Consider the following 56,670-nt stretch of genomic DNA (forward strand, 5'->3'; position numbering starts at 1 on the left):
AAGCGACTTAATAAATAATATTCAACTTATTTTTATAACAACGCTAATTGTGCTATTTCTAGTGGTGATTGGTCGGTTTTTTTATTTTTTAATTGAGAAAAAATCCGACGAGCTACTAACTAATTTAAGCATTTCCTGAATTGCTTGGTAATCTTTTAAACTGGAAAACTGTCCTTTATGAAATACAAATTGCAAGCGCTGGTCTGATTTATTCAGACCAGCCAGACCGAACGAACGACCTGAGTAATCTGCGTATATTCGCAAATCTTTCACCAACTCCACTTGCTCTCCATTGCGAAAAATAATTCGAGTTACCTGCTTACCTATTTCAATTGCGATAGGCGCAGCAGGCAGTAACATTAACCGGGTTTTCAATATGCGGTTGGCACCAGCAATAAAAAAGAAACTGGCCAGAAACGAAAACAAATATGCCAAACTGACATCTCCGCCATACCAAAATTTAAGTACCATTGACAGTAAAGCCACCACTGTAGGAACATACAGCAGTAAATCCCACATCATGCCTTTGCGGTCTTGAACTAAATTGAAACGCGTATCACTCATGCTAGATCAACCCGCGTGACTTTCTGTTCCCGCCTTGAGAATCCTTTTAATTCCCGCTTCCATTTCGCCATGCAACATGCGTCCTGGCTGAACTCCGCTAACAAAACCTTTATCATCTATAAAGAAAGTCCAGGGATCACCCATCACACGATATGCCTTGAATGCTTGCGGATTTTGGTATTGATCCATGTGCAAAAAAAGCACCTGGGTTTGATATTTTTCCAAGAGCGCTTTCATTATTTGCAACTGGCCATCACACACGGTGCAATGGCCAGGTGTGGCAAACTCCAAGACGATAGGTTTATTAAGCGCTAATGCTTTATCCAAAGAGTATTGGTACATGCGTGCATCTGGCTGACGATATGTTGTCATTTTACTCATGTCCCCGCCGACATCTGCCAATGTTTTGGTGGGCAAACTAGGTGCTAGCATACCTTTCTGCAACATTCCCATTGAAGCCCCCCCCATGCTCCATGCGGAAAACTGTTCGCCGCAACCACAAACCAGGCAGGAAACAACGAGCAGCCATATTATTCTTATTTTCACTTGGGCCGGTTCCATCCATTACAAGTACGGTATATATTATATCCCCAAATAATGTTAGCCAGTAAAACCACACTACCAAAAATTCCTGCGAGTGACATAAAACGTGATGCCACCGACTCTCCGTCGTCATCAATAAAAATACCAATCAGCCCCGCAGAACTGAAGAAAACCACGACCCCCAGCAGGCCAAGATTATGCATCCAGAAATGGATCTTGACCAAACGCAGACTGTAGATGGAACGACGCACCAACCGTGGTATAAGATAATATACCGCGCCGAAAATAGCCATTTCCACCCATCCCAACAAATTAATATGGGTATGCCCTAAAACGATCCTATGGCCGGGTATCCCGCTATTAACAAAGTGCCTAAAGGTGGGAATCCCGCCCATCAACGCCCCCCAGGAAAAACCAATTATGCTGTAAATAATACATGCATAAATAAACCACAATGTATATTTGGTATATTCTTTATCCTGAGTCCAAGGCTCATTTGGTTCCTGCATCATGCTGATTCTCTTTCGCTTTTAATTTCACTTCTTCACGTACATCCTTATAATCCGATTTCCAGCTATCTGGCGCCCACATCCTAACCATCTCATCAATAAACTTGGACTCTCCACCCACAGGAGGAAGTCGCGACGCATTAGACCCTGGATTGGCTCGTAACTCGGAAAGAAACATAGCGATCGCCTGCAAATCCGCTTGCGGCAATTTCGCTACGAAAGCAGCTCCTTTAAAAGGGCCATGATCCATCGTTGTTCCAGGGTAAGATGCTTCTGGATCGGTTAAAAATTTGTTAAGGTATTCAAGGGTACGCTTGGAACCGATACCGTCGAGAACCAACCCCATATTTGTACCGTTGCGCATTGCGCGGTGACAGACAGTGCATCCCGCTGTACGAAATAATTCTGACCCGCGCAAGCCTTTTGTGGAAAAGTCATACTGAAGTACTGGATACATCGGCTTATCCAAGCGTAATCTGACAACTTCTAGCACCAACCAACTGGCAAAAGCCATAATGCCAATCAGCGCAAAACCCCCAAATAGCAATTTTTCTCCAAGCTTCATATTGCTAATTGCCATACTGAATTACTCCCGACTACTTAATATACATTCCAATAGATAAAATCCCCGCGTCCAGAACAACTCGACGCGGGGATTTTAAAAACAAAATCTATTCAATAACTTAAATACTTCTATCGAACTAAAATTTCCTTCAAAACGGTTTGATTATCTATCAAAAGTCCGTCCCGTACATTAATTGGCTGAGCAGTAGTCAAATATGCAGCAACATTATAAATGTCGTCATCTGTAAGCGTTTTCGCCACCGCCTGCATCATTGAAACCCCTCCAACTACAGGATCATTATTCCTTGTGCCATCACGCCAACTTTTCAATTGATTAACCAAATATACATATTTTTGATTGCCGATTGCCGGAAACATAGGGTCAGCACCGCGACCATTAAACCCATGACATGAATAACAAGAGGCTACCTTACCCTTTACCCCACTATGAACCAGAAGTTTTCCTAAATACGGCTGGCCAACCTGCTGGCCCTCTGCTTTAAGAGCTTTCAAATCAGACGGCTCAAACTTTCTGGGCAAACTATCTACAAATGCAGCCACATCACGGCGGTCTTGCTCGCTCAATGCTTTGGCGAATCCGTTCATTACCGCGCCTAGCCCAGAGGGGACTCGCTTATCTGCAGCAAAATTAGTGAGCTGTTTAACTATATAAACATAACCAATATTGGCTAAACGGGGCGCGCCCATGGCATCATTACCTAATGCATTTTCACCATGACAGGTCAGGCAAGCAGGAACATCCCCTTTTCCTTGGGTAAAGATGGTCTTACCGTTAGCAGGATTCGCGCTAACTTTTCCAGCTTCCGCAGAAGCGGCCGTTCCTGATACCAATACAGTGATAGCTATTATTGCAAGCCATGACGACAACATGGATGTAGATTTGCGCATTTCCCCCCCTTATTTCTTGAATTCTTCAATTTAATCTTCCCTTAACAACTTTACAAGTTGCTGGTCTTTCAACCACTATGTAAAGACACACCATGTTTTCGAAAGACATCCAAAAACAATATTTTCGCCATCCACAGTATTATTTAGCCTTGTTTCATTAAGAATTCTTCTTAAACAAGATCGCGGCCATACCAAAAATAAATCCAAAAATACACACATACATCAAAAGAACTTGGCCGGTAGTCACATTCTCAAACATAACTTCTCCTCCTCTCCAATACTGCTTTGGTTAAAAAACTTATTGTGCTCATGGTCTTTCTAGACTGACGAATTTTATCACTGCCAATTTATATTACGCAAGTTTTTTAGCAATTTGGACTTTCGGGATCGCTTCAGTTTAAAACACATCATTTCTCCAAACTTAATATCACATTAGCAGTTACTGCAGTGTGCATGATCAGCACGGGTACGTTATACTGCGACTCTTGGAAAGCGCCCGTAGCTCAGCTGGATAGAGTATTGGTTTCCGAAGCCAAGGGTCGTGGGTTCGACTCCCGCCGGGCGCACCAGTAATCAAAATTATGACTGGTTTTAACCATTACTTTTTTAGCTTTTAAAGTTTGGCCTGCACGGGAATCTTGAATGACCGTTTTGGGCTGATCCATAGCAGCGCAATATCTGGCAGCCCTCATGACGCAGCTGCTAGTGCAAGACATGCACACCCGCAATCAACAAGTAGGCAAAGTTATCGAAGAAAGATAGGGCGAAATCCGGTTGGATTTAAAATCGCACTTTAAAATCTGCTTGATCAAATTCCCGCCTATCCACATACACAATAATTCTATTGGTTATGATCATGTGTAATAGCAATATCGATCAACAATGTTTTCACGATTCTGCTGCTATGAAAAATCCGTTTATCGGATAGCTGAAGCCCATGATGCCTCTCAAAAATCAATTAAAACACCGACTAAACTTAATAAGCCGCGATCTATTTGTGCAGCACATCAGCAATGTTATGAACAACCTAACATAAATATAACTATAGAATGGAGCCATAACATACCCAATCGACCCTGAGATCATTCGTAAAGCGACTGAATCCATACCATTTTCAATCCGCTAGCACAGAAACAACACATGCCATACAGCCCCATACCTCCCACCGAATTTGTTGCCTGGTTTCGTTCGGTTGCGCCTTACATCAACGCCTTTCGTGGCCGCACTTTCGTGGTCGCCTTCGGCGGTGAAGTAGTAGCAGATGGTAAATTCGTCGAACTGACCCACGACCTTAATCTACTTTCCAGCTTGGGTGTGCGCCTCGTATTAGTACATGGCGCTCGTCCACAAATCGAACGTCATTTATCGCGCAACAATCTTGAAGACCACTATCACCATGGTATCCGCCTAACCAATTCAGAAGCCATGCAATGCGTAAAAGAAGCGGTGGGTCGCGTGCGAGTAGAAATCGAGGCTTTGCTGTCGATGGGCTTGGCGAATTCACCTATGGCTAACGCCGATATCCGCGTCGCGGGCGGCAACTTCATCACCGCCCAACCGATGGGCGTAATTCATGGCGTGGATTTACTGCATACTGGCAGCGTGCGTAAAATAGACGTTGTAGCGATCAAAAACCGACTTGAGCACAATGAAGTGGTTTTACTTTCACCCCTTGGTTATTCGCCCACCGGCGAGGTGTTCAACCTCACTCTGGAAGAGGTGGCAACGCGTACCGCTATCGCGCTTGACGCAGATAAACTGATTTTTCTAATGGAGATGGACGGCGTGCAAGATAAGCACGGCAATTTACTGCGAGAATTAACCGTCGCCAATGTCAATACCCTCTTGTCCGAAAAAGGCAAGTTGCCAGAAGATGTATCACTGTTCCTGCCGTGCGCGGTGCACGCCTGCGAAGCAGGCGTAGCACGCACGCACCTGATCAGCCGCCATATTGACGGCGCCATTTTACAAGAACTTTTCAGTGATATCGGTATCGGCAGCATGGTGGTGGGAAGCACACTCAACACTTTGCGTGATGCCACAATTAATGATGTAGGCGGCATTTTGCAACTGCTGCAACCATTGGAAGCTGAAGGCATACTAGTACGACGTGGCCGCGAGCGACTGGAACGTGAAATTGGGCACTTCGTGGTGCTGGAACATGACCACCGCATCATCGGCTGCGCCGCATTGTATCCATTCGTCGAAGAGCGAACCGCCGAGCTCGCCTGCCTCGCTGTGCAAACCAACTACCGCAAACAAGGTTACGGCGACACACTACTTAAACACATCCTGGCCGAGGCCCAAGCACAAGGCTTACATAAGCTATTCGTGTTGACCACGCGCACTGCTCACTGGTTTATTGAACGGGGCTTCAAGGAAACGGATGTCGGGCAATTGCCTACACAGAAAAAAATGCTTTACAACTATCAGCGCCGCTCCAAGGTATTTCTGAAAAACCTATGATCAAATCGTACATAGAATGCAGTTGAATCTTTGCGGGTCTTGGTGATTGATGTCAGAATTAAAACCTTAAACTAAATAATCGGAGAACTTAATAATGACAAGAATGGTGCACTGCATCAAATTGGGCCACGAAGCAGAAGGACTGGAGCGCGCGCCATATCCTGGCGAGTTGGGAAAACGCATTTTCGAGCAGGTTTCGAAAGAGGCTTGGGCCGCGTGGCTCAAACACCAGACCATGCTGGTCAACGAAAACCGCTTGAATCTCGCAGAGGCTCATGCTCGCAAATATTTAGCCCAACAAATGGAAAACCATTTCTTTGGCGATGGCGCGGAAATGCCTTCCGGCTATATGCCGCCGGGCAAATAAATAATTTATGTCGTCGACTCGGCCACCAAATTAAAAAGCTCACCTAACCCAGCCGACCTTAATACTCGCTCTTCCTCCCAAACGGAAGAAAAAGCAAGATCGCACTGCAGAAGAAATTATAGGCTAATGGAATAGCCAAAGTATTTGTGAAATAGAGTGGAGAGCTCGTCGCGAGTGGGATTGTGGTTCTGTCCGCCACGGCTGGCGATTTTCAGCGAACCTAGCAAAGAGGCAAGACGTCCGGTGGTATCCCAATCCCAGCCTTGCTGAATGCCGTGCAGCAAACCTGCACGATAAGCATCACCGCAGCCAGTGGGGTCGAGCAATGTCTCAGCCATGGGCGTTGGGATGCGCACCTCCTTGCCATCTGCATAAATGAGCGACCCTTGTGCGCCGAGGGTAATGATGAAAGCCTGTGTCAGCTTGCTGAGTTCTTCAATTTTTTTTCCAGTTTTTTCCTGCAATAGCTTGGCCTCATAGTCATTTACCGTCACATAATCCGCCTGCTTGACGAAGTTCAATAATTCATCACTACTAAACATCGGCATACCTTGACCCGGATCGAACACGAAGGGAATGCCTGCCGCATGGAATTCCTGCGCGTGCTGCAACATGCCTGCACGCCCATCTGGGGATACGATGCCAAGCGTAACATCTTTGGCATCGAATACATGGTTCTGTTCAGAGAAGCTCATCGCACCAGGATGGAAGGCAGTAATCTGATTATCGTCCAGATCGGTTGTGATAAAAGCTTGGCCAGTGAAACTGTCCGGTACATGACGAATGTATTGTTGCGATAAGCCTAATTTTTCCAGGCGTGACGTGTAAGGGCCAAAATCATCACCTACCGTCGCCATGATCAACGGATTGCCTTCGAGTAGTTTCAAATTATAGGCAATGTTCCCTGCACAGCCGCCAAACTCTCGACGCATCTCCGGCACCAGAAAGGAGACATTCAGGATGTGTATCTGCTCAGGCAAGATGTGTTTTTTGAACTGGTCGTTAAACACCATGATGATGTCGTAGGCTAAGGAGCCACAAATGAGCGTATGCATATTGATCGCGTGAGTTGAATAAAGGGGACAGGGATTATAGCAGTCAGCATAGTATCAATTTGACATAGCCCTCTCAGCTCTTCCTGATTTAACCATCTCAACCCTCAAATATTAATGGGAATTCAAATCAGAAATTAAAAAAAGTTACATCAAAATTTCTTCAATATCGTCGTTGTACCCACTCAATTAGCGCGTTTTGTGCTTGCTGCCCTGCTGCGGCATTGGGATGGTTGATTAAAAAAACCAAAATCCATTGCTTTCCGCTACGGGATTGCACATAACCGGCAACGGCTTGCACGCCTTCCAGCGAACCAGTTTTTAGATGAGCGTGGTTAGCAGCTTCACTGTCCGTGAGGCGTTTTTTAAAGGTACCATCCACCCCGACGATAGGTAAGGAGGCCTCGAATTCCATTGATAACGGGCTGCGCTGCGCGCTACGCAACAACAATGCCAAACTGCGCGGACTGATCCGTTCCCGACGCGAAAGTCCGGCACCGTTTTCCAGTATCAGTTCAGGGAAATACAATTTTTTTTGGGTCAGCCAATTACGTATAGTCCGTTCGCTGTGAGTGAAGTTGGCGGGTATCTCGGCAGTCCCGCCCAAGCTTAGAAAAAGTTGACGCGCCATAACATTGTTGCTGAATTTATTAATGTCGCGAATCAATTCAGCCAATGGCGCGGAATTATGTGTTGCAAACAGAATCGCATTATCTGGAACCGTACCCTCACGCAATGTACCCTGCAGCACGCCCCCCATCTCTTGCCACAACACACGAAACACGGCATATAGATAGCTTGGGTGGGACAGCAAGCTGACATGTCGCTCACGCTCACCGCACTGGGCCGGAAAAACACCTTGTACACGTAGCGTATCGCCTTGCAATTGCATGGACAGCGCATCATTCCAGTCGCTGCAATTTACTGGTACGGTTGCTGCCATAACGCGGTTGTCCAGCCTGATGCCCGCTAGTTCCGGCATGCTGATAATCTTGATTTTTTCGCCCTCTGGAATAAAGCGCAGGCGCACAGAGTTAAAATTAAGCAACAACGCATCCGGTCCCGTGTTGTAGGGACGCATCGGCTCGTTATCGAATTCCGCGGGATCGTGCGGAGCGAGCTGGAATACACTACGGTCCAGCACCAGATCGCCGCGAATCTCACGCAGACCGCGACTACGCAGCTCATGTAGCCACAGCCATAATTTTTCCAGCGTCAATTTGGGATCGCCGTAACCCTTCAGGATCAGGTCGCCGTGCAGCACATCTTGTTCCAACTTGCCGTCAAGATATGCCTCTGTCTTCCAGCTATACGAAGGGCCTAGCAATTCCAGCCCAGCGTAAGTGGTGAGCAGTTTCATGGTTGAAGCCGGACTCATCGACTGCTTCGCATTCACACTAATAAGCGGTATACGCGCATTCACCTCGCGTACCTCCACACCGATACTGTCCAGCGGAATGTGCGCTAGCTGCAGCGCTTTCACCACTGGCGGCGGCAGTATGGCGGCGTAAGAACTGGGAATGAAGAAAAAGATAAGTATCAGTTTGTGAAGCAGCTTCATGAATACCTCTCTACTGCCGTCATTCGCGCTTTTGCGGGAATGACGAGTTTGAATTGCACTTCTTTGGTTCAATTAGATGATCGCCGCAATGATTGCCAGTGTATTTTCAACTAACATGTCCATTTCAGCCTCGCTGATGATATAGGGTGGCATGAAATAGATCGTATTGCCCATCGGCCTCAGCAGTAGTTCTTTCTCCAGCGCGAGGCTGAAGCAGCGTTGCGCGAAATCGTCATACAAGCTATCCACCTCAAATGCCCAAATCATGCCAGTGTTGCGGAAATTTTTTACACGGGGGTGATCACGTAAGGGTTCTGCAATGCGGTTAAGATAAACGGCTTTGTTGCGGTTGGTTGCGATGACATTATCTTGCTCAAAGATTTCCAAGGTAGCCAATGCCGCACGGCAGGCCAACGGATTGCCAGTATAGGAATGTGAATGTAAAAAACCACACGTCACCTTATCTGCATAAAATGCCTGATAGATGGTATCCGTGGTCATCACCACGGATAGCGGCAGATAGCCACCGCTTAGACCCTTGGACAAACACAGGAAATCCGGCGAAACACCCTCTTCTGTACTATCCCGACCGAGGGACTTTTCTGCCTGCTCACAAGCAAACATCGTTCCCGTCCGTCCCATCCCCACTGCAATTTCATCGGCAATGAAATGCACATCGTATTGATCGCATAACTCGCGCGCACGAGTTAAATAAGCCGGGTGATACATAACCATGCCCGCCGCCCCCTGCACTAACGGTTCGATAATGAAAGCGGCAATATTATGATGATGTTGCTGCAAATGTGTTTCAAGCTGCGCAGCACAGCGTACAGCATAGTCTCGGGCGCTCTCTCCAGATTCTGCATTGCGCCAGTCAGGGCTTAATACTGTGGCATTCTGTTTGATCAATGCACTATATGCACCCTTGAATAGTGCCACATCGGTCACTGACAATGCGCCTAGTGTTTCACCGTGATAGCTATTTTGCAGACTGATGAAATTGCTCTTGTGAGGCCGACCACTGTTACGCCAATAATGTACGCTCATTTTTAGCGCAATTTCAATAGCCGATGCGCCGTCTGAGGCATAAAAACAATGGCCCAGACCGACAGGGGCCAGCTGCGCCAATCGCTCGGAAAGCTGCACCACCGGTTCATGAGTAAAGCCAGCCAGCATCACATGCTCTAGCTGCTCTAGCTGAAGGGTAATGGCGGTATTAATGCGCGGGTTGCAATGCCCGAACAAATTCACCCACCACGAACTCACCGCATCCAGATAGCGTTTACCGTCAAAATCATATAGCCACATTCCTTGCCCACGCTGGATAGGGATTAGCGGTAAAGTCTCATGGTGCTTCATCTGCGTGCAGGGGTGCCACACGGCGGAACGGGAACGGGCAAGCAAATTGATATTAGGCATGACAGGTCTCAAAGGTTCCAACAGGCTTGGTATATCTAGCCGTTATTGTTTTATTGATCCGGCACAAATTATTCATGAAGCCGCGTAGGCGACTTTTGGGTCGCCGAAATAACGGCGCACGCGTTCGGGGTTTTGCTCAAGCATGATCATGTGATCAGTCGCAGCAGCTCTGAGTTTTGCCTTGGTGCGCACTGGCACCTTTGAAGTGATGACGTGCTTGAGATCTGCATTCAGTCTTTCTTCGGGGTTGAGTTCAGGGCTGTAGCTGGGCAAGTAGAACAACTCGATTTTCTGTGCGTTCTCGGCAGCCCAAGCCTTTACAGGTTTGCTGTGATGAACTCTCAAGTTGTCCAGTATCAGAAACACCTTGCGGTCTGTATCCTTGATGAGCGCCTCCAGAAATTCAATGAGCTTGTCGGAGTTAAATGCCTCATCAATAATCATCCAGCGCGTTTTACCCTGATTGGTTACCGTCGCAATCATCGATAGCTTGTGGCGCGTGCCGCCTACTGCGAACGTCACAGGTGTCTTGCCCACCGGCGCATAGCTCCTGCCTCTGACATCCGTGTTGACTAGCGCCGTCTCGTCGCCCCAGTGAATTTCCGCACCTTCTGTTTTTGCTCTGGCTTCAATGGCCGGATATTGTTCATCAAGCCAAGCCTGGACGGCTTCAGGCCGCTGCTCGTATGCTTTTTTAATGGGTTTTTGTGGTGTAAAACCCCAACGTGCCAAGTAGTTGCCTACTGCCCGAATAGACAGCTTGATACTGTGCGCCAGCTCAATGTGCTGGCGCACAGCGGGCCTGCTCCATAGCGCAAAATCCATCTTGAGTTGTTCGGGGCGTCTGTCGCAGATGGTTTGTTGGATCGCCAGCTCTTGGCTAACCGTCAAGCGACGTCCACTGCCAGGTTTTTTACCCCGAACGCCGGGCTTGAGTGCCCCCGAACCTTCAGCCTTATACAACCGCAGCGCCGTATTGACTGCCGTCCAGCTCAGTCCCGTCTGCACCACGATCTCCATCACCACCATGCCTTTGCGGTGCATACGTATGACTTGCTTGCGTCGTTCATGCAGTACTTCTCGCGACTGCTTGCGGGCATCTTCTTTTTCCATACTCCATGGACATCGAAAATCAAGAAAAGTTCACTTATAAATCGTGCCGGGTCTATAAATCATCCTGGTTGCAACCACCAGTTAGTCGAAGAGCTTCTATACCGGGTGAAAGCATTGAATCCAGCATATAAATGCCGAGACTGTGGAGATAGTGTGCAGTAGTCAAGTTTTTTCATGAACTGCGACAACACTTACTGCTTCGCAGTGATGAGCATAATTACGTTGCCAAACCCATTTTTATTTTCAGATAGCAGTGAACCTTATGTCCTTTCAGAAAATAAATTTATTTAACTATATCCCATACCGCCATCATTCCTAAGTCCCCGTGTTCAATGATATGGCAGTGAAATACAGTCCGCCCTGAAAAGTCCCTGATAGGTACGAGCATGGTTATAGATCCGCCTTTTGGTACGTTTATAGTGTCCTTCCATGCAGGGATACTGGAATATAAAGATGCATACTCCTTCTCTCCCCCTTTCATGAAAATTATCTGAGCCGGGTTTACATGCTGGTGAAACGGATGATCCATGCCGCTGAAATTTTGAATCTCCCATAATTCAAAGGTCCCGACCTTCGATGTATGAACAAAAGGATCGTCTCCAAAGCTCTTATTATTTATAAACCCCTTATTAACTCCCATGGAAAGAGCTATCTGTGACCTGCGAAGAGCAGCGGTATCCACATTCAGTTTTTTTGCATGGGGATTAATTGTGGCAGGAATTTCGTCCTTTACAGCGTTTCCGCGATAAGAAGCAGTCATGAGCGTTATGGTCTGAGGCACATTACCGCCTCTGTCATAGGGCATGGAAAGGAATCTATAATTTCCTGATCCTTGGTCAGCCTTAATTAAAAGGTCTACCCTTTCCCCTGGCGTGAGGAGAATATTTGATAATGGATAAGGTTTATCGAGAAGCCCGCCATCGGTTCCTATCAGATACATGGTGTGTTTCTCAAGACTTAGTTTGTAGAACCTTGCAGTGCTGGCGTTTACCACTCTCCATCTCTGAACCTGTCCAGGATTTATCGGCAGGACAGGATTTATCTGGCCATTGACCATGACAATATTTCCTTCCTTTCCATTCATATAATCCTCAAGAGTGTAGGGCGCTGGGTTAGTTCCCGCGAGGTCTATGTCATGTAAAGATATTATATGATTCTCAAAACCTGAGAGTCCATCGATCTCATCCGCAACAACCAGCGCGCATCCTGCAAGGCCCCCCCACATCTGCTCAGTAACCAAGCCATGGCCATGAGAGTGCAGGAAATTCAATGTCCCCGCCTCTTGTTTAGATAAATCGTATTCATATAGGAATTCTTCACCTGGATTGATATGTAGGAATACGTTATCCGATTTCCCGGATGGCGACACATGCCACCCGTGAGTGTGAATGTTGGTGATATTTTTCGTATAACCAAGGATATTTTTATCGGTCGTCAATGGAAGGGAGTTTTTAAAGTTAACGCTTAATTTGTCACCTCTTCTTACCCTTATGGTTTGTTGCGGAAAATGGCCGTTGTATGTCATAAGGTCGGCATTTACCCCGTTGATCATTACTTTTGCCGTCTTTGCCTCTAATGCAACCTCCACAACCCCCGCGTTAGCGCTCAAATTTAGCATTTCAGGAGGGTCTTTAAAATCCTCTCCTGCTGGCGGGTCGATCGCCTCTACTTTTACACTTTCTGAAATGCTTGATGGACTATCACTTTTAGTACATGCGCTGATCCCGTAAATTGCAGCCAGCCCTGTTGCGCCTGTTATTATAAATTCTCTCCTGGTAACTATCTTCCCCATTTTAAATCTCCTTTTGGCGATAGAATTTGGTAAGTTTTGTGACTATAGCAGGGGCGGTTTTAAGTACAAAATGCAAAAAGCTACACCGTAATGTAGCTTAAAATCAAAAGTATCCGGCATGAAGAATTCTACCGGGCATTTAAATCCAATTGACTGGCGAGGCCGTATGCTCAGTTTCCTCGCAATTGCATCCGGCTCCGCTTGTAAGAACACGCCCAAGTCGCTCCCTTTGGTAGCTACAGACGTGTCAGGCCGCTGGGTATTCTTGTTGCGACCTCACTGCCAGTTGCTGGCGTCCCACCATTTCCCTGTTCTGATCGTGGGTTATCGATAAGCGCTTTTGTGCTTCGATACGATTGAGTACATAGGCGACACTCTTAACCGCCGACGCAACGCGGCCTCTTCACATCCTGGCCAGCACGGTGAATATGGAGTGGGCACGAGTCAAGCGCGAACTGGCCAAAATCAAGATAGACACGATTTACTAAAAAGTGGCGACCTATTTTGCAAGGGAATCGCGGTGAAGTACGGTCGATGTACCTCAAATACGCTGGTATGAAACTATGGCTGTGGTATTTATGGCCTTTGTGTAATGCGTTGATACAAACGGAAAGGTTCTGATTTAACTCCCTTGCGGTTGCCTTCCCATAACTCGACCCAAGTTGTTTCGTCTTTCACTAGCTTGGCGGCACGTTCTCCATGCACCAGTAGCAGATCACAATCGAGTTGTACTTGAGTGTGCGTAGTGATATTTCCCAAATATTGCAACATGGCGCGCTGGGTATCGCCTACATCCAAGCTCGCAATGCAACCATGCTGTATGGGCATGGCCTGCTTAAGGGAAGCGACCATGCCGCGATAGCTCTTGCCGTTGTCCAACCATGGTAGCCATAGTGTCATGGCAAGCACCCACAACAGAGTCACCCCGCTGGCCCAGTTAAGCACGGCGCGGCGCATGGAGCGTCCAACGCGCCACACCAGCAGCACCCACAGCACGGTGAAGGTCAGTGCAACCCAGAATGTTGTCGCATTAAACACTGGTTCAAAACCAGGCTGATAATCTTTCAGCCACAGCGTGATCTTGGCATGATTATCCCGTAGCAGCCCAGCCCAGCCCCACCACATCAAGATGGCGACAAAACCGAAAGTCATGATGCCGAACCAATCCAGCGCGTTGGCTGCTCCCCGGCGGAGAGTGGGAAGAGCTGCAGTAGCAAGCAAGGCTAACGGCAGTAGTAGGGGCAACGCGAACACTTCCTTGATATTGGGCACCACACTCAACGTAAACAACATTACAAAAAAACTCACCAGCAACAGCTGGAATTCCGCTTCACGCAGTACTCTTCTTCGCGCCTCCCACACTGCCCAAGCAGCCAATGGCAAAGCAGGCCAGGCGAACCAAGGCAATATCTTTACGTAATATAGCGCCTGTGCATAATCGCCACCTCGAATATAGTCAAACCAGTGGCCGATGTTAAGCGTCCAAATCCATTCCATAAATAGATCTGGCGAACGTTGGTACAACAAGAAAGGCCAGACAGTTAGCCAGGGCAACGCAAACAGCAATGCGATGCCCAGGCTGGAAAGAAAAGAGCACATGCGCCAGGTGCGGAATAGCAACAGCGCGGCACTGATCAGCACGAACAGCGTGGGAGCGATAAAACCCTTGGACATAAAGCCAATGCCGATACCATTGCCAATTAGCATGCCTGCCAATAAAGTACGGCGCATGCTTAAAGTGTAGCCATATAACATCATGGCGCAGCCAGTGAGCAAAGCAAGATCGGTGATAAGCTCATGTGAGCGTACCAGCATGCCGAGACAACCGACCAGAATGATCGCCGCAGTCCAACCGCGTCCCCTCCCGAATAGTTCGCGTCCGGACAGCCCTATGAACAGCAGCGTAAGAGCGGTATAAAAGCCGCTGGCCAGGCGCGCGCCATCATGTAGCTCAAGCAAAGGAGAGAATAGTTTGGCGAAAAGCGCGGCTGTTATGTAGAACAGCGGTGGCTTGTCCACGTAGGGTTCGCCAGCCAAGGTAGGAACTAGCCAATCGCCGCTTTGCAGGATGTGATAGACCAACCCGAAACTGTAAGCATCGTCTGACTGCCACGGGTCATGCCCTACCAACCCTGTGCCTAACCACACCGCACACAGCAGTGCCAGCAACCAGGCTTTAGCTATCGTGATCGGGTGTTCTTGTGTCGGGGGATAGGGAAACATGCGCGCTTATTCCAAGACCTTGATGCGCTGTCCGGGTATGGGTTTATAGAACATTTGGGTAGCCACTACCCTGCTGGTGCAATTAAAAACAAAAAAGGCAGCGTCCGCTGCCTTTCAATTGTTGCTTACCGTTTAGTTTCATTATGGTGCAGATTTTGCACCGGACTTGCCATATTTTTGGCGGAATCTCTCCACTCGACCAGCGGTATCCACGATTTTTTGCGTGCCGGTATAGAAGGGGTGACAGTCCGAGCAAACTTCTACATGCAGCGGTTTACCCATTGTGGACTTGGTTTTGAAAGTATTGCCACAACTGCAAGTAACTGCAATTTCGTCGTATTGCGGATGAATGTCGGTTTTCATTTTGGCTTCCTTAAACATGAAAATTGAGGACTTAAAAATTTAAAGCAGTGCGCACTAACGCACATATAAGGGCATAGATTATCCCTGAAATGAATCCCCCGCGCAACTTTATGTTAGATCGTTTGCCGACCACCCCCTTATTCCGGTATAGTTCTACCTGCCGTTTAAACCAATGGAAGAACATGCTGCCTAGTAAGTAATGAATACAGGCGCATTGCCGAAGGCGCAACACCCGTAACCGCTCAGGCTCAAGAACTGTTGGCACAGGCAAATCTGGAGAGTGCTGTTGACACAGCCACCGAAGGGGCACACGGATTTATTCGTAATCTCTCAGGTAAAGAGGACAGATGGGGCGAGGCAGATATTTCTGTCTCGCCTTTTTTATTTTTTTGAAAGATTACTCATGACACTCAAACATACTCCTCTGAATGCAGCACACCGCGCAATGGGCGCGAAGATGGTCGATTTCGGCGGCTGGGATATGCCGTTGCATTACGGTTCACAACTTGACGAACACCATCAAGTACGTCGCGATGCCGGCATGTTTGATGTCTCGCATATGCGCGTGGTCGATATAAGCGGCGAAGGCGTGCGCGACTTCTTGCGCTATCTGTTGGCAAACAACGTGGACAAACTGCAATCTTCCGGAAAAGCACTGTATTCTTGCCTGTTGCGCCCGGATGGTGGTGTACTCGATGATCTCATCGTATATTTCATGAATGAAATGTGGTTTCGCATCGTCGTGAATGCTGGTACAGCCGATAAGGATATTACGTGGATGATTAAACAGGCTACCGTCCGCGCGTCACAATTGCAGATTACTTCACGCAATGATCTGGCGATGATCGCGGTGCAAGGACCCAATGCGGCGGCAAAGCTATGGCAGGCCTTGCCCGGATCACAAAAATTGGCGGAAGGACTCAAGCCCTTCAATGCCGTAGAGTGGAATTCGATGTTTATCGCCCGAACTGGCTATACTGGCGAAGATGGCTTCGAGATCATACTACCGGCCACAGCTGCACCTTCCTTCTGGCAAACACTGAATGACGCGGGGGTGAAGCCTATCGGGCTAGGCGCACGTGACACATTGCGTCTGGAGGCAGGCATGAACCTGTATGGTCATGATATGGATGAGACCATAAACCCGCTGGAAGCTGGGCTGGCGTGGACAGTAGACCTGGTGAGTGAACGCGACTTCATTGGTAAAACAGCGCTTGTCACCAAGCCTAGAACTCGAAAGTTAGTCGGCCTTGTCTTGCAGGATCGCGGGGTGCTGCGTGATCACCAAGTGGTACACAGCAACCATGGCGATGGCGAAATTACCAGCGGTAGTTTTTCGCCCACGCTGAATCAATCAATCGCCTTGGCACGTATACCCTCCACGGTACAAATAGGCGACATGGTACAGGTGGCGATTCGCGATAAAATGCTGGCGGCTAAGGTAGTAAAATACCCTTTCGTACGTAACGGCAAAGGCTTAATCTAATTTTTACTTTTTAAGGATATAACCATGAGCAACTTAAACGATCTGCCAGGTAATCTGAAGTACACCGCATCCCACGAGTGGATCAAAAAAGAAACCGACGGCACGATCACGATCGGCATCACCCAACATGCGCAGGAGCTGTTAGGCGACATGGTATTCATAGAAAATCCAGCGGTTGGCCGCCAATTGAAAGCCAAGGAAGAATGTGCAGTAGCAGAATCGGTGAAGGCTGCAGCTGACATTTATGCGCCTGTTAGCGGTGTAGTGGTCGCGGTTAACGCTGAGCTCGGTAATGCGCCAGAAAAGATCAATGCAGATCCTTATTCCACATGGATGTTCAAAATGAAGCCGGATAATACCGCTGACGTAGACACGTTAATGGATGCTGCAGCGTATCAGACACTAATCGATAGTGAAGCACATTAATACGTTGTAATGGACGAGATAATTCCCACTTATAATATCTATTTACACTCCTTTAAAAAATAAAGCCAGCAATGATTACAACCGATAAATTTGTAAACCGTCATAACGGTCCGCGCGAAAATGATGTTAAGACAATGCTTGATACAATTGGTGCAGGTTCTGTAGATGAATTAATTGATCACACCATTCCTGCTGCGATCCGCTTAAAAAAACCATTGAACTTACCATGTGGGATGACTGAGTATCAATACCACAAGCATTTACGTGGCGTTGCGGCAAAGAATAAACTTTTTAAAACCTATATTGGTTTAGGTTATTACAACACGATAGTTCCCCCTGTTATCCAGAGAAATGTTTTAGAAAATCCGGGTTGGTATACCGCTTACACTCCTTATCAGGCAGAGATTTCACAAGGTCGTTTAGAGGCATTATTGAATTTCCAAACCATGATTATGGATTTAACAGGAATGGAAATAGCAAATGCATCGTTACTGGATGAATCCACTGCAGCAGCTGAAGCGATGGCAATGTTGTTCAATAATCGCACGCACGGAGCAATTGAAAATGGAGCGAACAAGTTTTTCGTTTCCAACGAATGTTACCCGCAAACTATCGATTTATTAAAAACACGTTCAACTCCAATGGGAATTGAATTAGTGGTTGGTGACTTTAAAACTGGAACGTTAGATAGCAGCATTTATGGTGCATTGCTTCAATATCCAACCGCTGATGGCAAAGTTCACGATTACGCTGACTTTGTAAAAAGAGCAAAAGCAAATGGAACCACCATTGCTGTAGCAGCCGATATACTGAGTTTAGTATTACTAACTCCTCCAGGCGAATGGGGAGCTGATGTTGTTGTTGGTTCCACACAACGCTTTGGTGTCCCCATGGGTTACGGCGGCCCGCACGCTGCATATTTTGCTTGCCGTGAGGAATATAAACGATCCATTCCGGGCCGTATCATTGGGGTTTCGATTGACGCAGACGGAAATCAAGCATTACGTATGGCATTACAAACGCGCGAGCAACACATACGTAGAGACAAAGCCACCTCCAACATTTGTACTGCACAAGCATTATTAGCCATTATGGCAAGTATGTATGCGGTATATCACGGACCAGAAGGCCTCAGAGGAATCGCACAACAAATACATTGTACTGCTATAGCATTGGCAGCCGAGTTAAAAAAATTAGGCTATATCATTGAAGATGGAATTTATTTTGATACCATAAAAATCAGTGGAACAGACAATGCGAAAATTAAACAATTAGCGCAAGCAGCACAGATTAATTTCCGTTATACGGATGATGCGATTACTATTTCTGTTGACCAAACTACCGATACCGATGACTTGAATGCGCTTATTAATGTATTCGCACAAGCCGTTGGCAAAACCATTTCTAAAACTACGGAAGAACATATTTTTAATCAACAATCTTTGATCAAAAATCGTCAATCTTTGATCCTTCAACACCCTATATTTAATATTTATCATTCGGAATCTGAGCTGATGCGGTATATCAAGCGATTGGAAAACAAGGATTTATCTTTGACCCATTCAATGATTTCATTAGGTTCTTGTACTATGAAATTAAATGCCGCCTCCGAATTAATGCCTATTACGTGGCCCGAATTTGCCCATATCCACCCCTTTGTACCAGTTGAACAAGCGGCGGGTTACCATGAAATAATCGATGACCTGGACAAATCATTAAGTGAGATTACGGGTTTCGAAAAAATGAGTTTTCAGCCCAACAGCGGCGCTCAGGGCGAATATGCCGGATTATTGGTCATTCAGGCATATCATCAATCACGTGGTGAGGCGCACAGAAATATTGCGTTGATTCCGACATCGGCACATGGCACCAATCCTGCCAGTGCTGCAATGTGTGGCCTGAAGATAGTGTTGGTGAAATGTGACAAAGTAGGAAATATTGATGTAAGCGAATTGCGTGAAAAAGCAATTCAGCATAAAGATAACTTGGCATGTTTAATGATTACATACCCAAGCACTCACGGTGTTTACGAAGAAAGCATTATCGAGATTACCAACATCATTCATGAAAATGGCGGACAAGTTTATATGGATGGCGCCAACATGAATGCACAAGTAGGCTTAACCAGCCCCGGAAATATTGGCGCTGATGTTTGCCATTTGAATTTACATAAAACTTTTGCAATTCCTCACGGCGGCGGCGGCCCCGGCATGGGGCCAATTGGCGTTGCAAAACACCTGGCTCCTTTTTTGCCTTCACATTCATTAGTAAAAACTGGCGGCGGAAATGGCATACACGCAGTATCAGCAGCGCCTTACGGCAGTGCTTTAATTTTATTGGTATCTTATGGATATATAAAAATGTTAGGCAGCGATGGCGTTACAGAAGCAACACGCATCGCAATTTTAAATGCCAACTATATTAAAGAGTCATTAAAAAATTATTTCCCTACCTTATATAGTGGTGCCAATGGACGTTGTGCGCACGAAATGATTTTAGCCTGCGTTGCGTTTAAAAGAGACGCTGGAATAGAAGTAGGGGATATTGCAAAGCGATTAATGGATTATGGATATCATGCACCGACAGTTTCATTCCCGGTACCCGATACATTAATGATTGAGCCAACCGAAAGTGAATCAAAAGAAGAATTGGATCGTTTCTGCTCTGCTATGATTTCTATACGTAAAGAAATTGATGAAGTAATTACAGGTAAAGCGGATAAAGAAGATAACGTACTTAAAAATGCACCGCATACAGCCAAATCAGTTCTCACGAGCAATTGGAAACACAGCTATTCGCGCGAAAAAGCTGTTTATCCATTAAAGTGGGTACAAGACAACAAATTCTGGCCCAGTGTTGCCCGTGTAGACAATGTCCGTGGTGATAAAAATCTGATTTGTGCTTGCCCGCCAATAGAAGCGTATGCAGATGATGCGCTATAACACACCTTAACAAAAAGAAAGAAATCATGGCTAATGAAACTTCAACTAACCCTGCTGTCACCTTGAACGGTACGCCCATTACATTGTTCGGTACTTTTCCAACCGTTGGTCAAATTGCCCCTGAATTCACGCTAGTGGACAAAGACCTGAAAGATGTGGCGTTAAAAGACTTTGCCGGCAAGCGCAAGGTTCTTAACATTGTGCCTAGTTTGGATACCGCCGTGTGCGCCACTTCTACGCGCAAGTTCAACGAAGCGGCAAGCAAGCTCGACAACACAGTGGTACTGGTGATTTCCGCTGATTTACCATTTGCCATGAGTCGCTTTTGCGTGGCTGAAGGATTGAACAATGTCACCACGCTGTCCTTAATGCGCGGGCGAGATTTCATGCGAAACTACGGCGTAAAGATTGCTGATTCTATATTACGTGGCGTAACCGCACGCGCTGTGTTGGTACTGGATGAGAATAACCACGTGTTGCACGCAGAATTAGTGGACGACATCACGCATGAACCTGACTATCAAGCAGCATTAAGTACACTAACGCAGCACTAATACAACAAGGTTGAAATAATCAACTAGGATGGGGAAATGGCTGTGCATGAAAATCCCCACCCTCCCAACCACTCTTTTCTCGTCCGCCGCAATCTGGCGCATGTTCCACTCGGCGCTGTGCAAGTGATCCGTATACCGATACATCTGTTGCGCCACGACCGATTTTTATTGAACTCGCCTGGCTAAATGGAATTAGACATCATTGAAAATGACGCGCTGAAGTATCGGCTGCAATTTCAGTAGAAGTAGTCGTCCGCGACAGGGTTGCCTTCCAGCTGCCGGAGAGCGCCGGACACTCGGCCAACGCGTGTGCAGCCACATAGTTCTCCTTGCGATGCAGCATTATGTTATTCGCGATCGCGACTGTCCATTCAGGATAAGGACGTTCCACCAATACCAGTGCCGCTCCGGCTTGAACGTTTCCCTCACGCAGAACACGGAAATACCAACCGGTCTTACCCGTGCGCACGACCCGCGCCACTAAGTCCTGAACCCTCCATCGGCGGGCAAGCTTCCAGCACGGCTGGCGAGGTTGAGAAATCTGTACCAATGCGCCACCAACCTCGAAAATATCACCGATGCAGATCTCTGTTTCCAGTAGGCCTGCCACAGTAAAGTTTTCTCCAAACGCGCCATTGGGTAACTCTTTATAATCAAGGTCGACGAGCCAAAATGCGTAATGTTCGAAAGGATAGGCGTTAATCGCTTTATCGAGTCCCCCATGGACGCGAAGATCAGCTTGCCCGTCGCCAGCCAAGTTAGTTATTCCGGCCCAAACTGGACCAGACACCGACTCCTTGAAGAAGCCAGTTGTCCACTCCTGATCCATGGTGTCTGAGGCGTCAGATGTCCCCAGTGTTTTAGGCAGGCCGACCTGAATAGAGAGGAGTTTTATGCCTGCATTATTCATTGAGAATATCCTTGTGTGAAAATTAATAGTCGGACTCGGCTTTATCGCAACCATCCGGAGTTACATCAACCACGTTACCGCCATGGCAAGCACTGCGAATGCCATCACGGCTGTCGCTAGCCAACCGATAATTCGAAGACCAGGCGTGATCACAAATTGTCCCATGACATCCGGTCTTGCCACCATTAACATTATCACTACCATGATGGGCACCGCAATGACGCCATTGATGACTGCGCTCCAGAATAGTGCCTTGATAGGATCAATGGGAGTGAAGTTAAGCGCTACGCCCAAGAGAGTCGCAATGATCAGAATCATATAAAAGCCTCGCGCCTCCATGAGCTTGCGGCCCAAACCGATGCGCCAATCAAATGATTCTGCGATGGCATAAGCGGCCGAACCTGCTAGAACAGGCACAGCGAGCAATCCCGTACCAACAATTCCGGCGGTAAATAATAGGAACGCAAATTCGCCAGCTAAGGGACGCAAAGCCTCCGCTGCCTGTGCAGAGGTTTGAATGTCCGTAATGCCGTGCAAGTGCAAAGTCACGGCTGCCGTCAATATGATAAAAAAGGCGATCAGATTGGAAAAACCCATTCCAATATAAGTGTCGATCTTAATACGCTGCAGGTGACTGTAGGCTTGTTCTGGCGCCTCTTTAAGCGGTGCCTCGCCTTCAGTCGCTTGCAGTTCCTCAACTTCCTGAGAGGCTTGCCAGAAGAACAAATACGGGCTGATAGTGGTACCAAATACGGCAACCACCACCATCACGTAATCCGCTTTGAATGATATGGACGGCATGATTGTGCGATAGAGCACCTCACCCCACGGCACATTGACGACGAACACCGTGACTACATAAGTAAAGAGCGATAATGTCAATATTTTCAGAATGGGTGCATAACGTGGAAAAGGTATGAATATTTGCAGCACCAACGATACCATGGCAAAGGTTATTGCATACCAGTGAGCAGGTCCACCAATGAGAAGTTTAAGCGCTGCAGCCATTGCGCCAATATCTGCCGCGATGTTAATCGTATTTGCAATCAGAAGCAGCCCAACGAGCACATAGAGCAGTGCTGGAGAGTAATGCAGACGGATATTGGCAGCAAGGCCATGCCCAGTCACCCGACCAATACGGGCACTTACCATCTGGATGCCGACCATAAGAGGGAAAGTTAAAAATGTCGTCCACAGCATTGCATAGCCAAATCCAGCTCCAGCTTGTGAATAGGTGGCAATGCCGCTCGGGTCATCATCTGCAGCTCCCGTTATAAGACCGGGTCCCAGCTTTTTCCAGAATAAACTGGTTTGTGGCAGGAGGGCTCTATATTTATTCATGGATGCCTATAATTCAGGTGTCAAGCATGGGGAATAAGTGCTCTCAAATAATGCATCATAAATCAAATCCAGTTTTTTCCTGCGATTTGGTCTGCCTGGGTTGCCAGCGGCACGAAGATAGATATTGTGAGACAGGCACATTACCCAGATGCTCGCGCATCATTGCGCTATTCTTGGATTCTGCCAGCGCGTTATCATTATGAGTGCCGGAGCCGAAATTCTGTTATCGCCATGGAAATGCCGGGACGTTGACGTAATACAACACTTTCGCCCCATCTCCGTCACCTTCATGCACGCTGTCGATACGGGTGAAGCCCGGCATCAATTCAGGGCGGTGCGCGCGGCGTTGGCCGGTGGATACATCCAATGTTCTGGTGCTGTTTACCGCCCCGCGGGTTGTAAGAGTTTGACCACCAGGAGTATTTCTGTTAAATTTAAAAGATGGATAGCAATGAATTTAAACAATGGCTTGTTAAGCAAGGCGCTACATTTCAGCCGGGTCAGGGAACTCACATCAGGGTGTTTCTTAATGGCCGTCAATCGGTTCTGCCGATGCATGACACGGAACTTAAAATCGATACTATTGAATACATTAAAAAACGGCTAGGGTTGAATTAGGGGACTTGCGATGTTTGAATATCCAGTGGACTTGATACCTGCCAAGGATGGCGGATTTGTCGTAACTTTTCCCGATGTACCGGAAGCCATTACCCAAGGTAATGATAAGGACGAAGCACTGCAGTATGCCAGTGAGGCACTGGAAACCGCGCTTGGTTTCTATATAGGGGATCGTCGTCAGCTACCTTTGCCCTCCCTTGCAGCGGGGCGCCCCACTGTTACGCCCGATGCAATAGTAATTGCCAAGATGATTTCAAACTGGCTATCTCTAAAGAAATAACCAAGAGTGGGGGTTAAGAAACAGAATAGGCCTTTTGCATTATGCAAAAGGCCTATGTTGAATCAGATTTAACGCTCCAGTTTCACTGTTTTTCGCATGGTATTACCTCTCCGTTGAATGGCCCTCATTCAATATCTGAGATAATCTCAAGTTAACCTGCCACGCGCAATACAAGTCCCTTGAGATATGCGCCTTCCGGAAATTCCAATAATATCGGGTGATCCGGCGCGGCGTGCAGTTTGCGTATGATATGCGCAGTCACTCCGGCATCCAAGGCGGCACCGGCAATAATTTTCTGAAACAGGTCATCGTTTATGCCGCTGGAACATGAATAGGTGGCGAGCATTCCTCCCGGTCTAAGCAGCTTGAAGCCTAACAGGTTAATATCCTTGTAGCCGCGCGCGGCTTTTTCGGCGAAGGCGGCGGTGGGCGCGAATTTGGGTGGATCAAGGATAATCAGGTCAAATTTTCGGTTCTGGTCACGCAGTTTGCGCAGTGCCTGGAACACGTCGTCGCATTGCCATTCAGCGCGACTGGCATCGAGTCCATTACGTTCCACATTGCGCTGTGCCAGTTGCAGTGCTTCATTCGAAGAATCAATTGATAGCACTGATTTCGCGCCGCCGCGCAGTGCATACAGCGAGAAACCGCCGCTGTAGCAAAAACAATTCAGAACATCCTTGTCTTGCGCCAGTGTTCCAATCAGTTCGCGGTTGTCGCGCTGGTCGAGATAAAAGCCCGTCTTCTGCCCGTGTGCTACATCCACGGCAAAGTGCAGGCTGTGTTCCACAATGGTTAAAGATTCGGGCAAGTTGCCATATAGAACGTTATTGCGTTCCGGCAAGCCTTCTAATGCACGTGAATCAGAATCAGAACGCTCATAAATGCAAACTGGATTGCACATCTCTTGCAATATGTCGGCACAAGTGTCGCGCCAGCGTTCCGCTCCCGCACTGCCAATTTGTATAACCAATACATCGCCATATTGATCTACTACCAACCCGGGCAGACCATCGGATTCGCCATGAATCAGGCGCAGGCCAGTGCTGTGTTGCGCCAATTTGAGATCTTTGCGCAATGTCAGTGCATGGGTGATTTTCGTGCGGAAAAAATCTGCGTTAATGCTTTGCTCCGCGTGCCATGACCATGCTCGCGCAGCAATTTGTGAATGTGCATTGTATGCGGCATGGGCGAGAAAAGCGCCTTGTGTTGAGTATATCTGTACCGTGTCACCATCAGCAGGTGAACCTTCCACACGTTTAATTGCCCCGGAAAATATCCAGGGGTGACGGCGCAGAAGGGATTTCTCCCTCCCCTCCTTAAGAATAATTTTATTCATAAGGTTTTCTTTTTGGCCCGCGGATGCGCTGCATCGTAAATTTTACTGAGGTATTGGAAATCAAGATGGGTGTATACCTGCGTAGTAGAAATGCTGGTATGGCCGAGCATTTCTTGAACTGCCCGTAAATCTCCGCTTGATTGCAGCACATGTGAGGCGAACGAATGGCGCAACAAGTGTGGGTGAACGCCGCTGGAGATGCCCTGTTTGATGCCCCAGCCTGACATGCGTAGTTGTACCGCGCGCGAACCAATGCGGCTACCATTGCGGTTTACGAACAGCGCCGTTTCATCCCGTTTAGCCAACTGTCCGCGCAGCGCCAGCCAAGCTTGCAGCGCGGAGATCGCATAGCTGCCCAACGGTACGATGCGCGTCTTGGCGCCTTTACCGATAACGCGTACAGCTGCGTCTGCAAAGTCAAGTGCAACAGGATCGAGACTGACCAGCTCTGCCAAGCGCAGGCCAGAAGAATAAAATAACTCAAACATCGCTTTGTCGCGCACCGCTAGAATGTCGCCTGTTGTGGGTAACTCCACCATGCGCACAGCTTCGTCCGGGGAAAGTGCATGTGGCAGATTGCGCGCCGATTTGGGCGCACGCAGCCCGATGCACGGATTATCTTTGAACTGGTGGTCGCGTATTAGATAAAAATAAAAGGTACGCCATGCCGACAGCATGCGCGCCAAACTCTTGCCACCCAAACCGCTACCATGCAATTGTGCTACGAAACGGCGAATTTGATGGTTTTTAAGTTCGTTTAGTGGTGTAACACCAGCAAGTTTAAACAAACGGCGAATATCGCGAGAATAATTTTCCGCAGTCAGTGGGGAGTAACGGCGCTCGTTACGCAGATGGTCGAGAAATCCGTGCATTGCAACTTGGTTGAAAGTGGCAGCCTGCGCGGTACTGTTTATCATCGCTTTATAGTGAGGGGCGTAGCGCGCTACTCACAATTTCCGCAATACGCTGCAGAAACAAAGTACCCATACCGGGATAAAAGCGCTGCGCATCTTCACTAGCCAATATTAATAGACCAATGGATTGTTCATCCGCCCGCAGCGGTAAATAAGCAAACGAATGCAAATGAACCGCGCTTTCGCCAAACCAGGCCAAAGTTTCATGAAGAGCGTGATGAACACAGACGGGTTGCAGTTGCTGGTCCACAAAGGCAAGTACTTCCAAGCTGGGCGGCAATCCTTTCCAAATGTGCAACACAACATGTGGCACGGCAAAAATTTCACGCAAATTCTGCGTAATGACATTCTGCAAATTCATCAGGTCACGCACGCCAAATAACGCGAGGGTGAATTGATGTACTTTTTGCTGTAATGAGTCGTTGTCCTGAGCAAGCATTACCATCTCGTGCAGTTTTTTTTCCAGGTTTTTGTTCTGCTCACGCAGAGTCAGTAACTGCCGCTCACTTAATGAAATGGTGCGTCCGCTGTAAGGATGTGGGATAGTGACTTCCGCCAACATATCGGCATGATCTTCAAAGAACTGTGGATTATTTTGTAAATATAGTGCGATGTCTGCGGATTTCATGTCGTCCTCTTATAAATTTATTTCGCCTTCAAATACGGCAATCGCTGGTCCGGTCATAAATACCGGTGTGCCGTTTCCGGCCCAAGCTATGTTCAACACCCCACCGCGCGTGGCAACATTCACCCGCGCGTCCAACAGGCCGCGACGGATGCCGGTTACCACTGCGGCGCACGCGCCAGTGCCGCAGGACAGAGTTTCACCAGCGCCGCGTTCATACACGCGTAATTTGATGTGTTTACGATCCACTATCTGCATGAAGCCTGCATTCACTCGTTGCGAAAAACGCGGGTGACGCTCCATGAGCGCTCCCTGTGTAGCGACTGGTGCATGTTCCACATCAGTTACCACCTGTATCGCATGTGGATTACCCATCGATAGTGCAGTAATCTGCACTGTCTCGCCTGCTACTTCTAGCGTTTGGATCACAGCATCGCTACTGCCAAGGAATGGAATGCGTGCAGCCTCGAAAATCGGCGCGCCCATGTTTACGGTAATTTGACCATTGTCCTCAAGGCGCGGGGTAATCAGTCCATTTTTTGTTTCTACCACGATTTCACGCTTATGTGTCAGTTTGTGATCGTGTACAAAGCGCATAAAGCAGCGCGCGCCATTGCCGCATTGTTCCACCTCGCCGCCATCCGCATTGAAGATGCGATAACGAAAATCCGCATCGGGATGCTGTGCACTTTCCACTAGCAGGATTTGATCACAGCCCACGCCAAAGTGTCGGTCGGCTAATAGGCGCAGCTGCTCCGGTGTAAGCTGGATGCGCTGGCGCAACCCATTGAGGACTACGAAATCATTACCGGCACCGTGCATCTTGGTGAATTTTAATCTCATCTCTTCATCCAATGCATAAAGCACCACATTTAAAAAATTTTATCTGAACCAGGGTTGGTAAAAATCTTAATTGAACTACGAATTACCCCCGTAGGCTTGCGTAATTTTAGTGCTAAATAAATTTTATTAGCAAATGTGTCCCTAGTACCAGCATCAGTATTGCGAAAAGTTTGCGCAATAGCCCAATCTTCATGCGATGTACCGTCTTTGCGCCAAGCGGCGCAGTAATAACGCTGGCAAGTACGATCCACAATAACGACGGTAAGTACACGAACCCCAGGTTAGGAGAGGGTAGTGTATGGGAACTAAGGCCAGTAACAATATAGCCGGTTGTGCCACCTATGGCGACTGGAAAACCGATCGCTGCAGAGGTACCAATTGCATTGCGTATTGGCACATTGCACCAAATTAGAAACGGGACTACAACCGTACCACCGCCGATAGATACTAGGCTGCTGATCCAGCCGGTGAACATGCCCGTCAGCGTCATGCCGGTCATGCCGGGTAATTGACGTGAGGCTTGCGGACGTAATTCAAACAGAATTTGAATTGCTGCAAAATATACAAATAAAGCAAAAAATATTCCTAGTCTACGCGGCGAAACATATGCGGCGCATAGTGCACCCAGGGCTGTTCCGAACAAAATGCCGGGAGTCATGGTACGAACCACAACCCAGTTCACCGCACCATGCTGGTGATGTTTGCGCATGCTGGCGAGGGACGTGAACAGAATGGTTGCCATAGAAGTACCGAGCGCCAAATGCATGATATAGGGGGCAGGGAAGTGCTGCATTTTGAACAGTATCAGCAATACGGGTACTAAAATGGTTCCGCCACCAATGCCGAACATTCCACTAAATAGCCCAACCAATGCACCCAGCGCGAGATAGGCGAAAGCCCATTCCATATTAATCGCGTACCAGATGCTTCAGAATGAACCTCCACTCGGCGGGATCAACCGGTGTGATGGACAATCGATTGCCACGTTGCAAAACGCGCATGCCTTCCAATTGTGGATGGCGGCGCAGCTCTGCCAATGAAATGGGTTCAATCTTCTTTACCCATTGCACATCTACATTAAACCACCGCGGCGTTTCCTGCGTGGCCTTGGGATCAAAATATTTGCTATTGCGGTCGAACTGAGTTGCATCGGGATAAGCAGGGCTGGAAACGCGCGCGATGCCCGCGATGCCGGGCACAGCGCAATTGGAATGATAGAAAAGCACCGCGTCGCCTTTGCACATCTGATCGCGCATGAAGTTACGCGCCTGATAGTTACGAACACCGTACCATGCCACGGTCTGGTCAGGCAGGTTAGCGAGGTCATCTATGCTGACGTCGCTCGGTTCAGACTTCATTAGCCAATAACGCACGTTATTCCATTTCTAATTCAAATAAAGTGAATCATTCTGTGAGCGTGTTCCGGAGGAAACGATAGCTTGATAGAAGTCTAGAGGCGGCTCTCACCAGTCACCTTTTTAGCCACTGACCACCACAGTCAGTCAAGTTGCGCTTACGCGCAACGCGCTATGCTTGGCACACGATAAAAAAATAATGCGGCATAAGCCGCATTTAAAATAAAGACCCCCGCCTGTGCCGTTGACCCAACATCTTGAACCTGGGTTCAAGAGAGCCGGTTCCCAGTTACATCAGGTACATCCGCAAGGGATGCGCACAACAGTAACATTAAGGGTCACGACCTAAGCAAAGCTTATTGGTCCAAAGAATTATGAGCCTGACAAACACCGCAGGGGAAACCTAAAACAACTCATCTTATTCAGTCAGTACCGCATCGATAGTTGCCTCCATACGTTCCATTCTACGCTTAAATTCACTCATGTCAAAACCAGAACCGAGACGTGTGGTCAGTAGTTCATGAGCAATATTCAAGGCAGACATGATTGCGATACGCTCGATCGTAATGATCTTACCAATATCACGAATCTCATGCATTTTCTTATCAAGATAAGCGACCGCATCAAGCAATTCTGGGCGTTCCACTTCCGAGCAGACGACGCGGAACTCCCGGTCGAGGATCGTGACATTAAGCGTTCTTGCACTCTCACTGCTCATGTTTATTCTTCAGGTAATTGCGCCAGCAGTCGTTCCAAACGCGACTTGACAGAGTCAATCTTGTCGTGGCATTGACGGCCTTGGCTCAGCGCTTGAGCCAATTCTTTACGCAGATGATGGTTTTCTTCGCGCAAACGTATAGTCAATTGCACCAATTGAGCCAACTTGCTTTCCAATACGTCTAATTCTGCTTGCATGAAGCGAACTATAGTTTAAAAAAACCTGACCAGTCAAATGAATAGCCAACAATAATTTTAAATTGCCCCGTCAATGGCCGGTTTAACGTACGCGCTCTATCGCCACCTTCCAACCATAGTTTCTTCTTTCATCATCAGTGGATGACTGCAAGTCACACTAGTTGTGCTTCAGTCCTCAACGCAACCTATTATTATTCCCCCCACCGCTTCACTAACCTATGCTCCACTCCCAGGTGGTCAAGTATCTTTGCCACCACAAAATCTACCAAATCTTGCACACTTTTCGGGTGATAATAAAAGCCCGGATTGGGCGGCAAAATGACCGCACCAGCGTGACTAAGCTTAAGCATATTTTCCAGATGGATGGCGGAAAACGGTGTTTCACGCGGCACTAAAATCAACGGACGCTTTTCCTTTAGCATAACATCGGCTGCACGGGTGATGAGGTCGTCGCTTAACCCCGCCGCCACCGCTGCCAGCGTACCCATAGTACAGGGGCAAATTACCATCGCGTCGCCAGGATTAGAGCCTGAAGCCATGGGTGCAAACCAGTCATCGCGCCCAAACACGCGCAGTTCGCCACTGACTTTGCCGAGTCGTTCCGCCAATATTTTTTCCGCATCTTGCGGACGGTTGGGCAACACAAAATCCAACTCTTGTTTGGCGACTATTTGTGCCGCTTGGGAATAAACCAGGTACACGCGCTGACCGTCTTGCAGCAGGCACTCCAGTAGTCGCATGGCGTAAGGTAAGCCGGATGCGCCGGTTAGAGCGAGTACAATAGTTTTCATGTGCTTTTCACTCAATTATTTTGGGTACTTCGAGCTCAATGTTTGATTCATCCAGATAATGTGCTGCGATCAGCCGGGCACAGAAATAATTTTGTTACACGATAGCGGCACTTCACTCAACATTTTGCCGCTGCTTGCGAATGACAGCTTTGCCCGCTACACCACCTTGCCATAGTGTGACGGTGATCCATGTAATGCAGAACACCCGAGCAAAAGACGATCCAATCGCCTAACTTTATGGGTACTAGTATAACAACCCATTAATTACAAAACATAATGTCTAGCCATTTTTGTATCTGCATCCTGCCGAGTGAACGTCCACTCAATGCCACGTTGCTCCATGTTACGGCGCAACTGCCAAGCATTCACTTCGGCGGTGAGCGTAACACGGTCTGGCAGGCGTCGATCAAGGCACTGGCGGTCAAGAATACCGATTTCGATTTCAGCCATGTTGAGCCAACTGGCATGTTTCGGCGTGTAGTGAAAGACTACACGTCGCAGCAGTGCCTTTGCTTCCTTGGCACCGAGCACTTCCTCGAAGCACTTGCGAAAGTGGGTGTTGAGATTGTCCATCACCAGATGGATACGCTGCGCCGTGACATAAACCTGCTTGTGATCACGACCGTCCGCCGACCTCCTTTTGGCTCGACCGCCACGAACAGGTTGCAAGTACCGGCGCGGACATACTCGTAATCCTGCTTCGCGGACGAGTTGGGCTGGGTTGGCAAAGGGGGCCGCGTATCCTTGAGCAGCTGCTTGCTCTTCTCGTCCAAACAGACCACGGGTTCTTCCGCCCGGAACGGACGGGCATAAAGATCGAGCAGGTCATACATTCGCTGCCGGTATTCTTCGGTCAAAGCGCCAATGCACCACATCACCTTGCACCATGGCTTGAGACAGTTTTTTTTAGCAGCCGGCGAATAGTCTCGCGGCTGATCGGACCAATATCCGCCTGCCTCTGCGCTGCCTGTTCCAGCAACTCGAGCGTCCAGCGCCTGGCACCTTCCGGCGGCTCCGAGCAGGCCAGAGCGGTAATCTTCGCCTCGACGTCGGTAGCAAACTGCCGAGGCTTGCCGGGACGCGCGACATCGCACAGTGCATATTCGGCACCATCCTCCAGATATGCGCTTCGTGTCCGCCAGATGGCGGTTCGTCCAACGCCGAGAACTGCCATGATCTGGGCTTCGGGGATCCCGCGATCAAGGGCAGATAAAATATGTGCCCGATTGACTTCTCGGGCATGGTGCAAACCCTTTGTACGATATGTCTCGATCAACTCACGATCCTCGTCGGTAAGATACAGTTCAGTCTGTCGCATGGCAGGCTCCTCATCATGGGGTGGGTATGCGACAGTATAATATATGTTTCGTTATTTATGAGTTTAGATACTAGTAGCAACATGATTATTGAATATCATGAATGGCAAGGCTAAGCAACATCCCGTCATTCCCGACCAAAATACATTCAGTGGGTTTAAATCAACGTACTCTAAGAAGCCTGGATTTGCTCCTGCACGGAACTGACAGTTACTGTAATGAAATGTGTCATAAATTACACAAAATCAATAAGTGTTACCTAATTCGCGGTGACGCAACAGCACTTGCTGTTGCAATTTAAAACAACGAGCAAGCTTTTCCACCAAGTACACCGAGCGATGTTGACCACCTGTACACCCAATGGCAACGGTGAGATAGCTGCGGTTATCAGCGATGAAACAGGGTAGCCACCTCTCGACAAAACTGCGGATGTCTTCGCACATTTGTTGTACATTTTGGTTGCGTTCGAGAAACTCAATTACCGCCGCATCGCGTCCAGTTAGTGGCCGCAGCACGGGATCGTAATGTGGATTGGGTAGGCAGCGCACGTCGAACACCAAGTCAGCATCGAGCGGAATACCATTCTTAAAACCGAACGATTGGAACAGTAAAGTAATGCGTGCACGGTCAACACCCTTAAAATCTTTGACCCATGCACGCAAGGCATTGGCGCCGAGCTCACTGGTATCAATACGATGGCCGATGTTGCTGATCTCGGCCAGCATTTCGCGCTCGAGTTGTACGCATTCAGGCAAGGTAAGCCCTTCATTGGTCTGCGCCGGAGGTAGGGCATTACGCAGCGGATGACGGCGACGCGTTTCGGAAAAGCGTTTCACCAACGTATCGGTCTGCGCGTCAAGGAAGAGCAAGTGCACATCTATACCCTGTTGCTTAAGCCGTTCAATATAGTGCGGCAGTTGTTTCACGCTATCACCGCTACGAACGTCTATGCTGACAGCAATGCGTGTATTACCAGTCTGATGCAAATTTTCCACGAGGACCGGCAACAACGCAGCGGGCAGATTGTCCACACAATAGTAGCCGCTATCTTCCAGCGCCTTGAGCGCCACGCTTTTTCCAGAACCGGAGAGGCCGCTGATCAAAAATAATTGCATGATTTATTGTTCCTGCATTTGCTGCTCGTGACGGCTGATAAATTCTTGCATGCTGTCGATACCGCGTTGCTGTAGCACAAAATTGCGCGCTGCCGCTTCTACCAGCACCGCAAGGTTGCGCCCGGCCATGACCGGGATGCTCACCGCACTAATCTTCACGCCAAGGATTTCTTCATGACTAGCCGCTAGCGGCAAGCGTTCCAGATGGGAAAGATCACCGCGTACAGGGCGATGCAGGTGGACAATGAGTTTTAAACTTTTTTTGCGTCGCACCGCGGTCTCGCCAAACATGGTGCGAATATTGAGCACACCCAACCCCCGCACTTCGAGGAAGTCACGCAACAATTCCGGGCAGCGCCCTTCCAGCGTTTCCGGAGAAATACGGTACAGCTCGGTAATATCGTCCGCCACTAAGCCGTTGCCGCGTGTAATAAGTTCAAGTCCCAGTTCACTCTTGCCTATGCCGCTATCACCCGTAACCAGCACCCCCACCCCCAATACGTCAAGAAACACGCCGTGGCGCGTGGTCGATTCCGCCAGCGCTTTGACAATGTAATGACGCACCAGCCACATCAAATGTACGCTGGGCAAAGGAGAACGGAACAACGGTGTATGTGTGCGATTAGCGTAAATGATCAACTCTTGCGGGATCTTATCCGTGCCAGCCACGATCAGGCATAACGTACCGCCACGTTCAAGTTGCATCAGCGCTTCTGCGAACGCGGCGGATGAAAGTCCCTGAAGATGGTCGAGTTCGGTTTCACTCAATACCTGCACCCAATTCGGGTGGATCAAATTGAGGTGACCAATCAAACCATTGTTAGAGGCACTGACTAAATCACTATCAAGTATCTTCGCAGCACCATTCGCTCCGGCTACCCAGCTCAATGCCAGCTGCTCCTGTTTGTCCTCAAACAACTGTTGGATATTGACCTGTGCCATTTCTGTTACATCGCCCAGTTAGTAAACAATTGATGGATTACCGCTACATCATTGCTATTCTGTATTTGTTCGCGGAAGGTTTTATCACTGAACATTTGCGCCAGTTCGCCAAGTAGTTGCAGGTGTAAATCGGTGGCCCGTTCCGGCACCAATAACACAAAAATCAGGTTTACCGGTTGGCCATCCGGTGCGTCAAACGGAATCAATGCTTGTGTCTTGACGAAAGCGGCAATCGCATCTCGCAGACCCTTGATGCGGCCGTGCGGGATAGCCACGCTGTGTCCCAAGCCAGTCGAGCCGAGCTTTTCGCGCGCAAACAGGCTATCGAATACTTGACTACGGGCGATTTTCTGAGTGTTTTCAAATAACACCCCCACTCTTTCGAAAACCCGTTTTTTACTGGTTGAATCGGCGTCCAGTATGACGTTCTCAAGGGGCAGGACTTTACTGATCAGGTTCATATTTCAAGCACTTCAAAAATAAGGAAAGGGCGGCCGTAAACCGCCCTGCTATCATTCTTGTCCCACTGCAGGAGGATTGCCGGACTCATCATGACGACGAGCAGCATGTTTTTCTTTATGCTTGATAATTTGACGATCAAGTTTTTCGATCAGATTATCAATCGCGACATATAAGTTCGTATCATCAGATTCCACAAAAATTGTCTTGCCACTCAGGTGGACGTTAGCCTCGGCCTTTTGTTTTAATTTTTCCACTGAAAGAATGACATTGACATCAATCATATTGTCAAAGTGACGCTCGATTTTGCCGAGTTTGCTTACCACGTGCTCGCGAATGGCGGGGGTAATTTCCAAATGGTGTCCGCTGAGATTGAGGTTCATGGCCTGCTCCTTATGGTTAGAGTGATTTACGAAGATTAACGGGGAGGATATTCAGCAATTCCCGGTATTTTGCCACGGTACGCCGGGCAACCAATATGCCCTGCTGTGCCAGGATTCCAGACATGCGGCTGTCGGTTAGGGGGTGACGTGCGTCTTCCTGATTGACAAGCTGCTTAATGAGTGCGCGGATCGCCGTGGAAGAACACGTACCGCCACTTTCGGTCGCGATTCCGCTGCAGAAAAAATATTTGAGTTCATAGATGCCGCGCGGGGTGAGCATGAATTTTTGCGTAGTCACGCGGGAGATGGTGGATTCATGCAGATCAAGCTGCTCTGCGATTTCGCGCAGTACCAGCGGGCACATAGCTGTGTCGCCGTGCTCGAAAAAATTGCGCTGGCGATCAACAATTGTCTGCGATACACGCAAAATAGTATCGAAACGCTGTTGCAAATTTTTGATAAACCAGCGCGCTTCCTGCAATTGACCAGCCAGCTGCTGTACGTTTTTTTCATTGCCCTGTTGCAAGATATTGGCATACATTTGGTTAACGCGCAGGCGCGGCATAGCGCCCTGATTTAGTCGTACATGCCAGTTACCGTGGCGGAATTCTACCACCACGTCAGGTACGACATAGTCTGCAGCTCGCTGTTCAAATTCAGCGCCAGGTCTTGGTTGCAGATGGGTGATGAGCGATTGCACGGTGCGCAATGCGTCATCGTCACAACGAAGGACTTTCTTCAGCTTGGCAAAATCGTGCGCACCCAACAGGTTGAGGTATTGCGACACCAAGCGCAGTGCCAGATCACGGCATGGGGTATCCTCCGGGAGCGCTTTGAGTTGTAGCGCCAGACATTCGCTTAAGGTACGGGCGGCTATGCCTGGCTGATCCAGGTGCTGTAATTGCACCAGTGCAGTTTCCAAGTCATCCAAAGTAATGTCGAGTTGTTCTGGTAGCATTTCGACAATTTCTTCCAACGGCTGCGCCAGATAACCGTTGCCGTCCAATGCGTCGATCAACAGACTGATAATTTTTCGGTCGCGCACATCATGCTGGCTCATATTTAGTTGCCAGATGAGATGCTCACGCAGGCTGGGGGTATCCGCCGCGACTTCCGCACGAGCTTCTTTTTCATCATCCGGCCCGCTGGCTGCGGAAAAAGAGGATTCATTCCAGTCTTCTTTTACCCATTCTTCATCGGCCTGTTGCGGCATTTCATCTTTGACTTCGGTATTATCCACAGCGGCGGTAGAGGCAGCATCTCCATGTGCATAGGGCTGCATAGCGTCTTCATCTTCGCGTTCGAGCAATGGATTATCATCCAGCAAGCGTGCCACTTCCTGGTTGACTTCCAGAGTGGATAGTTGCAACAGGCGTATGGCTTGCTGCAACTGGGGGGTAAGCGTCAGTTGCTGGGATTGCCTAAGTTGTAATGTGGGTTTCATTACGAAATTTACGGACAAGAGCGGCGCATAGTGTGCATTTATAGTTTGAAATGCTCGCCGAGATATACTTTTCTCACACCTTCATTATAAATGATTTCATCAGGTTTGCCTTCCGCCATTACCGACCCGGCATTAATAATATAGGCGCGGTCACAGATTCCCAATGTTTCGCGAACATTGTGGTCAGTAATCAGCACGCCAATGTCACGCTCTTTAAGAAAACGAATGATTTTCTGAATGTCCAGCACGGCAATCGGATCCACCCCCGCAAACGGTTCATCCAGCAGAATGAAGCGTGGATTGGTGGCCAGCGCGCGAGCGATTTCGACACGTCGTCGTTCGCCCCCGGACAGGCTGACAGCTGGATTGTTTCGTATATGAGTAATATGCAGATCCTCCATCAACTCGTCCTGCCGTGCTTGAATTTCATCGTTATCATAATCTTGTAATTCCAGCACAGCCTGAATATTTTGCGCGACCGTTAGGCGGCGAAAAATAGATGCTTCCTGTGGCAGATAGCCCAACCCCAAACGCGCGCGACGATGAATGGGGAGATGAGTAATGTTCTGTCCATTGATGAAAATATCGCCTCCGTCTGCAGCTACCAGCCCGACAATCATGTAGAAACAAGTGGTCTTTCCAGCACCGTTAGGGCCAAGCAGTCCCACTACCTCACCGCTCTGTACCGACAGGGAAACATCATGCACTACGGTGCGGGATCGATAGCGCTTTTTCAGTGCAACGGCGCGCAGCTCGCTCATTGATGTTCGTTAGGCTTGGTTAGTATCGTTGTCGGCTTGATTGACAGCGGTTCGCCCACTGAAGAGCGCTTGTTTTTTGGTTGGATGATAGCGCGCACGCGTCCCTTGTTGGAGGTACCGTTCACCTGAAATATCTCAGTTTTGGAGTTATAGGTAATATGTTCACCACGCACTTCATCCTGATCCTGCTTTACACGCGCCTGACCGAAGAAATCTATGATTGCAGTCTTGGTGTCATATTCAATGCGCTCGCCATACCCTTCTACATATCCGTCAATATTATCGCGCTTCTGACGAAAGCTGGTGAGTTGTCCGGTGGCCGTACCGTGCTTGAATCCTTCCTTGTCTTGTACTACGACAATTTTGTCGGCGTTAATAACCATCGTGCCCTGAGTGAGCTGCACCTTGCCTTCAAAGACGCTAATTTGTTTGACATCATCAATACTGAGCTGATTTGCTTCCAAATGCATCGGCTTATCACGGTCGGCAAGTTCCGCTTGGCTGATTGGCACATGACAGATAAGCTCTATGCAGAGCAAAGCGGCATATTTAATTTTTGTCGGGCACATATTCACTTTTAACTTGCGCAAGCAGTTTTACTATATGCGCTTTATTATCAAATTTCATGCCTACTGCGTGCACAATGTTACGTCCATCAACCATAGTGACAGGCTGGTCTGTTTCGGCCAAGCCACGGTCAGGGATCACATGCAGATAAGTAGTGGTGAATATCATGTCTCTTTGCTTGGTACTGTTAGGACGCACGATTTTTACATTATCGCGTAAAAATATTTCATCGCCCTTGCCTGACACCATTCCATTATTTGCAGAAGTATGCGTGGGAGGATGATCTAAATCAAAGCTGGTAAGTACAGGCGCTTCCAGGTACGTGCTATCGTTATCCGGGTAATGCAGCATTGTTTTTGCAGCCATCACGAAACGCGGTTTGCCCTGTTCATTCAGCGTGGTAGCGACAAATTTACTAACAATAAAATCTGGATCGTGGCGCTTGCTGCTGTCGGGTGCGGACGGTAGCGGCTGTACTTGCTGATTCAGCCAATAAGCTGCGCCCAGTAGCAGCAATAGCAACGGTAAACCGGTGAACCAAGCGCGCAAACGGTCAATAACAATTGAATAATTCATGCCAAATAAGGCGCGAGTTGCGCATCTAGCGTGCCTTGCGCCGACATCAGCAATTCGCATGCTTCACGTACCGCGCCATGCCCGCCGTCTCGCTCGGTAATATAGTGAGCGCGATCGCGCACCGTTTGCGGCGCACTCGGCACGCTGATAGCCAACCCGACACGAAGCATTACCGGTAGATCCATTACGTCGTCACCCATAAATGCGGCGACATCCAAGGGCAGATCGAGCTGAGCAAGCATTTTTTGCATGCTAGCAAGCTTGTCATGAACACCTTGATACAGGTGCGAGATGCCAAGGTGGTGCGCGCGTAGCTCTACGCACCGGGAGGTCCGACCAGTAATAATGGCCAGTTCCACACCGGATGCTTTGAGCATTTTTAAGCCATGTCCGTCAAGCGAATTGAAGCGTTTAAACTCTTCACCGGAGTCGGTTAAATAGAGGCCGCCATCCGTCATGATGCCGTCCACATCAAAGGCGATGAGGCGGATGGACTGTGCTTGACTTAACGACATCAAATCACTTTCGCACGCAGCAGATCATGCATATTCAGAGCGCCTACCAGCTTATTGTTGGAATCTATCACCAGCATCTGGCTAATATTATATTGTTCCATGATCTGCACCGCTTCGGCTGCCAGTGCATCCGGCTTAATACTGCGCGGATTGCGCGACATGACGGAGCTGATTGTAGTGGTGGTGAAATCAACACGTTTTTCCAACGTGCGGCGTAAATCTCCATCAGTATAGATGCCCAGCACCTGCCTAGCATCATCTACAATGGCGGTCATGCCTAACCCTTTGCACGAGATTTCAAGCACTGCCTCGGCCAGCGTTGCATTTTGATTCACCGCAGGAACCCCCTTGTCGGAATGCATAATGTCGCGCACATGGGTAAGCAAACGGCGACCCAAGCTTCCGCCAGGGTGCGAACGCGCAAAATCTTCCTCCCCGAACCCTTTGGCATCCAACAGCGCCACGGCCAGTGCATCACCCAATGCCAGCGCTGCCGTAGTACTGGCGGTAGGAGCAAGCCCTAACGGGCAAGCTTCCTTGTCCACCGCAGCATCGAGGTGCGCGTCTGCCGCCTCTGCCAAGCTAGATCGCGGATTGCCGGTCAGACTAATCAACCGTGCTCCCTGACGTTTGATAACTGGCACGATAGTAAGTAATTCCTGACTTTCTCCGGAATACGATAACGCAATAAACACATCTTTAGCAGTGATCATGCCTAAATCGCCGTGACTAGCTTCGGCGGGATGTACAAAATACGCTGGAGTACCCGTGCTAGACAGTGTAGCGGCGATCTTGCGTGCAATATGACCAGACTTACCCATACCGCTTACAATCACACGGCCTTCGCAGGCTAAAATGATATTTAATGCCTGCAGAAAATTTTCATCTATGCGTTGCGTAAGAGCCAATACAGCTGCGGCTTCAATATGTAATACCTCGCGAGCTAAATCAAGTGCACGTGGGGTGGCGAAGATGGCTTTGTTCATGGTGACGAATTATAACAGTGCCATTCGGGTGTAGTGCAATTTTGAAAGAACAGTGCGGACGCGAACAATCTCAAATGAGACGTCTTATTTTCAACAACTTCACGAGCCCATTCTGAACCGGGCGGACTGCGCATGTGCATGCAAGCCCTCACCCAAGGCCAGCACTTCTGCAATTTCGCCCAACATCCCTGCACCCTGCGCGGATACTTGAATCAAGCTGCTGCGTTTCTGAAAGTCATACACTCCCAGCGGGGAAGAAAAACGGGCCGTGCCGGAAGTCGGCAGGACGTGATTAGGACCAGCGCAATAATCACCAAGCGACTCGGAAGTGTAACAGCCCAAGAAAATTGCCCCGGCATGCTTGATTTTTGGCAGCCATTGCTGGGGATCAGCCACTGAAAGCTCAAGATGCTCCGGTGCTATACGGTTACTGATAACACAAGCCTCATCCAAATCAGCCACATCAATCAAAGCACCGCGGTTCTCTAATGCAGTGCGAATGATTTCACAGCGCGGCATCTGCGCCAGCAGACGATCTGCACTTTGCGCCACGGCCGTGGCGAAAGCTACATCCGGTGTCAGCAGGATGGCCTGCGCTAATTCATCGTGCTCTGCTTGAGAAAATAGATCCATCGCAATCCAGTCCGGATCGGTTTGTCCATCGCAGATCACCAGAATCTCTGATGGCCCTGCCACCATATCAATACCAACCACGCCGAATACGCGGCGCTTGGCGGCGGCCACGTAAGCGTTGCCGGGGCCGACGATTTTATCTACACGCGGCACGGTTGCCGTGCCATAGGCCAGCGCAGCAATCGCTTGCGCTCCGCCAATGGTGAACACCCGATCTACCCCAGCCAGATGGGCTGCTGCTAGCACCAGTGCGTTTCGCACTCCGTCTGGAGTCGGCACTACCATAATGAGTTCGCCCACCCCAGCCACTTTTGCTGGTAGCGCATTCATCAGTACTGAAGATGGGTAGGCAGCCTTGCCGCCCGGCACATACAGACCAACCCGATCCAATGGCGTAATCTGCTGACCGAGCAGGGTGCCGTCCGTCTCGGTATAGCTCCATGAAACTTGCAACTGCTTTTGATGGTAAGCGGTAACGCGCTGTGCGGCCTGCTCCAGAGCGGCGCGCTGTGCGGCGGGCAATCCCTCAAAGGCGGCAAGCAAGACAGCAGGAGGCAGTTCCAATGCAGCACTATCATGCACCTCCATACGATCGAAGCGTCGGGTGTATTCGAGCAGGGCGACATCGCCGCGTGTGCGCACATCCGCCAGAATAGCCGCCACAGTTGCGTCCAGCTGGTGATCCTGAGTCGCCTCGAAAGCCAGCAGCCTATCCAGTTGCGAGTTGAAATCTGGCTGCCGAGTAGAAAGCCGTCTGATGTTCATTGAACTACCGCCAAGGAAAACGCATCCAGCATAGGCTGAATAGCCGCGTGTTTGAGTTTAAGTGAGGCCTGATTCACCACCAGACGCGAGGAAATCGCAGAGATCTCTTCTACCGCCTTGAGATGATTGGCCTTCAGTGTGTTGCCGCTGCTGACCAAGTCCACGATTGCATCTGACAAACCAACCAGTGGCGCCAGCTCCATCGAACCATACAATTTGATCAAATCCACATGCACACCTTTAGCCGCAAAATGCTCGCGTGCGGTCTGCACGTATTTGGTCGCCACACGCAGGCGCGCGCCCTGACGCACTGCGGAGTCATAATCAAAATCATTCCTTACTGCCACCATCATGCGGCAACGCGCAATATTCAAATCCAGCGGCTGATACAAACCCGTGCCGCCATGCTCGTCGAGCACATCCTTGCCCGCGATCCCCAAATCAGCAGCTCCGTATTGCACATAGGTCGGCACATCGGAAGCACGCACGATAATAAGGCGTACGTCGGCACGATTGGTAGATAAAATCAACTTGCGCGTAGGCTCCGGCGCTTCCAGCGGCGTAATGCCCGCCGCCTGCAACAACGGCAAAGTCTCTTCAAAGATGCGCCCTTTGGATAAGGCGATGGTAATCATGCGGTATCTTTCATTTATTTGATGCGAAATATGTTCGCTCCGAGTTGCGACAGTTTTATTTCTATATGTTCATAACCACGATCCAGATGGTAAATGCGATCAATGACGGTCTCGCCCTGCGCCACCAATCCGGCTATAACCAGGCAAGCAGATGCACGCAAATCCGTTGCCATCACCGTTGCGCCTTCCAGATGATCAACCCCATGAACCAAGGCAGTATTACCTTCCACGTCTATCCTTGCACCAAGACGGCGCAATTCCTGCACATGCATAAAACGATTTTCAAAAATCGTTTCCACTACCATCGCGCTGCTATCTGCAATAACATTCAACGCCATAAATTGTGCTTGCATATCAGTAGGGAATGCTGGATACGGCGCAGTACGTACGTTTACCGATCTGGGCCGACCCGTCATATCCAAGTGGATACTCTCACTATCGCTACGAATGCCCGCGCCGGCTTCAGTAAGTTTTTCCAACACGGAATCGAGAATATTCGCTCGCGTATCGCGTAACACGATACTACCTCCCGTTGCCGCCGCCGCCACTAAAAAAGTCCCACTCTCGATACGATCCGGCATGATGCGGTGGGCTGCACCGTGCAACCTGTCCACACCCGTTATGACAATTGTATGGCTGCCTGCCCCCTCTATTTTCGCCCCCATTGCAATCAGGCAATGCGCCAAATCCACCACCTCAGGTTCGCGCGCCGCATTTTCCAGCACCGTCACCCCTTCTGCCAAAGCAGCAGCCATCATCAGATTTTCTGTGCTGGTCACACTGACGATATCGAATAAAATTCGTGCACCTTTGAGGCGTTTTGCCTGCGCATGAATATAGCCATGCTCAATGAAAATTTGAGCACCCATTGCCTGCAGACCCTTGATGTGAATATCGACGGGGCGCGATCCGATGGCGCAACCACCCGGCATTGATACGCGCGCCTCGCCGAAACGCGCCACCAGAGGGCCTAGCACTAGCACTGCGGCACGCATGGTCTTTACCATGTCATAAGGCGCTTCCAGCTTATCCACATGCGCAGCATGCAAAGCCATCTCGTCACCTTGTACAGAAGCCTTTACGCCCATCTGTTCCAACAATTTACGCATGGTTGCGATATCGTGCAAATCCGGCATGTTGCTTAACTGCAAGACATCACTCGTCAACAGGCTGGCACACATCATAGGCAAAGCCGCGTTTTTGGCACCGGAAATACGCACTTCGCCGCGTAATGGAATGCCGCCTTGTATAACTAATTTTTGCATGCTGTCATCTTTTAAAATCCCGATGTTAACTTAATGTATTGGAGATAAATTCACGTCAATTCTGTTCGATGTCTTACTAAATACCTTGTGAAATAATCATCAGTACCGCAATTTATAGCCAGACCTTAACAATCCCAAAGACAACAGTGTCAGACCCAGCATACACCCGCCCGTCACCATCAAACTTACCCAAGGAGAAATGTCCGATACACCGAAAAATCCATAACGAAAACCATCTATCACATAAAAAAATGGGTTGAAGCGCGACAACTCCTGCCAAAATGGCGGCAGCGAGTGAATGGAATAGAATACGCCGGATAAGAAAGTCAACGGCATGATAATGAAATTCTGGAATCCTGCGAGTTGATCGAATTTTTCTGCCCACATCCCCGCCACCACGCCCAGTGAGCCAAGCATCGCGCTTCCCAGAACGGCGAACAATATAATCCAGATGGGAAACTGCAACGGCGGCTGGGCAAACCATAATGCGGCCAAATATACGCCTATGCCGACCACCAAGCCGCGTAGCATGGAAGCAAGCACATATGCCGCAAAGAATTCCCAATAGGCAATCGGCGCCAGCAGCACGAACACGATATTGCCAGTAATCTTGGACTGAATCAGGCTGGAAGAACTGTTAGCAAAAGCGTTCTGCAACATTGCCATCATCATCAGTCCCGGGATCAGGAAGGCAGTGTAATGCACCCCCGGATACACCTCGACATGCTGTGCCAGCACATGCGAAAAAATCAGCAGATAGAGCAATGCGGTCAACACTGGAGCCAGTACGGTCTGGAAGCCCACCTTCCACACACGGAATACCTCTTTGTAGAGCAAGCTGTAAAAACTCAACATGCCCGCCTCACTGCACGGCCCGCCCCACCAAACGCAGAAATACCTCTTCCAGATCAGGCTGCTGCAAGGTCATCTCCTGCACCGCAACCCCAGCCATACGCAGTTCCGCCAGTACTGACTCCAATGCTTGATAGGTTGGCAAAGTCAGCAGGTAATCGCTGTCCGTCTGTTCAACCACGTGCGGCAGCAATGCAGCAGGTAGACAACCCGCTAGTTTCAGTCTGACGCGACAACCGGCCAAGCTACTGAGTAAATTTTGTGTGCTATCCAGCGCTACAATTCGGCCGTGCTTGAGCATGGCAATCCGTGTGCATAAAGCTTCCGCTTCTTCCAGATAATGAGTTGTTAACAGAATAGTATGCCCATCGCGGTTAAGCTGCTGGATGAAGCGCCATAACGATTGGCGCAGCTCTACGTCCACCCCGGCAGTCGGTTCATCCAACACAATGACGGGCGGCTTATGCACCAGGGCCTGCGCCACCAAAACACGACGCTTCATACCCCCGGACAGGCGGCGCATATTGGTATCGGCTTTACTGGTCAAATCCAAGTGGTGCATGATCTCATTAATCCAGGTGTCGTTATGACGCAATCCAAAAAAACCAGACTGCAAACGCAACGTTTCGCGCACTGTGAAAAAAGGATCAAAGGCCAACTCTTGCGGCACCACACCCAACACGCGGCGGCTAGCACGATAGTGCTTGACTACATCATGTCCCAGTACTGACAGCTGCCCACCATCTGGCAACGCAAGTCCGGCCAGCAGGTTAATCAGCGTGGTTTTGCCTGCACCGTTGGGGCCTAGTAAACCGAAGAACTCACCCTGCTCAATACGCAAATCCACGCCGTCCAATGCTTGTAATTGACCATAGTGCTTACGTGCTTGGCGCACATCAATGGCAGGGGGCATCAAATTGAAGGGATCAAGGTTGCGCGGAATCATTACCGCATAGCGGCAGCAGGTCTAAAACGCCATACAAACGAGCCAAGCTTAACAAATTCTCTGGAACATGAGCAAAGCACAGTTGCATACTATTACGCTGCGCCTCACGTAGCCAAGCCAGCAGCAAACTGACCGCGGCAGAATCCACCGTCTCTACCTCAGCCAAGTCAACCACCAGCGATGTTTCTCCAGAAACTGGCAAACCATTTTTGAACAGGGATGTAACCGTTTCAATGGTCAGATGACTCGTTACTTGCACACGGCCACCGTCCCTGTCACTCACTTGGACGTCGCCTTAGGCGACATTGTGCCAGTCTGTGCCTGATTTTTTTCTACTAACATTTTAATCAAGCCATCAATACCGCTCTTCTGAATTTTCTCAGCGAAGGTACCACGATAGTTGGTTACCAAACTCACACCTTCAATCGATAGGTCATACACCTTCCAACCATGAGCGGTCTTTTCCATATCATAATTGACGGGCAGAGGTGGTTTGCCTTTGTTAATAATAGAAGTTTTTATAGTCACTTCGTTGGCATCATTTGCCATTTTGAGCGGCTTCACTTCAACCTCCTGATTCTGGTAGGTAGTGAATGCCGTTGTGTACGTACGCACCAGCAAATTGCGAAACTCGATTTCCAAGACTTTCTTCTGTTCCGGCGTAGCACTACCCCAGTTCTTGCCTACGGCCAGTCTGGTCATGCGAGTAAAATTAAAATGTGGCAGCACCTTTGCATCCACCAATTCAATAACTTTCTTCGTATTACCCGTCTGAATATCCTTATCTCGTTTAACGATGGCCAGCACTTCATCCACGGTATTTCTGATTAGCGCTTCCGGTTCTGGCGTATCCGCGCGCGCACCCAGTGACACACACGCCAGCAATACTCCCATCCACAATGTAATTATTTTGTTCATATATACCTTTAGTAATTTATTTATTAAGTTATTTGGAATCTTCAGCCTTGCTATATAAGAACCTGCCAATTAAATCCTCCAGGACTACGGCAGACTGTGTTTTCTTGATTTCGTCGCCTGCCTTCAGAAACTCTTCCTCACCACCCGGAATCAGACCGATGTACTGCTCACCTAACAATCCTGAAGTTAGAATATTAGCGAATGTATCTTTGGGAAACTGGTAACGCTTGTCTATAGTCATAGTCACTTTAGCTTCATAGCGCTTGGGATCCAGGCTGATCTGAGCCACCCGTCCAATGAGTACTCCAGAACTTTTGATGGATGCCTGGGATTTGAGGCCACCAATGTTAGAAAAATAACCCTGCAACTCATATGTCTCGGACATGTTGTACGTACTTAGGTTCCCCACCTTCAGCGCTAACACTGCCAGTGCCGCTAAACCAGCCACGACAAATATGCCGACCCATAAATCCAGCGTGGTGCGTTCCATACTAACCCCCTTGAAACATAAATGCAGTCAAAATAAAATCCAAAAACAAAACTGCCAGTGACGACTCGACGACTGTGCGTGTGGTCGCACCGGACACGCCTTCTGCGGTGGGCGGTGCATCATAGCCCTCGAACAATGCGATGGCGGTCACCGCCACCCCAAATACGACACTCTTGATCATACCGTTAAGTATGTCGTGCTGAAAATCGACCGCGCCCTGCATTTGCGACCAGAACGAACCTTGATCGACACCGATCAGCACTACACCCACAACATATCCACCAAATATACCCATGGCAGAAAATAACGCCGACAACAGCGGCATAGAAATGACCCCAGCCCAAAAACGAGGCGCAACCAGGCGCGCCATCGGGTTAATCGCCATCATTTCCATCGCAGAAATCTGCTCGGTAGCCTTCATCAAACCAATCTCCGCAGTCATCGCCGAACCCGCGCGACTCGCAAACAGCAGAGCAGCCAGCACTGGCCCCAATTCGCGCACCAAACTCAACGCTACGAGCGATCCCAGTGCAGACTCTGAGCCGTAGCGTTTGAGTGTCTCATAGCCTTGCAACCCCAATACCATACCGACAAACATGCCCGCCACTAAAATTATAATCAGCGACATCACTCCACTAGAAAATAACTCCTTGATGGTCAAGTGGAAGCGCCGGAAGCTGACTCCTGAATAAAACAGAATCAGCAAGAAGAAGCGGGTGGCATATCCAGTACGCCATACAGCATTTACAACACGGCGTCCTATGGACCTCATATTTTCAACGACAATCATCGCGATGGCCGCAAATTTAAATCTTGTCCGTAATCACTAGACGGATAATGGAATGGAACCGGGCCATCCATTTCGCCATGCACGAATTGATGCACGAACGGCTTATCGGAAGTGCTGATTTCAGCCGGAGTCCCTTCTGCAACAACCACCCCATCGGCAATAAAATAAATATAGTCGACAATCTTGAGCGATTCCTGCACGTCATGCGTGACCACTACCGAAGTCGCACCCAGCGCGTTGTTCAGACTACGAATGAGATTACCCACCACGGAAAGCGAGATGGGATCCAATCCGGCAAACGGCTCGTCATACATGATCAACATCGGATCCAGCGCCACCGTGCGTGCCAGCGCCACGCGTCGCGCCATGCCACCTGAAAGCTCAGCAGGCATCAGATGATGCGTGCCGCGCAACCCCACCGCATGCAGCTTCATCAGCACTAAATCCCGGATGATTTCTTCCGGCAGATCAGTATGCTCGCGCATCTGAAACGCCACATTGTCATACACCGACATATCCGTGAATAACGCGCCAAACTGGAACAGCATGCCCATCCTGCGACGCATGCGAAACAAACCGTCATGATCAAGCTCATGTATCACCTGTCCATCAACTTTCACATAGCCGTTACTAGGTCTGAGCGCGCCCCCGATAAGCCGTAACAATGTAGTCTTGCCGCTGCCGCTGCCACCCATAACAGCGATCACCTTGCCCTTGGGAAAAGTGAGATTGACACCTTTTAGTATGGGGCGGCTGCCATAGGCAAAATTGACGTCGCGAATTTCGACCAACGCTTGAGATGGCACGTATCAATACCTTGATTGTCTGGTAGGCGGGCATTCTAAACCATGCTATCGCTTAATCGCAACATTAGCCACTAGAGATATAAAGCGCAAAGAAACTGCCTGAACTTGTGACACATGATGTGCCCGTGTAACCCAGATTGTAACAGCCTGTCGCGCTTGCTATTAAAGCCTACAACAATTCCCCGTATTGGCGGAATGGCTTGACTGTATTTCATGAAATAGCGCTTCAGGGTCACAAAAAATCATTGCCGTTGGAAATCAACACGTCAATATGAACATTCGCTTCAAGCTCACCCGCCTTGTCCAACAAACGGTTCAAAATGTGGCTCGCTTCGCGATCACAGTCTTACTCGTTAGATTTATTCATCACATGGCATATCCAGGTCATCGATAGGATTGGGAATATCAGCTAAAATTTCCTCTCGGTTGCAGTTCTTTAGAAAAAAGTATAGTGATGAATCGATTATCTTCATTACCTTTCCCCCACGGTCATAGTCAACGAAAGGCGGCTGAATTTTCTTTACAATTTGATGTTGTGTAATGTTATGCAAAAAGGCTCCAAGATCGCTCGATCTAACGTCGTCTGGCCGATGATGAATACTTCTGATCTCTTCAAGCAGCACTGCGCGCGAGAGTCCTTTTTGGATATCCTCGAATCTCTGCGTGAGAAGCAACTTAATAAAATAGTTGGGATAGGCCAGCGACGGTTTCCCCACTTTGCGTGCTGGTTCGTACTCGGATGTCCACGAACGACTCAAAATTTCGTATATGTCGTGCACCATAGTCTTGGGCTTTTTGTGTTAGCGCGACATCAAGGTTGCTTTGTTCGATGATGACACGCGAATCGGTGGTTTCCAATATTCCGGCATTTAAGCAGCACAGCTTGCAGATTTCCTGCACCACGCCAACGCTATCGAACGATTCGCCTATGATTCTCTCACGAACCTTAGAGAAATCGACGTTCAGTAACCGTTCGCCAGCTGCGATCACGCGATAGAAGTCGTCTCGATCCCACGGCTCCACAGGCACTTCAGTGATTCTATCTAGTAAATCCCCGTTGAACTGCGCGAGCCGATTAGCTTCTCGCCAAATGCCAAGAATAATGAAAGCGATATGGTGGTCTTGGAATATTCGAAGATCGTAGGCCAACGCCTCCTGAACATCGATGGATAGATAGTGGAAATTTTCAAGAACAATGAATTTCTGACACTTGCATGTATTTAGGAGCTCGGAAAGGTCCTGAGCCAATGAAAGGTTGTACTCAATATATTGCTCAGTCCGCTTTGTTTTGGACGTGCTAATGTCTGAGACCTCCGCGTCAACCCCGGTGTCGCCTAGAAACGGAATCTTAACTTTAAAGCCGGCGTCAACTTTTCCCCCATGCTCTAAACCTTCTTCGGTGGTCTCAGAGTCGATGTAACGAATGTTAAGTTGGCGCAGTATGGATTTGTAAATATCAACCGGCTTCGTTTGGGGCGAACATTCTACTTTTACATAGGATTCATTGGGCAGATGTTTAAGAATAAGAGAGGTTTTGCCCTGCTTCGATGAACCGTAAACGACCACCTCGTTGCTACTATGAAGAGCGGCTTTAAAACGTGCGTCAACAAGGTCGCGCTCAACATAGGAAAGCACTAGAGTGCTTTTGACTCCGAATACGTCGTCTGTTTTGTACTTCATAGGAGTCTCCTAATAAATCCAACGAGGCTGTAGAAAACCCTCCGAGGATTCAGAAGGAGTGTTTGAAATATGATTTTGGGATTACTTTACCTCACCTTGTGCGTCGAAAACCCCATACAAGCGATTCTGAAGGGCCAAGCTTTCTGTTGTATATTATACATTCTCTCGAAATATGTTTTTCTACAGCCTAAATCGGGATAGAAGAGGCCTCACCACCCCTCCCTCCAAAATCACCGTGCTTACGGCTCACGTACACGGTGGTTCGATGAATAAAATTCCTACCTTGCTACAAGAGCAGGTAGCCCAATACTGCTGAAGTACCACGAAGGCAAGGTCAAGCAAAGGAATCAAGTTTCGACATTTGGCTTAACTCAGCATTCCAGAGGGACGCGCCAAAAGCGGCACATCTCTCAATTCAAACGGTGCGCCGTGTCTGGCCGTTACTTTGCTGGTTACAAGCCTATGGCCAGGTTTTTGCAAAGTCGAAAGCTAAGTAGAACGGCAAGGCAAATGCACAAAAACCGGGTATGAAACGCGGTGCATCTGAGGCAACTGAGTGAGGAGGCAATTGAATTGGACCGCCACAACTATAGCGGTTTAGTTAAAAGAACATTAGGCCATTGACCAAATTTATAAACGTTCGGGTTGATGAGCCAATAGAACAAGCTATAATAACTTTCTCTTTAAAGTATCTAACGACGACAAACTCATGCCAAACGACGACAAACTCATACCTAGTACCGACCAGCCTATGCCTGTTACCGGCAAGGCGTCTAAAAAAGACATACCCATGATTCCGATGAGTGACTGGGATATTGATGACAATCCTCCCATGGTTCCCGCTTATCCCGATGTTCCCAAGGCTCTCAACGAGAACCCCAATCTAGTCGCTGACCCCAGAAATTATCCAAAGAAAAAACCAGTCAAACGTGAATCCAGCCCTTCCGGGTGGACAGATATGTCACATATTCTGCCGCCGGAAATACATCCCTTGTATAGAAAGGGATGGCTCGGCGCGCTTGAGCTGAATAACCGAGTTGTTATGGCGCCAATGACCCGCAGCCGGGCTGCACTAGGCAATGTACCGAATGCGATGAATGCAATGTACTACTCTCAACGCTGTTGTGCTGGCCTGATCATTTCCGAACCCACTCAAGTTTCTGCTCAAGGAATTGGTTATCCGGGTACACCGGGCATAACCACCCGCGAACAGATAGACGGCTGGAAAATGGTGACTGCCCACGTTTCCAGAACGGGAGGCAAGATTTTTATGAACCTATCACATGTTGGACGGATCTCGCATCCCTCGCTGCAGCCATTCCAAAGTTTGCCAGTCGCGCCCTCTGCTATTCAGCCGGCAGGGGAGGTTTTCACACCACAAGGAATGGGGCCCTTCGTTACGCCCCGTGCGCTTGAAATTGCTGAGATGGCGGGTATCGTCGAGCAATATAGGCAAGCTGCGCTTAATGCCGAAGAAGCATGGCTGGACGGCATAGAAATCGATGCCGCGAATGGATATCTGCTCGACCAATTTTTGCGAGATAGCACGAATCAACGGACGGACGAGTACGGTGGCCCAATCGAGAATCGCAGTCGCTTGCTGTTTGAAGTCATTCAGGCAGTATGCAGTGTGTATCCATCGCAAAAAGTCGGCGTCCGTCTGTCCCCAGTCAACCCGTTAAACGATATTTTCGATTCGACACCGCAAGAGACCTTCGAATACGTCGCCGAACAATTGAATCGTTTCGATCTGGCTTACATACATGTAGTTGAAGAACATCCTTCAACATTCGATTTTAAGCGCCTACGAACCTTATTCAGAGGTAAATACATAGCAAATGGCGGTTACGATGCAGCACGTGCCGAGGCGGCGATTGTTGAGAAGACCGCTGATTTCGTATCATTCGGCGCTCTCTTTATTGCCAACCCAGATTTACTATTGCGGTTGCGGGAACGCAGAGATTACAACGCACCAGATGTAGCAACGTTCTATGGCGGCGATACAGCTGGCTACATCGATTATCCATCGTTGCCATTTTAGTGTCGCAGTAATAAGGAGAGTTGTGTTTAGTCGAGGTAAGTGATTACTCAATATCAAACATCAAAGGGGATGTTTTTAAATATTGAGTTCCTATGCACTAAACATCTCTGATGGCAGAGGAATGCTCAGGGGAGCTGGGAGCAAGTGAATGAACAGAGATTTTAGGCTCCCGCTCAGCCTGTCAACCTAACAATTTCACAAGCTCATGAATTCGATAACGACAAAAGCAAACTTGATTAAAAATGTTGTCATTGTGGCGGCAATATTATTCGCTCTCTGCGCTCTTTATCTGTGGTTTGCTTTTACCTGGAGCTATTCAACTGGTGAACGAGCTGGATATGTTCAAAAATTTTAAAAAACAGGATGGGTATGTAAAACATGGGAAGGTGAATTAAGTATGATGTCTCTTCCTGGTCAAGTCCCTGAAAAATTCCACTTCACTGTCAGAAATAATACCGTTGCTGAAAAGATCAATCAAAGTCTCGGTAAAAAAATAGCTCTCAATTACGATCAATACAAAGGGCTTCCAACAAGTTGTTTCGGTAATACGGAGTTTTTGTTTCCAATGTTAAAAATATAGAATAAATTTTTTTAACCATGGCGGATTCAAGAACCAACCACAACAGTTAATGTTTAGTCGCGAATTTAGCGAATTCCATATTGAGCAGGAGCTCGTTGTAAACCGCTACGGGTGTTCGAAATCCGAGCGATTTCCTCGGACGTGTATTTAAACTCCAAGCAATTTCATCCAACTGTTCTTGCGTGTAGGTCGACAGGTCTACTCCCTTCGGCAAATACTGGCGCAGCAGTCCGTTCGTATTTTCGTTCAAGCCGCGTTGCCACGGGCTGTGCGGGTCGCAGAAGTAAACCGCCATACCCGTTCGTTCAGTCAGTTGCACGTGTTTGCTCATCTCGCGCCCCTGATCGTAGGTGAAGGTCTTGCGTAGCTCTGGCGGAATTGCACTGAGCGCTTCACTGAAACCGTCCAGGGCAGATTGCGCCGTGCCATCAGCCATTTTGGCTAACACCACCAGTAATGTAGTGCGTTCGACCAGCGTGCCGACTGAGGAACGGTTCATCGCACCTTTGATCATGTCGGCTTCCCAGTGCCCCGCTATCAAACGATCCGCCACTTCCGGCGGACGCAGGTGGATGCTCTGCATTTCTGCGATATGTCCGCGACCATCTGGAGCACGGGTCTTGGAACGGCGCTTGTCACGACTCCAGCGTAAGCTGGCAATCAATTCACGGCGCAGTTCACCACGCGGCATGGCGTAAAGGGTGTGGTAAATCGTTTCATGGCTTACACGTTGTGAAGGCTGATCTGGGTACATACTTTTAAGTGTGCCTGCAATTTGCTCAGGTGACCATTTCTTCTTGAGATGTTCCTTCACAACTTCAAACAACGGATTCCCCTCCACGAGCTTCAATGGCCTACGGGGCTTGATTCGCAAACGGCGTGCCTGTTCGCCAGCCAAGGAGGCAACGTAGCCAGACTCACATCCCAAATCTCGTGCAATCTCGTTTGAGATAGTGCTTGGCGAGCGTTTCAAGAATCGCCCAATTTCCCTCAGTCCACTTCCTTCTCGTTTCATTAGCATAATCGTCGCGCGCTCTTCAGCATTCAACTGCTTGTAATGCTTTCCTGATTTCTCCATTCCAACACCTTAACCTCTCCAAGGTGTTGCGGTTGGTTATTGAGCGCGCCCATTCTTAAGCCTGCGCTTGACGAAACCCTTCGTAATTAATTTGCTGAGATTTATAGCCCAGCCTCAGCTCGCAGGGCAGATGCCTTATCTGTTGCTTCCCAGGTAAATCCTGGTTCTTCACGGCCGAAGTGGCCATAGGCAGCAGTACTGGTATAAATTGGGCGCAATAGATCGAGCATTTGCACAATACCTTTTGGCCGCAGGTCAAAATGTTTTTTTACCAACTCCGCAATCTTTTCGTCAGAAATTTTTCCAGTGCCATAACTGGTGACCCACACACTGGTGGGCAGAGCCACGCCAATCGCGTAGGAAATCTGGATCAGGCACTTGCTGGCCAAACCAGCAGCTACAATATTCTTGGCGATATAACGACCAGCGTAGGCCGCTGAACGATCTACTTTGGATGGATCCTTGCCGGAAAATGCACCCCCGCCGTGCGGAGCGGAACCCCCATAGGTGTCCACAATAATTTTGCGCCCTGTCAAGCCGCAATCACCTTGCGGGCCACCGATCACAAAACGGCCAGTCGGATTTACCAAATACTTAATGTCGCCTTTGATTAGTTCCTGCGGTAGCACGGGCTTGATAATATCTTCAATTACAGCTTCACGAATGGTCTCTAACGACATTTCAGGGGAGTGCTGAGTAGATAACAATACCGTGTCAATGGAGTGTGGCTTGCCATCCTCATAACGGATAGTAACTTGCGCTTTAGCATCCGGACGCAACCAATTAAGGCGGCCATCACGGCGAAGTTGCGACTGACGCTCGACCACGCGATGCGCCAGATAAATCGGTAGCGGCATCAACGTTGGTGTTTCATCGCAAGCGTAACCGAACATCAGACCTTGATCGCCTGCCCCCTGATCCATGTATTCATGAGATGCGCGATCAACGCCTTGAGCGATGTCCGGACTTTGCTTGTCATAAGCAACCAGCACGGCACAACCTTTGTAGTCTATGCCATATTCGGTATTATCATAGCCAATGCGCTTGATGCAATCGCGCGCCACGTTGATATAGTCCACATTAGCGCTGGTGGTTATTTCACCGGCAAGTACCACGAGGCCTGTGTTGACTAATGTCTCAGCGGCTACTCGCGCATAGGGGTCTTGCGCTAGAATAGCATCCAAAATGGAATCGGAAATTTGATCCGCAACTTTGTCGGGATGGCCTTCAGATACTGATTCGGATGTAAACAGAAATTCGCTCATAGCGCTCCATGGTAGGGTTGGTTGAGAAAGTAATTCATTATAGCAATAACTCGGTTGTAATTAGCCCCCATGATATCTTCCCTTGTAGCCTGGTTATTCAATTTGATAGCACGTTTGCCGCTGAGTGCGTTACATCGTCTAGGAGCCGCGCTGGGCAGATTGACTTATCGTCTGTCCGATAAGTATGCCGAACGGATGCGCGAAAATCTCGGTCATGCATGGAAAGGACGTCCCCAAGCAGATTTTCGCAAGGTGTTGAACGCCAGCATAGTTGAAACTGGCAAGGGGGCGGCCGAGTTGCTGTGGATTTGGTGCCGACCGCTAGCAGAGGTGACCGCCAGCGTCAAAGCATGCTATGGCTGGGAGCATATCGAAGCGGCACGTGCACGTGGCAAGGGGGTAATTTTTTTAACGCCCCACTTGGGATGTTTCGATGTATCAGCCCTATATGTCGCTGAACACATGCCACTCACCGTACTGTATCGCCCTCCTAAGTTAATTTGGCTAGAGCATGTGATGCGTAGCGGTCGCGAACGAGCCCAATTGCGGCTAGCGCGTACCGATGTGGGCGGGGTGCGCCAGCTATATAAAGCACTCAAGCGGGCTGAAGCAATAGGGCTTTTGCCCGATCAGGTGCCCGGCAATGGAGAGGGAGAATGGGCAGATTTCTTTGGGCGACCCGCCTACACCATGACGTTGATTGGGCGCTTGGTGAAATCCAGCGGCGCCTCGGTAGTGATGACATCCGCCGAACGATTGACGCATGGGTCGGGATATATCCTACGTTTCACGCCACTCGATTTCGTTGTTGATTTACCCATAAGCAGGCAGGTCAATGCGGCACTGGAAGAGTTGGTGCTCATGAATCCTGCACAATATTTGTGGAGTTATAATCGTTACAAGATTCCAGCAGGCATTAAGCCAGCCATCACGCAAGACGTGAATCCAATATGATGGTGCGTTTTGGTGTTTTTCTGCTGTGGCTACTGCATTTCCTTCCATACCGACTGCAAGGGTGGATCGGTAATGCCCTGGGAACGCTGCTTTATCTGTTTACAGCCAGGCGGCGGCGCGTGGCACGTATCAATTTGCGTTTATGTTTCCCCGAATTGAGCGAAGCAGCGAGATCGCGGCTAATACGACAGAATTTTAACGCCTTCGGTCGCAGCATTGTGGAGCGAGGTATTTTATGGTGGAGCAGCCGCGAGCGCATCCAGAAGTTGATACGGGTTGAAGGAGCGGAGCATTTTCAAAACGCACTCGGCAATCCACTGATATTGCTTACGGCACATTTTGCCGCTCTGGATGTCGGCGGAGCCTGGATTACCCAGTATACGGATGGGGTTAGTGTGTACTCCAAACAAAAAAATACTTACATGCAAAACTTGGTGTTGCAGAAACGCGCGCGTTTCGGCAAGCAACTGTTATATGCGCGACAAGCGGGGATGCGCCCGGTAGTAAAGTCATTACGCGAGTGTCGGCCATTTTATTATTTTACGGATCAAGATTGGACCACCAAGGATGGTGTGTTCGTTCCATTCTTTGGCATACCCGCAGCTACGTTGGCGACTCTGCCTCGCCTGATAACAATGACTAACGCAAAAGTGGTACCGTGTATTACACGAGTATTGCCGGATTATCAAGGGTATGAGGTGCGCTTCTATCCCGCGTGGGAAAACTATCCTACCGATGATTTAATAGCCGATACCCGCCGCATCAACGAATTCATCGAACAGCGAGTGCGGGAAATGCCGGAACAATATTTCTGGCTGCACAGACGATTTAAAACTCGGCCCGAGGGCGAAGAAAGTTTTTACAAATGAAATATCGTGACCTGCGCGATTTTATCTCGCAATTAGAAAAACTGGGTGAACTCAAGCACGTGATTACGTCAGTTTCTCCCTATCTGGAGATGACGGAAATCTGCGACCGCGTGTTGCATGCACAAGGTCCTGCTGTGCTGTTTGATAATCCTGCGGGGCACAACATGCCAGTTCTGGCGAATTTATTTGGCACACCACACCGCGTGGCATTGGGCATGGGTGAGGAAAGCGTAACGGCATTGCGCGAAGTAGGTA

62 protein-coding genes, 1 tRNA gene, 1 other RNA gene and 2 riboswitches (1 of these 66 running past the window's edge) are annotated in these 56,670 nt (G+C 48.8%); of the genes, 15 read left to right on the plus strand and 49 right to left on the minus strand.

What is annotated here, in order from left to right; genetic code table 11:
• Positions 1-81: 81 nt before the first annotated feature.
• The 5 genes from MKZ32_RS14900 to MKZ32_RS14920 all read right to left on the minus strand — a co-directional run bounded on the left by MKZ32_RS14900 (position 82) and on the right by MKZ32_RS14920 (position 3,089).
• Positions 82-564, minus strand: coding sequence for a hypothetical protein (locus tag MKZ32_RS14900; RefSeq protein WP_239797991.1), 483 nt, complete (start codon positions 562-564; stop codon positions 82-84).
• Positions 565-570: 6 nt separating this feature from the next.
• A complete protein-coding gene (locus MKZ32_RS14905; RefSeq protein WP_239797992.1) occupies positions 571-1,017 on the minus strand; it encodes a TlpA family protein disulfide reductase in 447 nt (148 codons plus the stop codon).
• Between the two features lie 89 nt (positions 1,018-1,106).
• Positions 1,107-1,619 (minus strand): cbb3-type cytochrome c oxidase subunit I, encoded by a 513-nt coding sequence (locus tag MKZ32_RS14910; protein ID WP_239797993.1) that lies wholly within the window; start codon positions 1,617-1,619, stop codon positions 1,107-1,109.
• The gene (locus tag MKZ32_RS14915; protein WP_239797994.1) at positions 1,600-2,196 is read right to left on the minus strand and encodes a c-type cytochrome; all 597 of its coding nucleotides are present in this window, start codon (positions 2,194-2,196) and stop codon (positions 1,600-1,602) included. Before MKZ32_RS14915 ends, MKZ32_RS14910 begins: the two co-directional genes overlap by 20 nt.
• 113 nt (positions 2,197-2,309) lie before the next feature.
• Complete coding sequence (locus MKZ32_RS14920) at positions 2,310-3,089, minus strand: c-type cytochrome (protein WP_239797995.1); 780 nt, start codon at positions 3,087-3,089, stop codon at positions 2,310-2,312.
• Between the two features lie 492 nt (positions 3,090-3,581).
• Between MKZ32_RS14920 and MKZ32_RS14925 the strand changes: the two genes are divergently transcribed.
• From MKZ32_RS14925 to MKZ32_RS14935, 3 genes are all read left to right on the plus strand, one after another.
• Positions 3,582-3,658: transfer RNA gene (locus MKZ32_RS14925), tRNA-Arg, on the plus strand.
• A 571-nt stretch (positions 3,659-4,229) separates the two neighbouring features.
• Positions 4,230-5,555 (plus strand): amino-acid N-acetyltransferase, encoded by a 1,326-nt coding sequence (gene argA, locus MKZ32_RS14930; RefSeq protein ID WP_239797996.1) that lies wholly within the window; start codon positions 4,230-4,232, stop codon positions 5,553-5,555.
• 94 nt (positions 5,556-5,649) lie between these two features.
• Positions 5,650-5,922, plus strand: a complete 273-nt coding sequence (locus MKZ32_RS14935; RefSeq protein ID WP_239797997.1) for an oxidative damage protection protein — start codon at positions 5,650-5,652, stop codon at positions 5,920-5,922.
• A 116-nt stretch (positions 5,923-6,038) separates the two neighbouring features.
• Here the strand turns inward: MKZ32_RS14935 and MKZ32_RS14940 are convergent, their stop codons facing one another.
• The 7 genes from MKZ32_RS14940 to rpmE all read right to left on the minus strand — a co-directional run bounded on the left by MKZ32_RS14940 (position 6,039) and on the right by rpmE (position 15,445).
• On the minus strand, positions 6,039-6,977 hold the full coding sequence (locus MKZ32_RS14940) for a carbohydrate kinase family protein (RefSeq protein WP_239797998.1): 939 nt from the start codon (positions 6,975-6,977) through the stop codon (positions 6,039-6,041).
• A gap of 160 nt (positions 6,978-7,137) precedes the next feature.
• Positions 7,138-8,535: a D-alanyl-D-alanine carboxypeptidase/D-alanyl-D-alanine endopeptidase gene (dacB, locus tag MKZ32_RS14945; protein ID WP_239797999.1), complete on the minus strand. Its 1,398-nt coding sequence runs from the start codon at positions 8,533-8,535 to the stop codon at positions 7,138-7,140.
• A gap of 72 nt (positions 8,536-8,607) precedes the next feature.
• A complete protein-coding gene (gene bioA, locus MKZ32_RS14950; protein ID WP_239798000.1) occupies positions 8,608-9,954 on the minus strand; it encodes an adenosylmethionine--8-amino-7-oxononanoate transaminase in 1,347 nt (448 codons plus the stop codon).
• Between the two features lie 72 nt (positions 9,955-10,026).
• Complete coding sequence (locus MKZ32_RS14955; RefSeq protein ID WP_239797688.1) at positions 10,027-11,067, minus strand: IS630 family transposase; 1,041 nt, start codon at positions 11,065-11,067, stop codon at positions 10,027-10,029.
• A gap of 283 nt (positions 11,068-11,350) precedes the next feature.
• Positions 11,351-12,859: a multicopper oxidase family protein gene (locus tag MKZ32_RS14960; RefSeq protein WP_239798001.1), complete on the minus strand. Its 1,509-nt coding sequence runs from the start codon at positions 12,857-12,859 to the stop codon at positions 11,351-11,353.
• Positions 12,860-13,435: 576 nt separating this feature from the next.
• The gene (locus tag MKZ32_RS14965; protein ID WP_239798002.1) at positions 13,436-15,082 is read right to left on the minus strand and encodes an ArnT family glycosyltransferase; all 1,647 of its coding nucleotides are present in this window, start codon (positions 15,080-15,082) and stop codon (positions 13,436-13,438) included.
• Between the two features lie 141 nt (positions 15,083-15,223).
• Positions 15,224-15,445 carry a 50S ribosomal protein L31 gene (gene rpmE, locus MKZ32_RS14970; RefSeq protein ID WP_173054240.1) on the minus strand — a complete coding sequence of 74 codons (222 nt, stop codon included), beginning with the start codon at positions 15,443-15,445 and terminating at the stop codon, positions 15,224-15,226.
• A 163-nt stretch (positions 15,446-15,608) separates the two neighbouring features.
• A riboswitch (glycine riboswitch) is annotated at positions 15,609-15,713 on the plus strand.
• Positions 15,714-15,802: riboswitch (glycine riboswitch) on the plus strand.
• A 46-nt stretch (positions 15,803-15,848) separates the two neighbouring features.
• Between rpmE and gcvT the strand changes: the two genes are divergently transcribed.
• The 5 genes from gcvT (at position 15,849) to MKZ32_RS14995 (ending at position 21,039) form a co-directional block, all read left to right on the plus strand.
• Positions 15,849-16,931 carry a glycine cleavage system aminomethyltransferase GcvT gene (gene gcvT / locus MKZ32_RS14975; RefSeq protein WP_239798003.1) on the plus strand — a complete coding sequence of 361 codons (1,083 nt, stop codon included), beginning with the start codon at positions 15,849-15,851 and terminating at the stop codon, positions 16,929-16,931.
• A 24-nt stretch (positions 16,932-16,955) separates the two neighbouring features.
• Positions 16,956-17,357 (plus strand): glycine cleavage system protein GcvH, encoded by a 402-nt coding sequence (gene gcvH, locus MKZ32_RS14980; RefSeq protein WP_239798004.1) that lies wholly within the window; start codon positions 16,956-16,958, stop codon positions 17,355-17,357.
• Positions 17,358-17,428: 71 nt separating this feature from the next.
• Positions 17,429-20,299, plus strand: a complete 2,871-nt coding sequence (gene gcvP / locus MKZ32_RS14985) for an aminomethyl-transferring glycine dehydrogenase (protein WP_239798005.1) — start codon at positions 17,429-17,431, stop codon at positions 20,297-20,299.
• Positions 20,300-20,325: 26 nt separating this feature from the next.
• On the plus strand, positions 20,326-20,853 hold the full coding sequence (gene tpx / locus MKZ32_RS14990; protein ID WP_239798006.1) for a thiol peroxidase: 528 nt from the start codon (positions 20,326-20,328) through the stop codon (positions 20,851-20,853).
• 36 nt (positions 20,854-20,889) lie between these two features.
• Positions 20,890-21,039: a hypothetical protein gene (locus MKZ32_RS14995; RefSeq protein ID WP_239798007.1), complete on the plus strand. Its 150-nt coding sequence runs from the start codon at positions 20,890-20,892 to the stop codon at positions 21,037-21,039.
• 13 nt (positions 21,040-21,052) lie between these two features.
• Here the strand turns inward: MKZ32_RS14995 and MKZ32_RS15000 are convergent, their stop codons facing one another.
• Positions 21,053-21,763 carry an MOSC domain-containing protein gene (locus MKZ32_RS15000; RefSeq protein ID WP_239798008.1) on the minus strand — a complete coding sequence of 237 codons (711 nt, stop codon included), beginning with the start codon at positions 21,761-21,763 and terminating at the stop codon, positions 21,053-21,055.
• 60 nt (positions 21,764-21,823) lie between these two features.
• The gene (locus MKZ32_RS15005; protein ID WP_239798009.1) at positions 21,824-23,104 is read right to left on the minus strand and encodes an NRAMP family divalent metal transporter; all 1,281 of its coding nucleotides are present in this window, start codon (positions 23,102-23,104) and stop codon (positions 21,824-21,826) included.
• Positions 23,105-23,545: 441 nt separating this feature from the next.
• Between MKZ32_RS15005 and MKZ32_RS15010 the strand changes: the two genes are divergently transcribed.
• Positions 23,546-23,722, plus strand: a complete 177-nt coding sequence (locus MKZ32_RS15010; protein ID WP_239798010.1) for a type II toxin-antitoxin system HicA family toxin — start codon at positions 23,546-23,548, stop codon at positions 23,720-23,722.
• A gap of 10 nt (positions 23,723-23,732) precedes the next feature.
• Positions 23,733-24,002: a type II toxin-antitoxin system HicB family antitoxin gene (locus tag MKZ32_RS15015; protein ID WP_239798011.1), complete on the plus strand. Its 270-nt coding sequence runs from the start codon at positions 23,733-23,735 to the stop codon at positions 24,000-24,002.
• A 151-nt stretch (positions 24,003-24,153) separates the two neighbouring features.
• On the opposite strand, the gene MKZ32_RS15020 is transcribed toward MKZ32_RS15015, so the two are convergent.
• The 33 genes from MKZ32_RS15020 to MKZ32_RS15180 all read right to left on the minus strand — a co-directional run bounded on the left by MKZ32_RS15020 (position 24,154) and on the right by MKZ32_RS15180 (position 49,628).
• The gene (locus tag MKZ32_RS15020; RefSeq protein WP_239798012.1) at positions 24,154-25,341 is read right to left on the minus strand and encodes a class I SAM-dependent rRNA methyltransferase; all 1,188 of its coding nucleotides are present in this window, start codon (positions 25,339-25,341) and stop codon (positions 24,154-24,156) included.
• Positions 25,338-26,258, minus strand: a complete 921-nt coding sequence (xerC, locus tag MKZ32_RS15025; protein WP_239798013.1) for a tyrosine recombinase XerC — start codon at positions 26,256-26,258, stop codon at positions 25,338-25,340. The genes MKZ32_RS15020 and xerC overlap by 4 nt, the downstream gene beginning before the upstream one ends.
• Before the next feature lie 4 nt (positions 26,259-26,262).
• Positions 26,263-26,883 (minus strand): DUF484 family protein, encoded by a 621-nt coding sequence (locus MKZ32_RS15030; RefSeq protein ID WP_239798014.1) that lies wholly within the window; start codon positions 26,881-26,883, stop codon positions 26,263-26,265.
• A 9-nt stretch (positions 26,884-26,892) separates the two neighbouring features.
• Positions 26,893-27,723, minus strand: coding sequence for a diaminopimelate epimerase (dapF, locus tag MKZ32_RS15035; RefSeq protein WP_239798015.1), 831 nt, complete (start codon positions 27,721-27,723; stop codon positions 26,893-26,895).
• Between the two features lie 112 nt (positions 27,724-27,835).
• Positions 27,836-28,630 (minus strand): sulfite exporter TauE/SafE family protein, encoded by a 795-nt coding sequence (locus MKZ32_RS15040; protein ID WP_239798016.1) that lies wholly within the window; start codon positions 28,628-28,630, stop codon positions 27,836-27,838.
• A 1-nt stretch (position 28,631) separates the two neighbouring features.
• Complete coding sequence (locus MKZ32_RS15045) at positions 28,632-29,096, minus strand: EVE domain-containing protein (protein ID WP_239798017.1); 465 nt, start codon at positions 29,094-29,096, stop codon at positions 28,632-28,634.
• Between the two features lie 207 nt (positions 29,097-29,303).
• A non-coding RNA gene (ssrS, locus tag MKZ32_RS15050) (6S RNA) lies at positions 29,304-29,480 on the minus strand.
• Positions 29,481-29,496: 16 nt separating this feature from the next.
• Positions 29,497-29,796, minus strand: coding sequence for a cell division protein ZapA (locus MKZ32_RS15055; protein ID WP_239798018.1), 300 nt, complete (start codon positions 29,794-29,796; stop codon positions 29,497-29,499).
• A 2-nt stretch (positions 29,797-29,798) separates the two neighbouring features.
• A complete protein-coding gene (locus MKZ32_RS15060) occupies positions 29,799-29,993 on the minus strand; it encodes a DNA replication initiation control protein YabA (RefSeq protein WP_239798019.1) in 195 nt (64 codons plus the stop codon).
• 191 nt (positions 29,994-30,184) lie between these two features.
• On the minus strand, positions 30,185-30,784 hold the full coding sequence (locus MKZ32_RS15065) for a flavin prenyltransferase UbiX (protein WP_239798020.1): 600 nt from the start codon (positions 30,782-30,784) through the stop codon (positions 30,185-30,187).
• Between the two features lie 264 nt (positions 30,785-31,048).
• On the minus strand, positions 31,049-31,453 hold the full coding sequence (locus MKZ32_RS15070) for a transposase (RefSeq protein ID WP_239795974.1): 405 nt from the start codon (positions 31,451-31,453) through the stop codon (positions 31,049-31,051).
• Between the two features lie 205 nt (positions 31,454-31,658).
• Positions 31,659-32,102 carry a helix-turn-helix domain-containing protein gene (locus tag MKZ32_RS15075; RefSeq protein WP_239795975.1) on the minus strand — a complete coding sequence of 148 codons (444 nt, stop codon included), beginning with the start codon at positions 32,100-32,102 and terminating at the stop codon, positions 31,659-31,661.
• Between the two features lie 243 nt (positions 32,103-32,345).
• Entirely contained in the window at positions 32,346-33,215 is an 870-nt protein-coding gene (rapZ, locus tag MKZ32_RS15080) for an RNase adapter RapZ (protein ID WP_173054204.1), read from the minus strand.
• 3 nt (positions 33,216-33,218) lie between these two features.
• Complete coding sequence (gene hprK / locus MKZ32_RS15085) at positions 33,219-34,157, minus strand: HPr(Ser) kinase/phosphatase (RefSeq protein WP_239798021.1); 939 nt, start codon at positions 34,155-34,157, stop codon at positions 33,219-33,221.
• Positions 34,158-34,162: 5 nt separating this feature from the next.
• Positions 34,163-34,618, minus strand: a complete 456-nt coding sequence (locus MKZ32_RS15090) for a PTS sugar transporter subunit IIA (protein ID WP_239288362.1) — start codon at positions 34,616-34,618, stop codon at positions 34,163-34,165.
• A 51-nt stretch (positions 34,619-34,669) separates the two neighbouring features.
• Complete coding sequence (gene hpf / locus MKZ32_RS15095) at positions 34,670-34,999, minus strand: ribosome hibernation-promoting factor, HPF/YfiA family (protein ID WP_239798022.1); 330 nt, start codon at positions 34,997-34,999, stop codon at positions 34,670-34,672.
• 16 nt (positions 35,000-35,015) lie between these two features.
• Positions 35,016-36,443, minus strand: coding sequence for an RNA polymerase factor sigma-54 (locus tag MKZ32_RS15100; protein WP_239798023.1), 1,428 nt, complete (start codon positions 36,441-36,443; stop codon positions 35,016-35,018).
• Positions 36,444-36,481: 38 nt separating this feature from the next.
• Positions 36,482-37,204, minus strand: coding sequence for an LPS export ABC transporter ATP-binding protein (gene lptB, locus MKZ32_RS15105; protein ID WP_173054194.1), 723 nt, complete (start codon positions 37,202-37,204; stop codon positions 36,482-36,484).
• Positions 37,201-37,773 (minus strand): lipopolysaccharide transport periplasmic protein LptA, encoded by a 573-nt coding sequence (lptA, locus tag MKZ32_RS15110; protein WP_239798024.1) that lies wholly within the window; start codon positions 37,771-37,773, stop codon positions 37,201-37,203. The genes lptB and lptA overlap by 4 nt, the downstream gene beginning before the upstream one ends.
• On the minus strand, positions 37,754-38,347 hold the full coding sequence (gene lptC / locus MKZ32_RS15115) for an LPS export ABC transporter periplasmic protein LptC (protein ID WP_239798025.1): 594 nt from the start codon (positions 38,345-38,347) through the stop codon (positions 37,754-37,756). Before lptC ends, lptA begins: the two co-directional genes overlap by 20 nt.
• Positions 38,344-38,862 (minus strand): KdsC family phosphatase, encoded by a 519-nt coding sequence (locus MKZ32_RS15120; RefSeq protein WP_239798026.1) that lies wholly within the window; start codon positions 38,860-38,862, stop codon positions 38,344-38,346. The genes lptC and MKZ32_RS15120 overlap by 4 nt, the downstream gene beginning before the upstream one ends.
• Positions 38,862-39,848: a KpsF/GutQ family sugar-phosphate isomerase gene (locus MKZ32_RS15125; RefSeq protein ID WP_239798027.1), complete on the minus strand. Its 987-nt coding sequence runs from the start codon at positions 39,846-39,848 to the stop codon at positions 38,862-38,864. Before MKZ32_RS15125 ends, MKZ32_RS15120 begins: the two co-directional genes overlap by 1 nt.
• Before the next feature lie 99 nt (positions 39,849-39,947).
• The gene (hisD, locus tag MKZ32_RS15130) at positions 39,948-41,246 is read right to left on the minus strand and encodes a histidinol dehydrogenase (protein WP_239798028.1); all 1,299 of its coding nucleotides are present in this window, start codon (positions 41,244-41,246) and stop codon (positions 39,948-39,950) included.
• Entirely contained in the window at positions 41,243-41,881 is a 639-nt protein-coding gene (gene hisG / locus MKZ32_RS15135) for an ATP phosphoribosyltransferase (protein WP_239798029.1), read from the minus strand. The genes hisD and hisG overlap by 4 nt, the downstream gene beginning before the upstream one ends.
• A gap of 14 nt (positions 41,882-41,895) precedes the next feature.
• Positions 41,896-43,146, minus strand: coding sequence for a UDP-N-acetylglucosamine 1-carboxyvinyltransferase (gene murA / locus MKZ32_RS15140; RefSeq protein ID WP_239798030.1), 1,251 nt, complete (start codon positions 43,144-43,146; stop codon positions 41,896-41,898).
• Positions 43,147-43,245: 99 nt separating this feature from the next.
• A complete protein-coding gene (locus MKZ32_RS15145) occupies positions 43,246-44,001 on the minus strand; it encodes an ABC transporter permease (RefSeq protein ID WP_239798031.1) in 756 nt (251 codons plus the stop codon).
• 7 nt (positions 44,002-44,008) lie between these two features.
• On the minus strand, positions 44,009-44,911 hold the full coding sequence (locus tag MKZ32_RS15150; RefSeq protein WP_239798176.1) for an ABC transporter ATP-binding protein: 903 nt from the start codon (positions 44,909-44,911) through the stop codon (positions 44,009-44,011).
• A gap of 13 nt (positions 44,912-44,924) precedes the next feature.
• Positions 44,925-45,227, minus strand: coding sequence for an STAS domain-containing protein (locus MKZ32_RS15155; RefSeq protein ID WP_239798032.1), 303 nt, complete (start codon positions 45,225-45,227; stop codon positions 44,925-44,927).
• Positions 45,224-45,862 (minus strand): MlaC/ttg2D family ABC transporter substrate-binding protein, encoded by a 639-nt coding sequence (locus tag MKZ32_RS15160; RefSeq protein ID WP_239798033.1) that lies wholly within the window; start codon positions 45,860-45,862, stop codon positions 45,224-45,226. Before MKZ32_RS15160 ends, MKZ32_RS15155 begins: the two co-directional genes overlap by 4 nt.
• A 28-nt stretch (positions 45,863-45,890) precedes the next feature.
• Entirely contained in the window at positions 45,891-46,352 is a 462-nt protein-coding gene (gene mlaD / locus MKZ32_RS15165) for an outer membrane lipid asymmetry maintenance protein MlaD (RefSeq protein ID WP_239798034.1), read from the minus strand.
• Position 46,353: 1 nt separating this feature from the next.
• A complete protein-coding gene (gene mlaE, locus MKZ32_RS15170; protein ID WP_420887748.1) occupies positions 46,354-47,124 on the minus strand; it encodes a lipid asymmetry maintenance ABC transporter permease subunit MlaE in 771 nt (256 codons plus the stop codon).
• A 14-nt stretch (positions 47,125-47,138) separates the two neighbouring features.
• Entirely contained in the window at positions 47,139-47,948 is an 810-nt protein-coding gene (locus MKZ32_RS15175) for an ABC transporter ATP-binding protein (RefSeq protein ID WP_239798036.1), read from the minus strand.
• Between the two features lie 675 nt (positions 47,949-48,623).
• Entirely contained in the window at positions 48,624-49,628 is a 1,005-nt protein-coding gene (locus MKZ32_RS15180; RefSeq protein WP_239798037.1) for an ATP-binding protein, read from the minus strand.
• A gap of 709 nt (positions 49,629-50,337) precedes the next feature.
• On the opposite strand from MKZ32_RS15180, the gene MKZ32_RS15185 reads away from it, so the two are divergent.
• Complete coding sequence (locus MKZ32_RS15185; RefSeq protein WP_320412277.1) at positions 50,338-51,669, plus strand: alkene reductase; 1,332 nt, start codon at positions 50,338-50,340, stop codon at positions 51,667-51,669.
• Between the two features lie 397 nt (positions 51,670-52,066).
• A complete protein-coding gene (locus MKZ32_RS15555) occupies positions 52,067-52,249 on the plus strand; it encodes a hypothetical protein (protein ID WP_320412278.1) in 183 nt (60 codons plus the stop codon).
• A 46-nt stretch (positions 52,250-52,295) separates the two neighbouring features.
• Here MKZ32_RS15555 and MKZ32_RS15195 read toward each other — a convergent pair whose 3' ends face one another.
• On the minus strand, positions 52,296-53,327 hold the full coding sequence (locus MKZ32_RS15195) for an IS30 family transposase (RefSeq protein WP_239796587.1): 1,032 nt from the start codon (positions 53,325-53,327) through the stop codon (positions 52,296-52,298).
• Between the two features lie 101 nt (positions 53,328-53,428).
• Positions 53,429-54,592: a methionine adenosyltransferase gene (metK, locus tag MKZ32_RS15200; protein WP_239798038.1), complete on the minus strand. Its 1,164-nt coding sequence runs from the start codon at positions 54,590-54,592 to the stop codon at positions 53,429-53,431.
• Positions 54,593-54,661: 69 nt separating this feature from the next.
• On the opposite strand from metK, the gene MKZ32_RS15205 reads away from it, so the two are divergent.
• The 3 genes in view from MKZ32_RS15205 to ubiD are tightly spaced (each overlapping or abutting the next) and all read left to right on the plus strand, a layout consistent with a single transcriptional unit that may run on beyond the window.
• Positions 54,662-55,546, plus strand: coding sequence for a lysophospholipid acyltransferase family protein (locus MKZ32_RS15205; protein WP_239798039.1), 885 nt, complete (start codon positions 54,662-54,664; stop codon positions 55,544-55,546).
• Positions 55,543-56,415 (plus strand): lysophospholipid acyltransferase family protein, encoded by an 873-nt coding sequence (locus MKZ32_RS15210; protein ID WP_239798040.1) that lies wholly within the window; start codon positions 55,543-55,545, stop codon positions 56,413-56,415. The genes MKZ32_RS15205 and MKZ32_RS15210 overlap by 4 nt, the downstream gene beginning before the upstream one ends.
• On the plus strand, positions 56,412-56,670 hold the 5' end (the start) of the coding sequence (gene ubiD / locus MKZ32_RS15215) for a 4-hydroxy-3-polyprenylbenzoate decarboxylase (RefSeq protein WP_239798041.1). The gene runs 1,205 nt beyond the window's last position; only the first 259 of its 1,464 coding nucleotides appear in the window; its start codon is at positions 56,412-56,414; the stop codon falls past the right edge of the window. The genes MKZ32_RS15210 and ubiD overlap by 4 nt, the downstream gene beginning before the upstream one ends.

The sequence above is a fragment of the Candidatus Nitrotoga arctica genome, assembly GCF_918378365.1.
In the GTDB taxonomy this organism is placed as follows: domain Bacteria; phylum Pseudomonadota; class Gammaproteobacteria; order Burkholderiales; family Gallionellaceae; genus Nitrotoga; species Nitrotoga arctica.

Bases quoted from the DNA above. Each gene is read 5' to 3' on its own strand.
- MKZ32_RS14900 (WP_239797991.1), bottom strand. From the start codon at position 564: ATGAGTGATACGCGTTTCAATTTAGTTCAAGACCGCAAAGGCATGATG.
- MKZ32_RS14905 (WP_239797992.1), bottom strand. From the start codon at position 1,017: ATGGGAATGTTGCAGAAAGGTATGCTAGCACCTAGTTTGCCCACCAAA.
- MKZ32_RS14910 (WP_239797993.1), bottom strand. From the start codon at position 1,619: ATGATGCAGGAACCAAATGAGCCTTGGACTCAGGATAAAGAATATACC.
- MKZ32_RS14915 (WP_239797994.1), bottom strand. From the start codon at position 2,196: ATGGCAATTAGCAATATGAAGCTTGGAGAAAAATTGCTATTTGGGGGT.
- MKZ32_RS14920 (WP_239797995.1), bottom strand. From the start codon at position 3,089: ATGCGCAAATCTACATCCATGTTGTCGTCATGGCTTGCAATAATAGCT.
- argA (WP_239797996.1), top strand. From the start codon at position 4,230: ATGCCATACAGCCCCATACCTCCCACCGAATTTGTTGCCTGGTTTCGT.
- MKZ32_RS14935 (WP_239797997.1), top strand. From the start codon at position 5,650: ATGACAAGAATGGTGCACTGCATCAAATTGGGCCACGAAGCAGAAGGA.
- MKZ32_RS14940 (WP_239797998.1), bottom strand. From the start codon at position 6,977: ATGCATACGCTCATTTGTGGCTCCTTAGCCTACGACATCATCATGGTG.
- dacB (WP_239797999.1), bottom strand. From the start codon at position 8,535: ATGAAGCTGCTTCACAAACTGATACTTATCTTTTTCTTCATTCCCAGT.
- bioA (WP_239798000.1), bottom strand. From the start codon at position 9,954: ATGCCTAATATCAATTTGCTTGCCCGTTCCCGTTCCGCCGTGTGGCAC.
- MKZ32_RS14955 (WP_239797688.1), bottom strand. From the start codon at position 11,067: ATGGAAAAAGAAGATGCCCGCAAGCAGTCGCGAGAAGTACTGCATGAA.
- MKZ32_RS14960 (WP_239798001.1), bottom strand. From the start codon at position 12,859: ATGGGGAAGATAGTTACCAGGAGAGAATTTATAATAACAGGCGCAACA.
- MKZ32_RS14965 (WP_239798002.1), bottom strand. From the start codon at position 15,082: ATGTTTCCCTATCCCCCGACACAAGAACACCCGATCACGATAGCTAAA.
- rpmE (WP_173054240.1), bottom strand. From the start codon at position 15,445: ATGAAAACCGACATTCATCCGCAATACGACGAAATTGCAGTTACTTGC.
- gcvT (WP_239798003.1), top strand. From the start codon at position 15,849: ATGACACTCAAACATACTCCTCTGAATGCAGCACACCGCGCAATGGGC.
- gcvH (WP_239798004.1), top strand. From the start codon at position 16,956: ATGAGCAACTTAAACGATCTGCCAGGTAATCTGAAGTACACCGCATCC.
- gcvP (WP_239798005.1), top strand. From the start codon at position 17,429: ATGATTACAACCGATAAATTTGTAAACCGTCATAACGGTCCGCGCGAA.
- tpx (WP_239798006.1), top strand. From the start codon at position 20,326: ATGGCTAATGAAACTTCAACTAACCCTGCTGTCACCTTGAACGGTACG.
- MKZ32_RS14995 (WP_239798007.1), top strand. From the start codon at position 20,890: ATGGCTGTGCATGAAAATCCCCACCCTCCCAACCACTCTTTTCTCGTC.
- MKZ32_RS15000 (WP_239798008.1), bottom strand. From the start codon at position 21,763: ATGAATAATGCAGGCATAAAACTCCTCTCTATTCAGGTCGGCCTGCCT.
- MKZ32_RS15005 (WP_239798009.1), bottom strand. From the start codon at position 23,104: ATGAATAAATATAGAGCCCTCCTGCCACAAACCAGTTTATTCTGGAAA.
- MKZ32_RS15010 (WP_239798010.1), top strand. From the start codon at position 23,546: ATGGATAGCAATGAATTTAAACAATGGCTTGTTAAGCAAGGCGCTACA.
- MKZ32_RS15015 (WP_239798011.1), top strand. From the start codon at position 23,733: ATGTTTGAATATCCAGTGGACTTGATACCTGCCAAGGATGGCGGATTT.
- MKZ32_RS15020 (WP_239798012.1), bottom strand. From the start codon at position 25,341: ATGAATAAAATTATTCTTAAGGAGGGGAGGGAGAAATCCCTTCTGCGC.
- xerC (WP_239798013.1), bottom strand. From the start codon at position 26,258: ATGATAAACAGTACCGCGCAGGCTGCCACTTTCAACCAAGTTGCAATG.
- MKZ32_RS15030 (WP_239798014.1), bottom strand. From the start codon at position 26,883: ATGAAATCCGCAGACATCGCACTATATTTACAAAATAATCCACAGTTC.
- dapF (WP_239798015.1), bottom strand. From the start codon at position 27,723: ATGAGATTAAAATTCACCAAGATGCACGGTGCCGGTAATGATTTCGTA.
- MKZ32_RS15040 (WP_239798016.1), bottom strand. From the start codon at position 28,630: ATGGAATGGGCTTTCGCCTATCTCGCGCTGGGTGCATTGGTTGGGCTA.
- MKZ32_RS15055 (WP_239798018.1), bottom strand. From the start codon at position 29,796: ATGAGCAGTGAGAGTGCAAGAACGCTTAATGTCACGATCCTCGACCGG.
- MKZ32_RS15060 (WP_239798019.1), bottom strand. From the start codon at position 29,993: ATGCAAGCAGAATTAGACGTATTGGAAAGCAAGTTGGCTCAATTGGTG.
- MKZ32_RS15065 (WP_239798020.1), bottom strand. From the start codon at position 30,784: ATGAAAACTATTGTACTCGCTCTAACCGGCGCATCCGGCTTACCTTAC.
- MKZ32_RS15075 (WP_239795975.1), bottom strand. From the start codon at position 32,102: ATGCGACAGACTGAACTGTATCTTACCGACGAGGATCGTGAGTTGATC.
- rapZ (WP_173054204.1), bottom strand. From the start codon at position 33,215: ATGCAATTATTTTTGATCAGCGGCCTCTCCGGTTCTGGAAAAAGCGTG.
- hprK (WP_239798021.1), bottom strand. From the start codon at position 34,157: ATGGCACAGGTCAATATCCAACAGTTGTTTGAGGACAAACAGGAGCAG.
- MKZ32_RS15090 (WP_239288362.1), bottom strand. From the start codon at position 34,618: ATGAACCTGATCAGTAAAGTCCTGCCCCTTGAGAACGTCATACTGGAC.
- hpf (WP_239798022.1), bottom strand. From the start codon at position 34,999: ATGAACCTCAATCTCAGCGGACACCATTTGGAAATTACCCCCGCCATT.
- MKZ32_RS15100 (WP_239798023.1), bottom strand. From the start codon at position 36,443: ATGAAACCCACATTACAACTTAGGCAATCCCAGCAACTGACGCTTACC.
- lptB (WP_173054194.1), bottom strand. From the start codon at position 37,204: ATGAGCGAGCTGCGCGCCGTTGCACTGAAAAAGCGCTATCGATCCCGC.
- lptA (WP_239798024.1), bottom strand. From the start codon at position 37,773: ATGTGCCCGACAAAAATTAAATATGCCGCTTTGCTCTGCATAGAGCTT.
- lptC (WP_239798025.1), bottom strand. From the start codon at position 38,347: ATGAATTATTCAATTGTTATTGACCGTTTGCGCGCTTGGTTCACCGGT.
- MKZ32_RS15120 (WP_239798026.1), bottom strand. From the start codon at position 38,862: ATGTCGTTAAGTCAAGCACAGTCCATCCGCCTCATCGCCTTTGATGTG.
- MKZ32_RS15125 (WP_239798027.1), bottom strand. From the start codon at position 39,848: ATGAACAAAGCCATCTTCGCCACCCCACGTGCACTTGATTTAGCTCGC.
- hisD (WP_239798028.1), bottom strand. From the start codon at position 41,246: ATGAACATCAGACGGCTTTCTACTCGGCAGCCAGATTTCAACTCGCAA.
- hisG (WP_239798029.1), bottom strand. From the start codon at position 41,881: ATGATTACCATCGCCTTATCCAAAGGGCGCATCTTTGAAGAGACTTTG.
- murA (WP_239798030.1), bottom strand. From the start codon at position 43,146: ATGCAAAAATTAGTTATACAAGGCGGCATTCCATTACGCGGCGAAGTG.
- MKZ32_RS15145 (WP_239798031.1), bottom strand. From the start codon at position 44,001: ATGTTGAGTTTTTACAGCTTGCTCTACAAAGAGGTATTCCGTGTGTGG.
- MKZ32_RS15150 (WP_239798176.1), bottom strand. From the start codon at position 44,911: ATGCCCCCTGCCATTGATGTGCGCCAAGCACGTAAGCACTATGGTCAA.
- MKZ32_RS15160 (WP_239798033.1), bottom strand. From the start codon at position 45,862: ATGAACAAAATAATTACATTGTGGATGGGAGTATTGCTGGCGTGTGTG.
- mlaD (WP_239798034.1), bottom strand. From the start codon at position 46,352: ATGGAACGCACCACGCTGGATTTATGGGTCGGCATATTTGTCGTGGCT.
- mlaE (WP_420887748.1), bottom strand. From the start codon at position 47,124: ATGAGGTCCATAGGACGCCGTGTTGTAAATGCTGTATGGCGTACTGGA.
- MKZ32_RS15180 (WP_239798037.1), bottom strand. From the start codon at position 49,628: ATGAAGTACAAAACAGACGACGTATTCGGAGTCAAAAGCACTCTAGTG.
- MKZ32_RS15185 (WP_320412277.1), top strand. From the start codon at position 50,338: ATGCCAAACGACGACAAACTCATACCTAGTACCGACCAGCCTATGCCT.
- MKZ32_RS15555 (WP_320412278.1), top strand. From the start codon at position 52,067: ATGATGTCTCTTCCTGGTCAAGTCCCTGAAAAATTCCACTTCACTGTC.
- MKZ32_RS15195 (WP_239796587.1), bottom strand. From the start codon at position 53,327: ATGGAGAAATCAGGAAAGCATTACAAGCAGTTGAATGCTGAAGAGCGC.
- metK (WP_239798038.1), bottom strand. From the start codon at position 54,592: ATGAGCGAATTTCTGTTTACATCCGAATCAGTATCTGAAGGCCATCCC.
- MKZ32_RS15205 (WP_239798039.1), top strand. From the start codon at position 54,662: ATGATATCTTCCCTTGTAGCCTGGTTATTCAATTTGATAGCACGTTTG.
- MKZ32_RS15210 (WP_239798040.1), top strand. From the start codon at position 55,543: ATGATGGTGCGTTTTGGTGTTTTTCTGCTGTGGCTACTGCATTTCCTT.